Here is a 57671-nt window from a genome sequence, read left to right on the forward strand (position 1 = left end):
CAGAATTAAATACACATAAGATTAATAATATATTCATTTCCAAATTCTGTAGAGGCGCACAGCAGTGCGTCTCGCGCAAAGAATATCCGCATTAAAAAAACATACTGAACGAAAGACGCACTGCTGTGCGCCTCTACGATGAAACCTTTGTAACTTTGAATCTTTAAAAAAGCTCCTCAATTAAATCGCCAATCTTTGTCGATCTGCTAGTGTGATTTCTCCTCCGTCGAAATGACAAACTTGGTGTTTTTTAGCCCCGATAGAAGTGGAAATCCTTTTGTGGCGGTCCCGAGGCTTCGGGAGCCACAAAAGATTGTAACGGATAGCGGGATTAGCTCCTGAAAAAAAATCGTTTATCATAGAAATCGAAATGACAAAAAATATGGAAAGACAAGCGTATTTCATAATGCAGAAAACCCGACAGGTTTTTAAAAACTTGTCGGGTTTAGGAATATTTTTTAGTTATAATTTCTGAAATAACCTCTCTAATAAAGTAAATCAGAGAGGTCTTCAAAAAGACATAATATTTAAAAATTACTAATTATAAAATCATGTTTTTTAACTATTTATAACTGCGTTTTATTTTTGACTGTTTAATCTTTTGACTAAAGGCGCTACATGTTGTTTAGTATCATCATCTAATGTCGATAAGGCTTTGTCAGCTTCATCTGGAGCATATTTAGATAAACCAGAAATTCCGCCTGCGATCACATTATAAGATTGGTTTTTAATGCTTTCCTCCATTAATCCTTTATAAGAAGCATCGCCTGTTCTGGCCAATTTTACAAGTGCAGCAGTTCTTACAATAGTCTTTTTATCATTTTTTGCAAGGTTAAGCAAAGTTTTAATTGCTGCATCTTTAATTTGAGAATCTGTCAAATCAATTGCTTTTATACTCATTACACGCAAGTCGTCTTGTTGATCTTCTAAACCTGCCAAAAGTATAAGTTGTGCATCATGGCTTTTCTCTTTGCTTGCAAATTTTATAGCTTCAATTCTATTGTAATATGTTGGAACATTTTTGTATTGGAACAAATAATCTGATACTTTTTTGTTCTCGATTACCTGACCAACTAAAATTTTATCAGGATCAAGATCTACAAAAGTAGGTTGCGCGGGAACATCAAAACTGAAATTTTGCTCTCTTTGGTCGATCAAAATGTCTTTTCTGATTTTAGTTCCGTTTACATAAAAATCTACTTTTAATGGTAAACTAAAAGTTTGAGTCGAACTTGCTTGTGTTTGTTTTACTGCAATTGTAGCTTTTCCGTCTGCATATCCGTATTCAACATTCAAAATAGGATTTCCTCCTTGATAATACCATTGGTTAAAGTATGGACTCCAGTCTTTTCCGGTAACTTCTTCCATCGCTAAACGCAATTGGTGTGTTTCTCCGGATTTGTAAGCATTTGTAGTTAAATAGCGGTTTAATGATTTGAAAAACGCTTCGTCTCCCATTTGATTTTTTGCCGCATACAATATAATCGAACCTTTTGAATAGCTGATATTGTCAAACATATCTTCTTTGTCTTTGTAATAAAAACGTGCCAAAGGCGGGCTAATACCATCTTTTGAAGAACGTAAACAGTTTTGTAATTTCTCATAACGAGATCTGTCTTCTGCGTCTTGTCCGGCATCGTGACCGTGCCAGATTACTTCTCCAAAAGTGGCAAAAGATTCGTTCATTGTCAAGTTTGACCACGATTCAGCTGTTACATAATCTCCAAACCATTGGTGAAAAAGTTCGTGAGCAATTGTACTTTCCTGATTATCGTCTAATAATTCTCTTTCTGTTTTTTGTACATATTCACCGTGCAAAGTTGCCGATGTATTTTCCATTGCGCCTGAAACGTAATCTCTGGCAACAACCTGAGCATATTTTACCCAAGGATATTCTACACCTAAAGTTTTGCCGTAAAACTTCATCATATCCGGAGTTTTTCCAAAGATTTGTTTGGCATAAGGCGCATATTTTGGCTCCAGATAATAACTAACTTCTTTGCCGTTATAAGTGTCTTTGTAAATTTTAAAATCTCCAACAGCCATCATAAATAAATACGGAGAATGTGGTAAATCCATTTTCCAGGTATCTGTACGAGTACCATTTTTGTTGGCTTTTTGTGCTGTCAATTTTCCGTTTGATAAAGTCACATATTTTGACTCTACGGTCATTGCAATTTCAGAAGTTGTTTTCTGATTTGGTTTGTCAATTGTTGGAAACCAAGCCGAAGAAGCTTCAGTTTCTCCTTGTGTCCAAATCTGAATTGGTTTGTCGTCTTTTCCGTCAGGATTTATGAAATACAAACCTTTAGCATCTGTAATTGCGTTACTTCCTTTTACTTTTAATTGATCAGGTTTAGCGATATAATCGATGTAAACGACGTATTTTTCAGTGCTTTTATACTTTCTGTCCAGCGTAATAAAAACCTGTTCGTTGTCATATGTATATTTCAAAGGCGTTTTTTTAGCACCTTGAACTATAGCAATTTCTTTAAACTCCATTCCTTTCGCGTCAAGCGTAAGAGCATCAGTTTCGTAAAAATGAGGTTTTAAAGTAAGCCACGCTTTTCCGTTTAAATAGCGTTTTCCATAATCAAATGAAACATCGAGTTTTGTATGCATTAAATCGTGAACTTTTAGTGCGGTAACTCTGTAAGTCGATGCTTCGTCTTTATTTTGGTCAGCATTTTGTGCCTCAATATTCTGACAAGCCAAAGTAACTAAGCTTAAAACAGTATATTTTAGAAATTTGTTATTCATTTTTTTGGTTTTATAATAATTGGGATAAATATATTTTAAAAATTTCAATTTTTGATTCGAAAATTAATCAATCAAGGTAGTAATATCTAAAACTGGTTTAGGATAATTTTTCGATTTTATTTCTTTTTTGCAATCCGTTACCATTTTTTCGGTCATATTATAGTGATATGCACCATAACAATCTCCATCGAAATTGCCTACATAAAAGAATCCGTACGCATCAAAAAAATCGGTTAAATCAACTTTACTGACTTCACATGCCGTTTTTATAAAATTGAGTTGATAAACAGCCGGGTTTTCATCTGCTTTTACTTTTTTTAGTTTATCAAATGCGTTGGCTTGTTTTCTAAAGGCTTCAAAAAGGTCAGGATAAAAATCAGGATTTTTGCCTGCTTTTTCGAAGTACAATTGCAGTTGCCAAAAAGGCACAAGCGGTTCAAAACTTCCACCCACTTTTAAATAACTTTCTTTTGTTTCGATAACTTTTTTTCTTGCAGAATCATAGTAGTTACCTTCTAAAAGACGAGATTTAATCCCTAATGATTTGATGACATACATTGTGAAAACATTATTGCTTACTTCACAAAGTCCTGCCCAACTAAAATAAGGTGTTAGTTGATGCACATGACCGGTTTCGTGGCTAAATCCCCATGCTGGATCTCCAGCGATTACTTTTGCCGGATCAAGTACCATTCCTAATGCATAACCAGATTTTCCGCCCATATAAGCGATTCCGTCTTCGTCTCTAAACATATAATAATTGTAGTTTACACGAGCCAAAATCCTATTGTTTGGGACAAGATTATATTTAATTAATCCCATAAGGCGATGTTGGCGATGGATCAAAGTGTCATAACAATTTAATAATTCCACACCTTTATTGTAAGCATATTTTTTTAAATCTGCTTTAGGATAAATGGTTTGAATATATTTTCCTCGGGCATCTATCATTGGATAAATACTGTTGTCCAGAAGTTTATTCCAATCTTCATTTTTTTGTTTTCCTGAATCAAAATATCCATTTATTTCGGCATCAATAAAGTGAATTTTAATTGCGTTTTCCTTTTTAGGTTCTTCAGAATAATAATTGATGTAAGCCAATCCACCAAAGTCTTTTACATCTATAATGTTTACGCCATTTTTTAACGGATATGTTTTCTTTTCAATTCCCCAATTAGGATCTTTATCAGGTTCCATTCCTGCAGGCGGTTGTCTGTTCCAATTTGGAATAACTAAATCGACAGTTTTATTTTTAGCAATATTATCTACCAGAATTACGTGTTTTCCCAAGGGTAAATAAATACCCGTAATGTTTTCATATTTACTATATCCATCACCAATAGATAATTTTTTTCCTAAAGCTGTTGGCGATAAATAAGCGTTGTAAGTAGCTAATCTATAATTGAAATCATATTCACCTTTAAGCATTTGTAGGGCTGCATCATGAATTTCCTTATTTTTAATCTTATCTAATTCTTGTTGTTTTATGTTCTTTTTTAATTTCGTGGCTAAATTATCTTTAAAAAAAGCTAAATCTTCTTTTATAGGAATTGAGTCTATAGAATTTTGTGCGTAACCATTACCTTTTGAAAGGAAAAATAAAATGCAAAGTAAAACAAGTTGTTTCATTCGTGTTGGTTTTTATTAGTTATAGTTAATTTAGTTCGTAATCGATTCTATATTCAGTTGCTTTTTATAATTTTTCGATGATTCTAACTTCGCCGTCTTTTTCGTCAGCAGTCAAAATATCAGATTGTTTTTTAGTATAAACTAACAATGTCCATTGTACAATTTTATTTGTCGGATATAAATTTGCCTGACTTTTTAACCACTTTTCTGCTTCATTTGCCGATGAAGTTTTCTCGATCGCCCAAGCAGAAACCAATTGATTTGCCGGTAAGAAATTCATAACCGTATTATCAATTTTCGGATTAAAAGCGGTGATTTTCTGTAAAGATTGTTTTGCTTTTTCGCTATTGCCAAGACTTGTGTAACATTGATAATCCAACCAATTTTCAAGTCTTTCGTCAATATCAACATCATAAGGTTTTCCTACGCCCAGATTTTCCGGAAACAGTTTTGCATCGGCAATAAATTGTAAAGCTTTTTTGTATTGCTTGTTTTTCATTTCGGCTAGAGCCTGCATCAATTTTGCTTCATGATACAATTGTCTTCCTGCAGTTGCACCTTCAAACGGAAGGATTTCTAATTTGGTCAGGAAAGCATCTGCAGCAACATATTTTTTGTTGAGCAATAATGTTTTTCCGTACAACATTCCCATTAAATAATTGTCTGTATGTTTTTTATAAAACGGTTCTGCAATTGCTAATGCTTTATCATATTGCTTTTGACTGATGTAATGTTCTGTCAATAATTTATGATATCTCCAACCTTGATTGTCTAATTTCAAAGCTTGCTGAAGGCTTGCAATTACAAGATTAGAATCGTCTTTGAACAAAGATGCTTTTGCGGCATAAAAAGCTGGATCATTTGGTTTTGTACCACACTGTGTAAATAATTCTTTTGCTTTCGAAAGATTATCACGATTCCATTCAATTAAAGCCAGATGATATTTTAATTGCCATTGATCGTTTGTTGGAATCAATTTCTCCAGAATTATTGCTGTTTCTCCTCTAAAAGGAAAGCTGATTCCCGGTTGAATTTTACTTAAATCAACGGATTTTCCTTCGAGAAATGCTTTCCAATATAGGATCTCAGCACTTGGAACCGCAAGTGAAAAAACTTTTAGCGCTTCGTCCTTGCGGCCCAGATGCTGATACCAAATTCCTAATTCAAGATAGGTTTGTTCCGGCATTTCATTTTGTATAAGCGAAGTGAAATGCTGTTTTGAAGCTTCTGAATTATCCAAAAGGAATCGTTCAAAATCTGCAAAATGATTTAACGGATCAACGGTATTTATTTTATTTAAGATTTCATTCGCTTTCGCGGAATTATTTTGCAGACGATAAAGTACTGCCAGAACTTGTAAACCTTCAAGATTATATTGATTGTTTAGCAAACTTTTCTCGGCGTATTCAATCGCTTTTGATTGATCGTTTTCACTAAAGTAAATTTTACTTAAAGTGGTATAAGCGGCGCTGCGAAATTCTACGCTTGAAGCGGCAATATCAAAACCGTCTTTTGCATCGGTTATATTTCCTAAATGCAGATTTGCAATTCCGTAGTAATAATTTGCCGCAGGATTATAAGTATCTATTGCTAAGGCTTTACTTGCCGAAATTACGGCTTCTTTATATTGTAATTTTCTAATTTGCAAAGAGGCTAAATCAGAAAGGGCAGGAGCGTAGTTTGGATCTTTTTTCAAACATGCATTTAGATTTTCTTCTGCTTTTACGTAATCTTTAAAGCTGATATAATTTTTTCCCTGAAGATATAATCCGTAAACCGAATTGTTGTCAAAATCTTTAGGAACTTCTAACGGTCGAGCCAAATTACCATCTTCGGGCGCTGAATTCCAAACTAATTTATTTTCGCCAAGCGTAAGTCGTAGTTTATTTTCATCAACCGAAATCTGAATTGAATCTTTGAAAACTTGTAGAGTGTTTACCGAAATATCTTTAGAATAGATTTTTTTATTGTTGTCAAAAACTTCTAATTTTTCGTTTAGTTTTTGAAGTGGAGAAAGATAGATTTTCAACCAGCCATTTTCGTTTTTTACATTGACGGCTCCATAATTATTGGCTTTTACAAAACCTTTTGTCTGTTTTACCGGAAACCAATATTCTGTCCATGAATCTGTTTGATAAGGCGCAAAAGAGCGCTGTTTAAATGGTGTCAAATTACTGCCTTCGCTGGCTTGATTGAATAATCTTCCGCTTTGAACTTCTACATATTGACCGTCAGTATCTGTTAGTAATTTTTCCCAAATCATTCCTTGTTGCGACAATCCCCAAATCCATATTTTTTTGCCTGGTTTGTCATCGTGATTTCCGTATCGTCCCATTCCAAAATCTTCGTCATGATAATATCCTCCAAAGAAATCATCGTATTTCCCAAAAACATGATACGATTTGTAACCGCCAAAATTATTGTTTTTATAGAAAGATAAATCTTTGCCATTTTCTTTATCAATTGGCCACGAATTATGTTCTCCGTTATGACCAATATAACTTTGTCCGGGATAAATAAATTGCAAATTTTCTGATGCTTTTATACCGGTATTCATCCAGGTATAATAAGGTTGTTCTGCATCTGTTGCGTTAAACCAAAACGAATTTGTTGTAAAATAAGCTTTGTCTTTTGGCAAATTGATGTCTAATTTCCATGAAGTACGGGTCAATAAATCCAAAACTCCAATAACGCAACTAACGCTTCCGTCAGGTCTTGTTATCGTTGTATAATCAACAGGAGTGGCGCAATTTGGCGTATGCCCGATGATTCCGTAATTACCTTCAACACCGCCGCTTGTCCATGGACCGCGCATGGCAATATCTCTAAATTTGATTACATGATTGTTGTAAACAAAGTCTTTTCCGGTTGATTTTTCTATTGCCGACCAAACTTTTCCACCAATTTCAGGCAGAATCATTAGTTTGATATAATCATTTTCAAGCTCAATAACTTTCCATTCTTTTTGAATTGCTTTGTCTGTAAAACCATCAAAACGAAAATACGGATACACTTTTGTATCTGGTTTAGGAATTGGATCGGGATCTGAAAACGGATAGGTCGTGAATACTTTTTTGTATTCTTTTATAGTGGGTTTATTTTGTGCGTTGACAAACAGGCTTCCAAAAAGTAGAATTGATAAGAAAGGTTTAAGTTTCATATGAAGCTGGTTTTTTGTGGTTATTTGGTTTTGCCACAGATTAAAAAAGATTTCAATGATTAATCTGTATTAATTGGTATAGTTTTTTTTAAAATGTGCCGTTAGGCACTAAAGGTTGGTAAAAAAAACATGAATCGGAATAGATTTAGCGTGCCGTAGGTACGCAATAGTTATCGTTTTGTTGCGTACCTACGGCACGCCTGATATACTCTAAACATATATTTTTTACCAACCTTTAGTGCCTAACGGCACAAAATATTGATTTAGATTATTACTTAACAATAAGTAACCATCCTTTTCCTTTAGGAACAGTTATTTCATCTTTTGCAGTAAAAGTCTGTGCCGGTTGAAAATTAGCAACTTCAGGAGCTGTAATTGTAGCTTTTGCAGGATTGATTCCTAGTTTTTTCCAGTCGATTGTTAGTTTTACTTTCACATCAGAATCTGCCCAGCTTGCAATTGAAATTAATACTGAACCGTTCTTTTTGTAAACTGTTGCCAAAACTTTATCGTTGTTTGTTTTTACGGGACAGTTTTCGCTCCAGTATCCAATCATTTCAGAACCTTTGATTCCAAAAGTATCCCATAATTTCCAGATTAGTCTTGGATCAGCATTGTGGCTCCAAGGCATTCTGTTTGTCATTCCGTAAACCATTCCTCTCCAAGGATTTCCTCCATCCTGAAGCATTTCGCCCATTAATCCAAAAGGGATTCCGCTTACTTCTGTTAAGAAAAAGTCCGGTTGGTTTTTTTCGTAATCAAAATATTCTCCAAACCAAAGTTTATTGATGTATGGAAAGTGTTCCATATATAAGTTGGCGCTATTATTAAATCCGTCACTTTTATTGTACTGATTTGCACTGTGTAAATCGATAATTCCAGGATGACCATCTTTTGTTAAAACTCTTTTAATACGTTTCATTGTGATTCTGTCAAAAGCAACATCATCAAGATAAATTCCGTCGATTCCAACATTTTGGGTTAACCAATTCATTCCTTCAACATAATAATTGTGCCAACGGTTCATTCCGCTATTTACGATTGCAGCATCTTTAATTTCCGGTACAAACCAAGCTGCAATATAATCGTCTCCAAGATGTTCTTGTAACCAAGAGAATCCACCTCCTTTTCCTGGAGAATAGATTTCGTGACCTAAACTTTTTAAAGCAAAAGTTTCATATGCTTTGTTTGAAACTTCTCTAACAGTATTATAAATCTTAACTTTTAAACCTTTTTCATGTGCTTCGTCGATATAGCTTTTCATCTTTTTAAATTCGATAAAAGGATAATTGATATATGGATTTATAGCATTTGCATGGTGAATATTAATTACCGTTGCGCCAGTTTGAGCAATTGTATCAATTGGGCTGTATTTGTGGTAGAATTTAGTATCCCATTGAAAATCTGTGTCGATTTTATGGAAAGGTGTAACCAATAAATTGAAGTTATAATACAAAACATCACCTTTTTTCATGCTGCGAGCTCCGCTGTAAGCATTTACTAAAACTGATTTTTGGTTTGGTGTAATCGTGATTCCACCTTTGTTTTCGTTACCCCAAGAAGTTGGTAATAACAATGGTTTTTGCAAATAGAAATTCGTGTTTAACGGACGGCTGTATTTTTCGTCTCTTAGCGAAAATTGCAATCCTGAATTTACGTTTCCAATCCATGCACCATCTTGATTTTTATGTGCTACGTCCCATTTCCAGTCGAAATTTGCCGGACGTTCTCCACCTTTTTGACCTAATCCCATCATGTATTTTGCAGATGTTGGCTGAAAAGGCAATTGAAAATTAATATCATTGAAAGTAACATCTTCAAGCGCTGTAACTTTTACAGTATAATGTAAAAAACCATCAAATTCAATCGAAGCATTCACATCCATTTGAACAGATTGTGATGTAGAAGTGCTTTCCCAAGCAACGGTTCCAGCTTCTTTTTTAGTGAATTTAAGACCTGTATTTTTCCATTGTGCAGCTTCTTTTCCTGATGCATCCACGAAATGAAAGGCTAGGGGAGCGCTCAAAATATCATTGGCTTTTGTACCAATTGATGTCATTTCTGGCGTAAAGTAAGTTTGTATTTGCGATGGAAATCCGTTTGCACCAAGAATCAATTTTCTTCCTAATAATGAGATTTCAGAATCTTTTACAACTAATGGTGTGTAAGGCGCAATAACGGTATTTTCTTGTGCTAAAGTAGAATTTAACCATTTTAGACGCGTCATTTTCTCAGGAGAATCGATTCCTCCGTTTTTAGTTACTTCGTCGCTTACTTTTATTTGAAGAGTAATTTCTTTTGATTTTCCGTCAGCAATTACAGTAGCTTTTCCGGTATAATTTCCAGCTGCAGCAGTTTGAGGAACATCGATTCCGCACCACAATGCTTGTATTTTTCCTTTAGAAACAGAAACATTTGCAGTAAAAGGAGATGCGTCATAACGAGTTCCGTCTGTATTGATGCAGCTTATATCTTTTGCTTCAATTATAGCTCCGTTAGAACTGATTAAATTTGAAAAAGTAACTTTTACATTTCCTAAATCCTGTAATGCATAAACGCCTAATTGAAAAGCTAAATATTCTCCTTTTAAAGCTGTATCAGCAAAAGTGTTTTGAACTCCTTTTTGAATCCATCTTTGTGGTAAATCATTTTTCATTCGGATAGAATACAATCTGTCTTCCGGAAAAACAAGGAATGAATTACCACTGTTTTTTGCAATTAAATCATTAGTTTCAGCTGCAGTTGCAATAACTTCCATCGGATAAAAACTGTTGAAAGCATTTACACTTTGAATTTCTTTTACGGTACAATTATCAGCTAGATTAGCTTTGATTTTAGACAACCATTGTGCATCTGCTTTATCTTCTGGTTTTGCATAAACACCTTTTGGATAATTAGCGTCGCCTTCGTCAATATAAGGCATGTAATACACATAATAAGTTCCTTTGCCTGAAACTGGCTCAAAATAAATTGTGCCTTTTTCTCTGTTTATATCAGTTGTTTTTACGTTTTGAATTTCCTTTCCTGAAGCATCTTGAACAATGATCTTTTTTAGTTCCGGTTTTTCGTCTCTTCTGCGCCATTCGATCGTTGTTTTTGCAACATTATCTTTGCCTGCAAAATCGACCACAACACGGTGATTTCCTAACAAATTAGGATTCCAGCTGTCATTGCCATCTGTATATTTTATTTGTTGTGCAGCCAATGGAATACTGAAAATGCAAATACACATTATCAATATTCTACTCAAAATTTGTCTGTTTTTTAGGTTTGGTTTCATTGTTTTTAATGTTCAGGTTTAAAAAGTATGCGTAGTTAATAAGTTAGTAAACGGCTTTCCATCCATTCTTTTTCCAATAAGCAATAATAGGTTTGTAAGGCCCGTATTTGTGTTGTTCTTCGGTAAAATTGTCCTGAAAAGGACTATGTGAGTAATCAATTGGTTTACCCATTTTGTTAGGATAATCAAATGTTTTAGGATTTGGTCTTGTGTGTTGTGAATCATCGTTTACATAAGCCGCAATATCAAGTGCTTGTGTATCTGTAAGGTATGGTTTGCCAATGGTTACTTTGTCATAAGGCATATTGCTTTTTAACCATTGTGCCTGTTTGATAACTCTGTGCATGCTTGAACCTGGCTGATATCCGTATTCTCCCCAAAGTGGCGGATAAGTATAACCTGATTTGTCGGCATTGTATTGTCCTTCACCATTATTTCCGTGACAACGGGCGCAATTTTCAATAAATAATTGTTTTCCTCTTTCCGGACTTGCAGCAACATCAGGAAATTCAATCTCTAAATTTTTAGCACCTTTATAATCTCCGTCTTTAGGAACAAATTTGCTGATCCATTTGAAATATGATAAAAAAGCTACCATTTCTTTCCCGTCCAGCGGAAGTGGTTTTCCTGAATGTGGTCTCATTATACAGTTGTTAACACGTTCAGCAAGTGTTAGAACTTTATTTTCACGTCCGCGATATTGTGGATAATTATCGTGTGAAGCCATTAAATTGAAAGCATAAGGTTTTGTACCAGCGTCCTGATGACAATTGGTACAATTCATTTTATTGCCCAGATATTTTCCATTAATTCCGTTTGGGCCAATATAATAAGCTGTTTTTAACATCAATTCTCTTCCATAACGAACGGATTCTCCAAATTGATCGTCCGGAATTTTAGACGTATCAATTGTGATGTACGAATCATCATCGGCTGTTTTTGCCGCCAATGTTTGTGAATTTGAAGTATTGCAAGAATTGAAAACAATAACTGGCAATGCTGAAAATATACCAATAAGAATTATTTTTTTCATGTTGTAAAATTTTTAATCTGTATCATTATTTGCAAGGTTTTCCAAATCTTGCAGGTATTACTTTTTTCTAATTGAGAAGAAATGGTTTTAATTTTTCTTCCGGAATAAATTCTACACGATAAGGAGGAATTTCGGATTCCAGAGCCCAAAGTAAAACTCCTTTTCTATTGGTTAAAATGGTGATGTGTCTTTTTGAACAACAGCATAATATGGCATCTTTATCAATCATATAAGCGCTTCCCATTCGATCATTATAAACGTCTTTAGGAAGTTTTATATGAAAATCCAGTTTTACAGTTTTTCCTGTTTCGTCTACTTTCAAAGCAAAAACCGAAGATTGTTTTATGTCTACACCATTATCAAAAAACATTAGACTTCCCTCAGAATTAATATGTGCAGCGTGTGCTTGAGAGAAATTACTATCCGGAGACATTTTCATGTTTCCGTCTTTGCCTAATTTCCAGATTACTTTTCCTGTTTTTGAATCGATTTTCCAGATTTGACCATTGTTATAAAAAGAGATTAGAAAATTTCCATCTTTATCATAATTAAGGCTGTTGGCGTGCGTCCAGTCTTTTTTGTTTTTTAATATGTTCTTGTCTTTTAGAGGATCTAAATCATCAAAAACACTCCATTTCCAGATTTGTTTTCCTTTTTTATCCAAAATTAAAATTCCATCACTACTAATGGTATCGTTCTTTTTTCCTCCAACAGACGTTAAATCCATTATTTTTTTATCAACCGTAATTGTCACAATTTCGTTAGCCGATTTTTTAATGATTTCATGGTGAATCGCTTGTTTTAAATCGCCTTGTCCTTTTTTAATGTGCATTAAAGTATCACCTTGCAGATTGATTTCGAGAATCTCACTTCCGTAACTTGTTGGTTCATCATTTTTTCCTAAAATAGAAAGTATGGTTTGATCTTTTGTGAAATGAGTGACTTTAAATCCTGTTCCTTCAACGGTATGATACCATCTTAGATTTCCTTTATAATCAACAATATAAGCTACTCCGGGTGTTTCTCTTTTTCCCATAAGCATAAAACCACTTTTGAAGTTTTGCGGTAATAGTTCCGGTTTAGGACAATTTGCTTTGAATTGTTTTTGCAACCATTCGGGTAATTTTCTTGATTTGAATGTGTACAGTTTGCTTGTGTTTTTGTTTTCTCCCTGAACTGTAACTAATTGAAAACTATAGTTGGTTTCTGGAGTAATACTGCAAAGTACTAAAGAATGCTTGAGACCATTTTTTGATATTGGCGATTTTATTTTGCTTTTGATTCCCTTTTTATCAGACCAATATTCGGCATATACCTGAACATCGTCCTTCGTAGTAACATCGATCTGAATCTTCAATTCGTTGTTGCTATGAGTCCCAATGTTGATATTTGTAATAACATTACCCTGATTTTGAGAACAGCTTGCCAATGCAAGAAGTGCCAAAATAAAACTCGATTTAAATACTAATTTTTTGATCATCTGAAAGGTTTCTTTTGTGAAACAGAAAAGTACTTCTTTTGTTGAAAAAATCAAGAATAGACAGACAATTTTAACTGCCTATTCTTGATTGGATTTTTACTTATTGTCTGTCTGCATTACTTAAATTAGGGTTAAGATCAACCTGACTTTGTGGATAAGTGTAATATTTGTTTTGTGGCATTTTAACTTGTGCTGCTTCTCCAACTCTAAGGTGGTAAGCATTTACAAGAACATCGTATTTGTTCATTCTGATTAAATCTGCACGACGTTTTCCTTCATAGAAAAGTTCCCATCCTCTTTCTTGTAAAATGGCATCTCTCAAAGAATTTTGATTATAATCTGCCAAGACTAATAATTTTGCATGTGATCTTCCTTTAACCTGATTGATAAGGTCGATAGCTTCAGTAGTTGGACCGCTGATTTCGTTTAAAGCTTCGGCTCTGCTTAATAATACATCAGCATAACGAAGGATGTTTACACTATGTCCATCATAATAAGTTGTAGTTTCATCATCAGCATATTTTCTGGTAGCTACATCCGGCATATACAATTCTCCTGCTGGTGGTTCTGCGCCTAATGTTGGAGCTTGTTTGTGTAATAAATGATCTGAACCCATAAATTCAGGAAAGAAACATTGTTTGCGCTCATCTTCATCGCCAAAAGTGTTATAGAAATCCCAGTTTACAGTATAATATTGCCATCTGTTTGCAACAACAGGGTGATCAGTTGGTCCAAAGTGGTTCAGTAATTCCGTTCCGTTGGTATTAGCATCACTTAATGAAGAGAAAATATTTTCGCTGCACCATTTGTTACTTTCTTTAAATAAACCTAAGTACGAAGGATAAAGGCTGTATTCACCAAGGCTCATTACTTGTTGAGTATACGTAACAACTTTTTGCCAGTCGTGGCTGCGTAAGTATAATTTTGCTAACAAAGTAAGTGCTGCACCTTTTGTAGCGCGACCAACATCATTACTCTCGTAAATTGCGTTGTTCTTGTAGTTAACAGGTAAAACAGCAGCGGCTTCGGTTAATTCTTTGATCAGGAAAGCGTCAATTTCTTCAACTGAAGAAGGCGGTGTTTGATCTAAATATTTAGGATTTGCTACATTAGCTTCCGTAACCAGAATCACCGGACCCCATGCATCTGTTAAATCCATATAAGATGAAGCTCTCAAAAATTTAGCCTCAGCTATAAATTGCGCTTTTTCGGCAGCAGTAATTCCAGACATCTTTGCAATGTTAAAAATTGCATTATTTGCATTTGCAATCAATTTATACATGGAATTCCAGTCTTCAAGAAGTAAACCATTTGCCGAATTCCATGTTCCTAAGGATAATTGTCCCGGATCTCCACCAAATTGGCAATGTCCTAAATCTGTCGCAATATCTGTTAAGGCGAAATGTCTTGTTGCCCAATAAGAGTAATTATCTCCTACAGAAGGTCCTTTTAGCCTGCCATAAACTGAATTAACGGCTGCTATCGCATCTGATTTTGTTTGATACCCATTTGTATTAGTCAAGCTACTATAAACCGTAGGTTCAAGATCCTGATTACACGAAAATTGTGTACCTGCGGTAAGTAAAAGTAGTAATAATGTATATTTTTTCATTTTAATAAATTTAATGTTACTAAAAAAGCTTTAGACTAGTGAATTGCTACTTTTATACCTAAGATAAATGTTCTTGAAGCCGGGAATGAGTTAAAATCAATTCCTCCACCAAGGTTTTGTGCTGTAGAACTGGCTGTGTGTCCATTTATTTCAGGATCGTTCCCAGAATAGTTTGTAATAGTCAATAAGTTCTGACCAATTGCGTACAATCTTATACTGTCTATAAATTTGGCTTGTTTTAAAACACTTTCCGGAATTGAATACCCAATAGAAACATTTTTCAAACGTAAATAAGATGCTTCTTCAACGAATTTCGAGTTTACATAACTTCCGTATTTGCTTTTGTAATATCCGTCTCTTGGAATATCAGTGTTTTCATTTGTACCGGCAACCCAACGGTTAAGTGCATCTGTGCTTGTAGATGATTCTCCAACCATTGCAGTCATATTGTAAACTGAATAATCAAATGCTCCTTGGAAAAAGATATTCAAATCAAAGTTTCCGTATTTAAAATCATTATTTAAACCTGCAATATAATGTGGTGTAGAGTTTCCTAAGTATGTTCTGTCATCGGCAGTAATTTTACCATCTCCGTTAATATCTTCATATTTTGGATCTCCTGCTACTGATAATGGTTGAGGACCATAAGTTTCTCCCGTTTTTATTACACCTGCATATTTGTAGCCATATAATACGCTCATTTCTTTTCCAGGTTCTAATCTTGTAAACTCTTGTCCTGAAACAGTTCCGCTTGGGTTAGAAGTATTCTGGCTAATGATTTTAACATTGTCAGCAAGTGATACTACTTTTTGCTTATTGTAAGCAACATTTAATGAAGTAGTCCACGTAAATTTATCATTTTTAAAATTTGTACTGGTAATTCCTAATTCAATACCTTGATTGTCAATAACTCCTGAATTAACAGTTTGAGTATTAAATCCCCACCATCCACCAACAGGTACTCTTATAAGTGCATCAGTAGTTCTTTTTTTATAAACATCAACTGTTGCAGTAAGTTTATCGTTAAAGAATCCAACGTCTAAACCTATATCGGTTTGAGCGGTTTGTTCCCATTTTAAATTAGGGTTTGCAAGATTTGCAGGTTCTGTAGCACCAGCCAATTCACCAGGATTAAGTGTTCCTCCCCAAGATTGTAATCTGTTCATGTAAGCATAATCTCCAATACCATCATTTCCTGTTATACCGTAACTAACTCTCAATTTAAGGTCAGATAAATCACGGAAGTTTTCCATAAATGATTCCTTAGAAATTTTCCATGCAACCGCACCAGAAGGGAAAATTCCGAATCTGTTATTTGGTCCAAAACGTGAAGAACCATCTCTTCTTATTGTAAATGATGCTAAATATTTATCATTAAAAGCATAGTTTAACCTTCCAAAATAAGAAGTCAATTTTGTCTCAATTTTCTCTGTTTCAGGTTTTAAATAAACTTCAGCTCCTTGTAGATTGTAGTATGTCAACAAATCACTTGAAAAACCAGATCCAGATGCTTTTACTCTTTCATAAGTATCTTTTTGGTTTGAGGTTCCAATCATTACTGTAAAAGAATGGATATCTTGTAAATTAAACTTGTAAGTCAAATATTGGTCTGTACTCCATCTAAAATACGTTCTGTTTTCTTCAGATCCTGTTCCTCTTAAAGCTGCTCCTGCAACCAATGTTCTTGGTGTATATTTTCCCTGAATGTTTTCCTGCCATTCAGCTCCTGCACCAAAATGATACGTTAAACCTTTAATGATTTCATAATCCAAAAACATATTTCCATTAGCCAATCTGTTGATTGTATGATCTGTTGGCTCTAATAAAAGTGCTAATGCATTATCTTTTCCTTGATATTTGTAGTAAGATCCGTCAGCATTATAAATAGGAAGATTAGGATAAGCAGTTTGAATAGAAAACATTGGCGACAAAATATTATCTCCAAAATCACTATTATGTCCTTCACTGGAAGCACCATAAAAATTAGTACCGATATTTAATTTATCATTAAATTTTTTCTCAGCGCCCATTCTTACACTATATCTTTCGTAATCCGTGTTTTCAATTGCTCCGGTTTGTTTAATATAATTTCCGGAAAGAAAGAATTTTGATGTTTTGTCGCTTCCGCTAAAAGTAAGCGATCTGTTTAGTACTTCACCTGGACGGGTTGCTGCCTCAAACCAGTTTGTATTTGCAACAGGAAGACTTACAGGAAAAAGTGGAGGTCTTCCGTTTTCATGCTGAATTGCATTTTGAATATCAACATATTGTTGTCCGCTTAACAATGAAGGCTCTTTAATTATACTTTGAAAACCATCAGAAATTTCGGCTTCAACCTGTAATTTCCCAAGTTTTCCTTTTTTAGTTGTAATCATGATTACTCCATTTGCTCCTCTTGAACCATAAATTGCAGTAGAAGCAGCATCTTTTAATACCTGAATATTTTCGATATCATTTGGACTAATAGAACCTCCTGAACTTGTAATAAAACCGTCAACAACATACAAAGGTCCATTAGAATTGTTGATTGAGTTTCCACCTCTAATTACGATTGTTGGGCTAGTTCCCGGAGCATAACTGTTTTGTTGCACCTGAACTCCAGAAGCACGACCTTGTAAAGACTGTCCAACATTCGAGATCGTTCCGCCTAAGTTCAAATTGTCTTTTCCAATAGAACTTACAGAACCGGTAAGGTCTTTTTTCTTAGCTTTTCCGTATCCAATTACGATTTCCTCTAATTTTTGTCCAACTTCTTTCAATACCACTTTCAATGGAGAACTTCCTATTGCAACTTCTTGATCTTCCATGCCAATATAAGTTACAACAAGTTTAGTAGCATTGTCAGGAACAGTAATAACAAAACTTCCATCAACATCAGTTTGAACACCTTTGGTTGTGCCTTTTACTACAACATTAGCTCCTGCAATAGGAAGCCCGTTTTGATCTGTTACTTTACCCTTTATCGTTTTTTCAAAAAACAATACAACATTGTTTTTAGTTGATGTATTTATTGATGAAGTTGCTGAAGCCTGAAATGTTAAAGCTAATAAGGAAAGAATTGTGAGTTTAATTTCTTTATTGGATACATTCGAAATCCGAAAATCCCTTGGCTTTTTTTGAGTTAATAATTTCATACTAAAATTGGTTTTGGTTAATGATTAATTTGTTTTTTCTTCTTTGTAAGTTTTAGATTTCTTTTTTGATCTTAAAAATTCATTCTGTCTTTTTATTTGGTTTTAAAGTGAGTTGTTTTTTTTTTAAAATAGTCGTTTCATTTTCGCTTTAATAGGGAACGATTTTGTCAACTTTTCTCCCGTTTTTGAGTGTCAAAAACGCTTAAAATTTTCCTTAATTAACTTAGTTTTAAGATTAATACTTGACGAAACTATATATTATATTTTTATAAAACAAGAAAAAACACAAAAAATGTGCTCGAACACACAAAATTTATGTTCTCGAGCACATAAAATTGTGCAAAACGTTTTTTTTGAGATAAAATCATGTGATTTATATAAAATATTTTGGAAATAAAAGCCCTTCTATATTTGAGGTTATTTTATGTCAAATTGTTATTTAGATGAATTATAAATGTAGTTTGTGTAAAATCTTGTGAATTTCGTAATGACGAGATTGGATTTGTAATAATTAAACAGGCTTTTCTTATGGAATTATTTAACAGAAAAATTGATTTATGCTGATTTTATTTTATTAAAAAAGAAGCTACTTTTTCGTGAATTTTAAATTATATTAGTCCTTCTGAAAATGTGCTGAAATGAAGAATGCTTTTCAGCACATTTTCGATTTTTCAGAAAGTAAAAAATTAACAAAATTTAAGAGTCAAAATTGTGAAAGAATATAAGGTAGTTTTAATCGATAAAAATCAAAAAAGTTCTAATGAAATTTTAGATTCTGTGCTATGGGAAAAAGCAAATTGTTTAACTGATTTTTCTTCACCATGGAAAAATGATCCTGTTTCTAAAATAGAATTCAGAGCACTTTGGGATCTTGAAAATTTCTATTTTAATTTTAGAGTTTTTGATACCGATATTTATATCGATCAAAAAGACCACAGTTTTGACAGTATTGGAAATTCAGACAGAGTAGAGCTTTTCTTTCGAGCAAATGATTCTTTAAATCCTTATTATTGTCTTGAAATGGATACTGCAGCACGATTAATGGATTTTGAAGCGCGACCAAACAAAGATTTCGATTTTGATTGGAAATGGCCTAAAAAGGATATTGATGTAAAAGCTTCAAAAGATGAAACTTCATTTATTGTCGAAGGCCGAATTAGTATTCAATCTTTAGAAAATTTAAATCTGATTCTGAATAACACAATTGAAGCGGGAGTTTTTAGAGCAAAATTTTCTCTTGCAGAAAATCTACAATATGATGCAACCTGGATTTCTTGGGTAAATCCAAACACAGAAACGCCTAATTTTCATATCGCTTCTTCTTTCGGGAAATTTATTTTAAGCCCACGGATTTAATTGATTAAACGAGTTTTCGCTGGTTTTTTTTATAAATAAAATTAATCGCGCAAAGTCGCAAAGTTTTTATCGTAGAGGCGCACAGCAGTGCGTCTTTAGTCTCGTAGAATTTTGAAAAAAAGAATCAGTGCAAATCTGTTTAATCCGCCAAATCTGCGAGCAATTTTTTTACCCACGGATTTAACTGATTAAACGGGTTTTCGCTGGTTTTTTTTTATAAATAAAATTAATCGCGCAAAGTCGCAAAGCCGCAAAGTTTTTATCGTAGAGGCGCACAGCAGTGCGTCTTTAGTCTCGTAGAATTTTGAAAAAAAGAATCAGTGCAAATCCGTTTAATCCGCTAAATCCGCGTGCTATTTTTTAAGAAACGTAAAACGTAGCATTCTCGACATTAATAATATCGATAGGCAACAATATTGTTTCCGGAATATCTTTGCGGAATAAAAAATGTTCGACTAAAGTACTAACTCCAAGATAAGCTTGTCTTTTTTGATTTTGGTGAATTAAAAAGTGAACTAATCCCTGATTTAGGAAGTTCACATTCTTTTCGACTAAATCGTAACCTATAATCGCAATTTTTTTGGTTTTTATCGAAGATAGGATAGAAGCGATTTGATAAGCTTTTGATGTTGTGATGAAGATTCCTTTCAAATTTGGATTCTCTTCTAGAAAAGCCAAAAATTTAGTTTCAACATTTGGGTGTTTTAGTTTTAGCGTTGTTAGTGAAAAACCGGCAATCTTTTTTTCGTCAAAATAATTTCTAAAACCTTTTTCCTTTTCCTGCATGTGAACTGCATTTTTAAGGCTTTCGTCAATATGTATAATCGCAATTTGACCATCAGTCAAAATCAGATTCATTAAACTTGCCGCAACGCGTCCGCTTTTGTATAAATCCTGTCCAACAAAACTTTTGATAGATTCACCTTCGATTTGATTATTAAAAGTGTTCACCATAATATTCAATTCGTCATATTGTTTTACGATTTCCAAAGTTTCTTTATGAAATAATGGAGCGATCAAAACAGCATCAGGCGATTTCTTGATAATGTTGTCGTTTGTACTTAAAAACGATTTAGTGCTTTCCGGATTAAAATAATGCGTTTCGATAACCACACTATAAGCTTTAAACTCGGTTATTGCTTCCTGAATTCCGTTTACGCAAGGAAGCCAGTAAGAGTCAATTTCAGGATCCGGAAGTAAAACACAAATTCTATAGACTTTTGTGCTTTTTAAATTTCGGGCAATTAAGTTGGGCTGATAATCAATAACGTTCAAAACTTCATTGATTTTTTCTAAAGCCGTTGGAGATACTTTTCCTCTATTGTGCAAAACGCGGTCAACAGTTCCTTTAGAAACTCCAGCCATTTTTGCTATATCCTTAATTGTGTACTTTTTATCCATATGAGCAAATATAGAAACTTTGATTTAATTATTTAAAAAATTCTGTCAGAATTATTTAGTGTGCTCGAGAACATTTATTTAGTGTGTTCGAGCACATTTTTTGTTTTTTTCTTGTTTTATAAAAATATAATATATAGTTTCGTAGAATCAAAACCAGAAAACTAAAATAAATCGTTAACCAATTAGTATTGTAATTATCTGATTTACAATATTTTATTATAGAATTGTCAAGTGAAAAAAATTACTTCATTAGCCCCGGGTCGGACATGTCTCTTTGGAGATCATCAAGATTATTTAGGATTGCCGGTTATTGCCTGTGCAATTGATAGAAATATAAAACTAACTGCTGAACAAAATGACACCAGAACATTTGTTCTCAATATGATCGATATTGATGAAGTTCGTGTCATTGATATCGACGCAACTTTTGATACATTAGAGCCAAGAGATTATTTCGCTTCTTCATTGCGTGTTTTACGCAGATATGGTTGTGTGCCAAATGTAGGTTACAATATTACGATTACCGGAGATATTCCAATTAATTCAGGAACATCGAGTTCGTCGGCATTATTAATGGCGTGGATTCAGTTTTTGATTTCTGCTTTTGGCGTAAATCAGGAAGTTACTTCTGAATTTATTTCAAAAGTAGGCTACGAATCTGAAGTTTTGGAACACGGAGAACCAGGCGGAATGATGGATCATTTTAGTATTGGAGTTGGAAATGTAGTGTACATTAATACCAAAGAACCATTTTCGTTTAAAGTAATCAGAAAAGATTTAAAAGGATTAATTACCGGAGTTTCGGGCGTACCAAAAGAAACAATTGGTTTAATTGGTGAAATAAAAGGAAATGCATTAATGTCGATTGGAATTGTGAAGCAGAATTTTCCTGATTTTGATCTCAATACTTCTGAAATCGAAGATATAGACCGCTACAGAAATTGTTTGCCAGATAGATTGATTCCGTTTTTTGAAGCGGCGCTAAAAAATTATCATTATACAAAAGAAGCTTTAAAAGAATTTGAAAAACCAGTTTTAGACCTTAAAAAAATTGGGGATTTAATGAATCAGCATCACGAAGTTTTACGCGATTTATTAAAAATTACAGTTCCACGAATTGATGATATGATCAATGCAGCTTTGCGTGCCGGCGCTTATGGTGCAAAAATTGTAGGTTCTGGCGGCGGCGGAAGTATTGTTGTAATTGCCGATCCTAAAAAGGAAGATTCGGTAATTGAAGCTATTTTAAAAGCCGGAGCGCAGGAAGCTTATGCCGTGTCTGTAGATCCGGGTGTGAGAGTTATTGAAAATATTTAAATTTAAAAAATAAGTATGCACAACAATTTAGTTATTCTTGCGGGTGGAGCATCTTCCCGCATGAAAAAAGAAGCCGTTCTTGATAATTTATCACCAGAAGAAATCGCTCAGGCAAACGAAAGAAGTAAAGGTTTAATTGGCGTTGGCGGAAGCGGAAGACCATTATTGGATTATCTTTTATTGAATGCCAAAAAAGCAGGATATAAAAATATCTACATTATTATTGGTGAACAAGGCGAACTTTTTAAAGAGTTTTACGGAAGCCAAAATGTAAACAATGATTTTCACGGACTTAATATTTCATTTGCCGTACAATATATTCCGGAAGGCCGAGTAAAACCATTTGGTACAGCCGATGCTTTGTTTCAGGCAGTTGAACAATTTCCGGAGTTGAATTCGCAACAATATTCGGTTTGTAACAGCGACAATTTATATTCGGCGAAAGCCTTATTGGCACTTAGAGAAACCAATAGCCCAAATGCTTTTATAGCTTATGATCGTGATGCATTGGAATTTCCTTCTGAAAGAATTTCGCGTTTTGCAATCGCCAAATTGGATAAAAATAATCAGTTATTGGACATTTTAGAAAAACCTTCGGCAGATGTTTTGAATGATTATAAAGATATTGAAGGGAAAATCAGAGTAAGTATGAATGCTTTTAAATTTAACGGAAGCACATTATATACACATCTCAAAAACTGTCCGGTTCATCCTGAAAGAGACGAAAAAGAATTGCCAACAGTACTTTTAAATTCGGTAAAAGAGAATCCAAATACGACTTTAGGAATTCCGTTTTCAGAACATGTTCCGGATCTGACAGCAAAAGAAGATATTGCCGATGTAAAAGCGTATTTGAAGAAATATTATCCGGTTTTAGACTGGGAAGAATAAAAAAAATTAACAAAAATTTCATATCTAATTTACCAGTAAGTACAACTTATTAGACTACTTTTGTTTTAAAATTGCAAAAAAAATGCATTAAATTGTGTTTTAATTGCAATATATTTGCAAAAGAGTTGATGTTATTTTAGATTGAGAAAACCACTAATCTATTAACAATCAACCAAAATTATTATGTCAAACATTGAAAGTGCATTACATATAGACAAGAGGAGTACTATTATTCCGATGATAATCTTAACTGCATTATTTTTTATTCTGGGTTTTGTAACCTGGTTAAACGGACCATTAATTCCATTTTTTCAATTGGCATGTGAGTTGACCTCTTCTCAGGCTTATTTTGTAACTTTTGCTTTTTACATCGCATATTTTGTAATGGCAATTCCATCATCCTGGGTAATTGAAAAAGTTGGGTATAAAAATGGTATTTCTTTAGGATTATTAATCATTGCAGCCGGAGCATTTATGTTTTATCCAGCGGCAGAAAGCAGAACCTTTTTATTGTTTTTAATTGCGTTATTTGTAATGGGAACAGGTTTGGCAATTTTGCAGACAGCATCAAATCCTTATGTAGTCGTTATTGGTCCAAGAGAAAGCGCAGCAGCCAGAATTAGTGTTTTGGGAATTGCCAATAAATTAGCTGGATTTGTAGCGCCACTTATATTGACAGCTTTGGTTTTGTCAAATATGCAAGAGTTTACAGCTGATAAAATTGCTTTATTGGATTCAGTTTCAAAAACAAATGCTTTGAATTCTCTTGCATTACAATTGCAAAGACCTTACCTTTATATGGGATTGATCATTATGGTTTTGGCCTTGTTAGTAAAGCTTTCACCATTGCCGGAAATCGATTTGGATGAAGACGGAAATGTAACGCATTTAAGTATTTTTAAGCAAATTAGAAATGCATTCAGACGTCCGCAATTGGTTTTAGGCGTAATCACTTTAATGCTTTATTTGGCTGCCGAAGTTTTAGCCGGAGATTCTATTGGAGGTTTTGGAAAAGAATTGGGAGTTTATGGAACAGAAGGAAATTTTTATTTAAAATTAACTTCCTTTACAATGTCAGCGATGGTTGTAGGTTATATATTAGGAATTACATTAATACCTAAATATGTATCGCAAGTTACAGCCTTGAAGGCATCAGGAGTTTTAGGATTGATTTTAGTATTGGCAATAGTTTTGATTTCGCCAAAAATAATGATTCAGTTGCCTGGAATTCCAAATCTGCCGGTTGTAATTCTTTTAGTAGCATTACTTGGTTTGGCAAATGCACTTTGCTGGCCTGCAATTTGGCCAATGGCATTAGAAGATTTAGGAGGTTATACTAAAATTGGAAGCGCAATTTTGATCATGGGAATCATTGGAGGAGCAATTTTTCCTTTGTTCTACGGAATGATCACAGAAAATATAAATGCATCAAATATCGCAAACGGAACCGTAGAAATTTCAAAAAGCGGAAATCAGATTGCCTATTTAATGCTGTTACCATCTTATTTAATGATTCTTTTTTATGCTGTGAAAGGTCATAAATATAGAAGTTGGTAAATTTAACGACAGAAATTAAAAATAGACTATATCATGTTAAAAAGTAAAATCGACAAAGCAACGGGGTTCGAGAAACGATTCGAAAACATCAATACAGTTGTTTTTGAAAATTCAAATGATGCTTCAAAAGCGGTTGCTCAAGAAATTGCAGCTTTAATTCAATCCAAACAAAAAGAAAACAAGCCTTGTATTTTAGGTCTTGCAACAGGTTCTTCTCCAAAAGGATTATATGCAGAATTAGTACGTTTGCATAAAGAAGAAGGTTTAAGTTTTAAGAATGTAATTAGTTTTAACTTGGATGAATATTATCCAATGGAGCCAAATTCTATCAACAGTTACGTTCGTTTTATGAAAGAATTGTTGTTTGATCATGTCGATATTTTACCTGAAAACGCTCACGTTCCGGACGGACTTTTAACAAAAGAACAAATCGCTGATTATTGCCACGAATATGAAGCTAAAATTGAAGCTTTAGGCGGAATCGATCTTCAGATTCTTGGAATTGGTGGTAACGGACATATTGGTTTTAATGAGTCAGGATCGTTACAAAACTCAAAAACTCGTTTAGTCGCTTTAGATCATATTACGAGAGTTGCGGCTAGTAAAGATTTCTTCGGATTAAGCAATACGCCAAGAACAGCAATCACGCTTGGAGTAAAAAAAATCATGGAAGCCAAACAAGTTATTTTATTGGCTTGGGGAGAAGGAAAAGCAAATATTGTAAAAAAATCAGTGGAAGATGAAGTTACGAATCGTGTACCAGCTTCATTTTTGCAAGAACATAATAATGCTGTTTTTATTTTAGATAAAGAAGCATCTTCAAAACTTACCAGAATCAACAAACCTTGGTTGGTAGAAAAAGTAGTTTGGACAGATAAACTGACTCGTAAAGCGGTTTTAGGATTGGCGCTTCAGCTTAAAAAACCAATTTTAATGCTTACAGATGCAGATTATATCGAGAACGGAATGAGCGATTTATTGGCTGATTCAGGTCCTGCATACGACATCAACATTAAAATTTTCAATAAATTACAAAATACAATTACAGGTTGGCCGGGCGGAAAACCAAATTCTGACGATACAAATCGCCCTGAAAGAGCAGAACCGGCAAGAAAACGTGTATTGATTTTTAGTCCGCATCCTGATGATGATATCATTAGTATGGGAGGAACTTTCATGCGTTTGCAAGAGCAAGGACATGAAGTGCATGTTGCATATCAAACTTCTGGAAATATCGCTGTAGCGGATGATGAAGCATTGCGTTTTGCAAGATTCGTAATTGATTACAATGAAAAATTCGGAATCAAAAGTGCTGAAGCAGATGATATTTATCAAAAAGCAGCTACTTTTTTAACTAATAAAAAGAACAGCGAAATTGATATTCCTGAAGTACGTTACATTAAAGGATTAATCAGAAAAGGGGAGGCGAGAGCAACAAGTCATTTTGTTGGTTTAACAGACGATCAGATTCATTTCATGGAATTGCCATTCTATGAAACCGGAACTATCGAGAAAAAACCAATTGGACAAGAAGATATTCAATTGACGATGGATTTAATCGAAAAAATTAAACCACATCAAATATATGCAGCAGGAGATTTAGCAGATCCACACGGAACTCATAAAGTTTGTCTTGATGCTATTTTTGAAGCTGTAAAAGCGCTTAAACCAAAATCATTTATGGATGATTGCTGGTTATGGTTGTACCGCGGAGCTTGGCAAGAATGGGGAATTGATGAAGTCGAAATGGCTGTACCAATGAGCCCTGATCAGGTTTTAGCAAAACGTCACGGAATCTTCAAACACCAATCTCAAAAAGACGGAGTTGTTTTTCAGGGAACAGATGCCAGAGAGTTTTGGCAAAGAGCCGAAGACAGAAATGCCGAAACAGCTGCTTTATACCAACAACTAGGTTTAGCAACATATGCTGCAATGGAAGCTTTCGTGAGATGGCATTACTAAGTTGCTAAGGTTCTGAGGAACTAAGTTTCTAAGTTTTAATATTCGCCACGAATTCATGAATTAATTTAAATATAATTCGTGAATTCGTGGCGAAATTTTTTTAAATCACGTAATAAACAAACAGATTAGAAAATCATTTTAATTCTTTTAATCTGTGGCAAAAGAATAAAAATAATAATAGCTTTGCATCTAATAGAAGCAAGAAGAAAGAATGAGTCTATATTCTTTCCTCTTGCTTCTTTTTTCTTCACAACATGGAACCAGACAAAAAACTTCTTATAAAATTAGCTCACACCAAAATGCCTTTCGGGAAATACGAAGGTTGGTTTTTAATCGATTTACCCGAATATTATGTCGTTTGGTATCAGAATAAGGGATTTCCGAAAGGAGAATTAGGACAACAATTAGCGCTTGTATACGAGTTAAAACTAAACGGATTAGAGGAATTAATACGGAATATTAAGAAACAATATCCGAAACCTTTAAAATAGTAAGAAAAATCTTTTGCTATATCGTTTTTTTTATTTATGTTTGATGTATAAAAATATTACAATTCAAAAACAAAGTGATACCACAGAATTCAAGACTGAATTTATATATGTGTACAAGTCAGTGTTTTAAATTAATAATATTTTTATTTATGTTAGATATAAAAAATATTATAATTTTTAGAAACATATTGACACCACTGAATTCGAGCCTGAATTTTTAAATGTGTACAAGTCAATGTTTTAAAATTATAATATTTTTTTTTATGCTAAAACGTACTTCAATAGAAAGTATTACTTCTTGGCTTAAATAAGGTTAGCGCCATCATTTTTTATGTTTTTACTCTTTTAATTATTCTTAAGAAGATTGTTTTATGTTCTGTAATTAAGAGTATTCCTCAAAAAAAAGTCTAATTAAAAGTTAAAATTATCGATTACAAAACCAAGTAATCGTTCTATTTAAAAATTTGCAAATTATCTCATAATCTAATTGATAAATTATCTAATTAAATTTGTACTTTTGCCAAGTTTTTTACACAACTACATACAAACAACAACAGAATGAATCAAACAAAATATATTTTTGTTACAGGCGGTGTGACTTCTTCATTAGGAAAAGGAATTATCGCGGCATCTTTAGCAAAATTGTTACAAGGAAGAGGATATCGTACAACTATTCAAAAATTTGATCCGTACATAAATGTAGATCCAGGTACGTTAAATCCGTATGAGCACGGAGAATGTTATGTAACAGATGATGGTGCAGAAACAGATTTAGATTTAGGACACTACGAGCGTTTTTTGAACGTTCCTACTTCTCAGGCGAATAACGTTACTACAGGAAGAGTTTATCTTTCGGTAATTGAAAAAGAAAGAAGAGGAGAATTTTTAGGAAAAACTGTTCAGGTTGTTCCTCATATTACAAACGAAATCAAAGACAGAATGCAATTACTGGGTAAATCTGGTGATTATGATATTGTTATTACTGAAATTGGTGGAACCGTTGGTGATATTGAATCTCTACCTTATATAGAGTCTGTTCGTCAGTTGGTTTGGGAATTAGGAGAAAATAACGGAATCGTTATTCATTTAACTTTAGTTCCATATTTGGCTGCTGCAGGAGAGTTAAAAACAAAACCTACACAGCACTCTGTAAAAACTTTGATGGAAAGTGGTATCAAAGCAGATATTTTGGTTTGTAGAACTGAGCATGAACTTTCTGATGAATTGCGTAATAAATTAGCGTTGTTTTGCAACGTAAAAAGAGAAGCCGTAATTCAGTCAATTGATGCTTCAACAATATATGAAGTTCCAAATTTAATGCTTGAAGAAGGATTAGATGTTGTAGCTTTAAAGAAATTAGATTTACCTAAAAAAGCAGCTCCGGATTTAAAAAACTGGAATACTTTTTTACGCAGATTAAAAAATCCAAAACATACCGTAAATATTGGTTTGATTGGTAAATATGTAGAAATGCAGGATTGTTACAAATCTATTTTAGAGGCGTTTATTCATGCAGGAGCTTCAAACGAAACTAAAGTAAACGTAATTTCAATACATTCAGAACACATTAATATTGATAATGTTGCTGAAAAATTAGGACCTCTTGACGGAGTTTTAGTAGCACCTGGTTTTGGAGAAAGAGGTATCGAAGGAAAAATCGAAGCAGTTCGTTATGCACGTGAAAACAATATTCCGTTCTTCGGAATTTGTTTAGGAATGCAAATGTCTGTTATCGAATATTCAAGAAATATTTTAGGTTATACTGATGCCAATTCTACAGAGATGAATGAGAAAACTCCTCATCCGGTAGTAAATTTAATGGAAGAGCAAAAAACAATTACTGATAAAGGTGGAACAATGCGTCTTGGTGCTTGGAAATGTGATATTAAACCAAACACTTTAGCACACAAAATCTACGTACAAACGACAATTTCAGAGCGTCACCGTCACCGTTATGAGTACAACAATAAATATGCTGATGAATTACAAAAGGCAGGTTTAAAAGCTTCTGGAGTAAACCCTGATACAGGTTTAGTAGAAATTGTAGAGCTTGAGAATCACCCGTTTTTCATTGGTGTTCAATACCACCCTGAATACAAAAGTACAGTGGCAAACCCACATCCAATTTTTGTAAACTTTGTGGCTGCTGCAGTAAATGCACATAAAAAACAATAATTAATATTCTGAAAAGATGTAACTTTTGAGTCAAACTCATTACTAATAGTCTTTAACGAATAACCCTTTTTTAAATTATAATGGAAGAAAAAAAATTTGATCTTAATTCAATCATTGGTTTTGTATTGATATTTGGAATTTTGATTTGGATTATGTACCAAAATCAACCTTCTGATAAGGAGATTGCTGCTGAAAAAGCCAAGAAAGAATTAGTTGCTAAGCAAGAAGCGCAAGCAAAAGCTGATAAAACTAAAACAGCTGTTTTACCAGTTGCTGCAGCTGCTACTCCTGGTGACACAGTTCAATTAGCGCAATTACAAAAAACATTAGGTGGTTTTGCTTATTCAGCTACACTTCCTTCTGCAAAAGAAGGTTTTACTACTATTGAAAACGAAAAGATGATACTAAAAATCGCTAATAAAGGTGGTTATATAGTTGAAGCTAAGTTGAAAGAATTCAAGAGATTTGAGAAAAATTCGGGACAAATAGTAGAATTAATTAAGGACAATAATTCTGATTTAAATATTCAGTTACAAACTACAGATAACAGAACTTTAAACACTAAAGATTTATATTTTGAACCAACATTGACTAAAAATGGTGCAGACCAAATTTTGACAATGCGTTTGAAAGCTGGAGCTAATGAATTCTTGGAGTACAAATATATCTTGAAACCAAACGATTATTTAGTTGGTTTTGATATTCGTTCTCAAGGTTTGAATAAAGTTTTAAATTCTTCAAAACCATTAGATTTAGTTTGGGATTTGAAATCATACAGAAACGAGAAAAGTGTTTCTATTGAAAAGAGATATGCTCAAATTGAATATGAGTATGGTGATGAGAAATACAGTTCAGTAAGTCATGGTGTAGGTAAAGAAGATACTCCTGAAAAAGTAAGTTATATTGCTTTCAAGCAACACTTTTTTACTGCTATTTTAGCGACTGATAAACCATTCGAAAAGTCTAAGTTACAATCTGATGATTTAGTAAAAGATGAAGCAATAGATACTACTTTTATCAAACAATTTAAAGCAACAGTTCCTTTAGCTTTTTCTAATGGAGAAGTTGATTACAAAATGAACTGGTATTTTGGACCATCTGATTATAAAACTTTAAAATCATACGATAAAAACTTTGAAAAAATTATTCCATTAGGTTGGGGGATTTTTGGATGGATCAATAAATGGGTTTTCATTCCGTTATTTGGATTCTTAAGTTCTACAATTGGACTTTCATTAGGAATTGCAATTATCATCTTTACAATTATCATCAAATTGGCAATGTCGCCAATTACATATAAGTCTTTCTTGTCTCAGGCAAAAATGAAAGTTTTACGTCCTGAAATTACAGAATTGGGAGAAAAATTCAAAAAAGACCCAATGAAGAAACAACAAGAAACGATGAAGTTGTACAACAAAGCAGGAGTAAACCCAATGGCAGGATGTATTCCGGCATTGATTCAGCTTCCGTTTATGTATGCATCATTCCAGTTCTTCCCATCAGCTTTTGAGTTAAGACAAAAAAGTTTCCTTTGGGCAGACGATTTATCATCTTTTGATGCTGTTGTAAAATTACCATTCCACATTCCTTTATATGGAGATCATATCAGTTTGTTCCCAATTATGGCTGCAATTGCGATTTTCTTCTATATGAAAATGACTTCTGGAGATCAGCAAATGGCTGCGCCTCAACAAGAAGGTATGCCGGATATGGCAAAAATGATGAAAATCATGATTTATGTTTCGCCATTAATGATGTTAATTTTCTTCAATAGTTATGGTGCAGGTTTGAGTTTGTATAACTTTATTTCGAACTTAATTACAATCGGAATTATGTTTGTAATCAAAAATTATATTGTTGATACAGATAAAATTCACGCTCAAATTCAAGAGAACAAATTAAAAGAACCTAAAAAACAAAGCAAGTTTCAACAACGTCTTCAAGAAGTAATGGAGCAACAAGAAGCTGCAAAAGGTCAGAATAAAAAGAAATAATAAATAAAAAAATCTCGAGTAATCGGGATTTTTTTATATCTAAATTATACTTTATGAAAAGCATTTTCGTTAAAGTTTAAAATTAAACAGAATATGATTTGTAGAAAAATAATAATCGGATTGCTTTTTTTAAACGCCCTTTTAGTTTCGGCACAAGATTCTAATAAACTCGATGCGAACGGAAAGAAAGATGGCGTATGGAAAGGAGTTTATGAAGTTTCTAAACGTCCTCGTTACGAAGGGACTTTTAACCACGGAAAAGAAACGGGTATATTTAAGTATTTTGATGATACCAAAAAAGGAGATGTTTTGGCCACTCGCGATTTTAGTGCGAATGACGGAAGCGCTTATAATATCTTTTATGATCAGAATAAAAATAAAGTAAGTGAAGGTAAAGTAATCGGTAGAAACAATGAAGGAGAATGGAAGTATTACCATAAAGCTTCTAAAGTCGTTATGACACTTGAAAACTATAAAAACGGTAAACTCGAAGGTTCCAGAACGATTTATTATCCAGATGCAAAAGTTGCTGAAGAAATGACTTATAAAAACGGACTTAGAGAAGGTATTTATAAAAAATTCGCACAAAACGGAATTCTTTTAGAGCAAACTACATATGCAAATGATCAATATAATGGCGATGCTATTTTTTATGATTCAGAAGGAACTATTGCTTCTAAAGGAAAATTCCTGAATGGAAAAAAAGTTGGGAAATGGCAGTTTTACTCAAAAGGTAAATTGACGAAAGAAGTCAATATGAGCGATCCAAAAAGTAATTATCAAGCTGATTCAAAACCTAAAAAAGAATAGATTAATATAAAAGTCCGCTTAAGCGGACTTTTTTTTGCACGACCTGAGCGATAGCGAACAGGCGAAGCAATTCACGAATTTAAACTTTAAAAAATTCGTGAATTCGTGGCTAATTTTTTCGTTAAATGTTTAAATTTGATTTACTAATACTTCAGGTAAATGGATTTAAACGAACTTTCAGGAAGATTTCTATTGTTGTTTTTCTCAATTTTGATTTTGTATTTTTTCTCCAATAGAAAAGATAATGAAACCATAAATCCTTTGATGGTGATTGTTGGTCTTTGCACTTTTTCGCTTTGTTATTTGTTTACAAAAATTGAAATAGGCGTTGGAATTGGGTTTGGATTATTTGCCATTTTCTCCATTTTAAGATTCAGGACACAGTCTTTTACTGTAAATGCAATTATCTTTTTGTTTGCTACAATTACGCTTTCTATTTTGGATATTATGTATCCATATGAGAAAATAGAAGTACTTCTGTTTTTTCAGATTATCATCATCGGATTTTATATTATAGCTTCGGTAATAGTCAATAAAAAAGCTTCTAAATATTTGAATATAGTGGAAGTAAAAATCGCTTTAGAAAGTGATTTTTCTTTGAACAATCAATCAATACGAAAGTCTGTTCAGCAAAAGATGAATATCGATGATTTCGATTTTAAAATTGTAAATATAAATACCGTTTCAAACGAAATTGATCTTCAGGTATTCTATTGATTATTATTGAATTAAGAGATGAAATGTACCTTTAGGTACTAAATATTGGTAGAAAAATACCAATTGAAATAAAATTTGCGTGCCGTAGGTACGCAACAAATCGATAATTATTGCGTACCTACGGCACGCTAAATCTGCTCTAATTCATGTTTTTTTACCAATATTTAGTGCCTAAAGGCACAAATTGGAGCACTTAAATTATTGCATTGCTATTATTCATTAAAAGGACGAACTTGTTTAACATATAAATCCCTGTTTTCTCCAACAATTTTAAACTCAATATCTACCGGATGATATCTGTTTTTTTTCCAATAACGATACATTTTTTCTTCGATTTTTGAACTCACAAGAAATAGCCGACTCATTTCTTTTCGGCTTAATAAAGGTTCGTTATTGTTTAAGTTGGAATTTGAGGTATAATCTACATCAAAATCAGTGTCGTCTTTTCCTGAATTAAAATGATAAGCGACAAATTGCTCGCATATTTCTCCTTTTTCCGGTTTTACAACTGAGTTTTCTCCTTTTTGAACATTAACAGTTATACCTGGGAAATTTTCCCGGAACATATTTTTTGTAATTACAACGCCATTTGCAAGTTCATCCGGAAAAGAACGATGGACTAAAACTCCCATTGCGATATTGTGCTGATCAATGCCAAAAAGTTCTCTTTCGTTGTACGAAGCTTCATTCCAGACGCTTGCCCAAACTTGTTTAATTGCTTTTTCGAATGTTTTAATGCTGTCGCCAAGAATTCCGGTTTTAGAATCATATAATCCGGCGCCATTAAAATCATCTAAATCTTCAGCATTTGTAGAAGATCTGAATCGAAAGTTTTTAAACTTAGCATTTTTGAAGGTTTCATTCAGTTTTGCAATTAATTCAGAATCTACAGGTTCTTTCTTAATTGCATCACGAATCTTTTTCAATTGATGGTAAATCCAAACTGTAGAATCTTTATGCGGATATTCTAAAAGCTCAGTAATTAATGGCGAAATTGATTTTTTCTGAATGTGTTTGGTATAAAAATAAAACGGAATTGCATGTGCATCTTCTGGAGTTTTAAACGAAATTTCTTTTGAAATAGCGATTAAATAAGCCATGTTTTGAGCTTTAGAACCAATATAATTTATTCCTTTTTTAGGGATTGTGGCTAAATCAACTAAATCAGTAACACTATTATCAATGATTAGTTTTTTCTTTTTGGTTGTAGCTTTTTGTTCTATTTTTTTAGTGGTTTCTTTGATGTAAAAAGTATCAATTGCAATTTTTAATTCTACTTTTTTCGAAAGCAATCTTTTGATATTATTATCTTGTAATGCTGTTGTGTAAGCCATTATCGGAATTTTTCTGTTCTTACCCAAAAGCACTAAATGACTTAAAGGCGTTTGTAATTCGTTCACAATAATTCCTCTTACATTGGGTAAAATGTCAGGTGTTCCGTCCAAAACAATAATTTCGTCTGGATTTGGTTTTATCTTTTCTAAGTCTTTGATTTTGTATTGTTTTAGAATACCAATATTTGTCCCCGCAACAACTTCCTGATACTTAATTTCGTTAAAAATATAATCTGATTTTACACAAGGAATCTTGAATTTTTGTTGTTGAAACCATTCCATTTGAGTGGGATTGTTCAGGTAAAATTTTAAATTTGAACCAATAAAAGTTGATTTTACGATTAAATTATAAAAGCGTTCAATAGATTCAATTGGCATATGATCTGAAGCTGCTAATTCGAAAATCCATTTTTCAGTTCCTTTGATATGATTAAGATTTCCCAGAAAAAAATCTCTGTCTTTCATCGTATCGCTATAATTTTCATTATTAAAAACTTCTAAGTCCTGGCTATATCCTAAATAGTGGGTAACAAAGTCATAATGCAAAAGAATCAGACTACTATTGAAGTAGTACATTTTTTGTTTTTTTAGATCATAGATAACTTTTACAGATTCTATATTCGAAAATTTATCTGATAAAGGTTTGCCTCTAAATGCTTTATAGGCTTTATAATTTGATAATGACGCAGAGTATCTTTGAGCACTTAAAGTAACTGCAATGAATAGAAAAAACAGACTGTAAATGTATTTTTGCATGACGTTTTTATTGATAATTAAAAGTAATTAAAAAAAACAATAAGTTTTATCTACTGCGGCATTATATAAACTAATCAAAACTATCCTAATAATCTATAATTTGAGTTATCTTTGCACCCTTGTAAAAATATAAAGGATTTAGAATGAAACGTGTAGTTGTTGGACTTTCTGGTGGAGTAGATTCTAGTGTTGCTGCTTATTTATTGCAACAACAAGGATACGAAGTTATTGGGCTTTTTATGAAAAATTGGCACGATGATTCAGTTACTATTTCTAATGAATGTCCTTGGTTAGAGGATAGTAATGACGCTTTATTAGTTGCTGAAAAACTTGGTATACCGTTTCAAACTGTCGATTTAAGTGAAGAATACAAAGAAAAAATCGTTGATTATATGTTCAACGAATACGAAAAAGGAAGAACTCCAAATCCTGACGTGCTTTGTAATCGCGAAATCAAATTTGATGTTTTCATGAAAATTGCCTTAAGTCTTGGCGCTGATTATGTGGCAACAGGACATTATTGTCAAAAAAGTGAAATCGAAGTTGATGGAAAACCTGTTTACCAATTAATTGCCGGAGCAGATAATAATAAGGATCAATCTTATTTTTTATGTCAGTTATCGCAAGAGCAATTGGCTAAATCATTGTTTCCAATTGGTGCTTTGACTAAACCTGAAGTACGCGAAATCGCTGCTGAAATGGATTTGGTAACGGCTGAAAAGAAAGATTCTCAAGGATTATGTTTCATCGGAAAAGTTCGTTTACCGGAATTTCTGCAACAAAAATTGCAGCCTAAAGAAGGTAAAATTGTTCAGATTGATAAAAACGATCCAATTTATACAATCGAAAAACCAACAGGTTTATCATTGGAAGAAGAATTAAAATTAGAAGCTAAAAAGCGTGATTATCTTCCAACAATGGGAAAAGTGGTTGGAAAACATCAAGGTGCTCATTATTTTACAATTGGACAAAGAAAAGGATTGAATGTAGGCGGAACGACAGATCCGTTGTTTATCATCGCTACAGATGTTGAAACCAATACTATTTATACGGGTTTAACAAGTCTGCATCCTGGATTATTCAAAAAAGCTTTATTTATCGAAAAATCTGAAGTACACTGGATTCGTACTGATTTGGCTTTAAAAGTTGGAGAAAAAATGGAAGTTATGGCGAGAATTCGTTACCGTCAGCCTTTACAAAAAGCAACTTTACATCAATTTGAAGACGGAATGTACGTTCAATTTGAAGAAGGACAATCTGCAATTACAGAAGGTCAGTTTGTAGCTTGGTATTTCGATAATGAATTAGTTGGTTCGGGAGTAATTTCTTAGCTTTATACTTTTTTACAGAGGATTTCCTTCTAAAAAAGTAAACTATGAAGCACTACTACATTACACTTCTATTGTTGGTTTTTACTACAGTTGCGTTTTCACAAGAAGATGCGTGGGTCTATTTTAAAGATAAACCAAATTCACAGCACTTTTTAGACAATCCGTCTGAAATGCTTTCTGCGCGCGCTTTAGAACGTAGAACCAATCAGAATATTTCTTTGGATGTTACGGATGTTCCTGTTGAAGAAACTTATATCACTCAGGTAAAAGCCGCTACAGGAATTGTTGTAATGGCACAATCCAAATGGATGAATGCGCTTCATATTCGAGGAACTCAAACCGATATTGTAGCTTTAAAAACACTTTCGTTTGTTGATAAAGTAGTTTTTGCCAATAGAACTTTGAACACAACTGGTAAAAAAGTTTCTGAGAACAAAATTGCAAAGACAAAAGACAAGCTAAATACTGCGATTGATTATGCTTACGGAAATTCAGCAAATCAGATTCAAATGCTTAACGGACAAGTTTTGCATCAGCAAAATTATACCGGATCAGGCAAAATAATTGCTGTTTTAGATGCTGGTTTTCCAGGTGTAAATACAGCTCAGCCATTTCAAAAATTGATTACTAATAATCAGATTTTAGGCGGATATGATTTTGTAAATAGAAACGATAACTTTTATACAGGTGACGATCATGGTACAATGGTGCTTTCGACAATTGGCGGTTACAAAGAAAACGCTTTAGTTGGAACAGCTCCAAATGCTTCATTTTATTTATTTATCACAGAAAATGATGCCACAGAAAATCCTGTTGAAGAATCGCTTTGGGTAGAAGCCGCAGAAAAAGCTGATTACCTGGGAGTTGATATAATTACAACTTCGTTGGGATATTTTGGGTTTGATGATCCTAATTACAGTCATACTTATAGTGATATGAACGGTGTTACAAATTTCATTTCGCGTGGAGCCGAAATCGCTTTTAGCAAAGGGATTATTGTGTTAGCTTCTGCAGGAAATGAAGGAAGTACTGCGGAACCGCATATTGGAGGTCCGGCAGATGCAGTTTCAGTTATAACTGTTGGTTCTGTTAACGCTGTAAAAGTAAAAGCGGGTTCAAGTTCTATTGGGCCAAGTTTTGATAATCGAATAAAACCCGATGTTATGGCGCAAGGTGCCGCAGCGGTTGTTTCTGATACTAATGGGAATATTGGTACGGCAAACGGAACTTCATTTTCTTGCCCAATTATGGCAGGAATGATTGCGTGTTTGTGGCAGGCGTTTCCAACAAAAACGAACAAAGAAATCCGACAAATGTTACTTCAATCTTCTGATCGCTATTCGGCACCAAATAATAATTATGGTTACGGAATTCCAAATTTTGGAGCAACTTTGGGAGTTGAAGATTTTCAAACTGCGCTTTCAGCCTTTTCAGTATATCCAAATCCTGCTGAAACTGTAGTTTCATTTTCATTTTCGAAGGAAAATTATAACGCTTCGGTTAAAATTTATTCGGTTTTAGGACAAAAAGTAATCGAAAAACAAATAACAAATCAAGATCCATTTCTTTCCGTAGCATCTTTACAAAGCGGACTTTACTTTTATGCTTTTGATGTTGACGGTTTGCATAAAACAGGAAAGATAATTAAACAATAACAGCATTTTTGAATGAATAGAATTACGCAGCTTTTTAATATAAAATATCCAATTATTCAGGGAGGAATGATTTGGAACAGTGGTTATAAATTAGCTTCAGCAGTAAGTAATGCTGGAGGTTTGGGACTTATTGGTGCAGGTTCAATGTATCCGGAAGTTTTGAGAGAACATATTCAGAAATGCAAAAAAGCAACTGATAAACCTTTTGGGGTTAACATTCCGATGTTATATCCAAATATTGAAGAAATCATGAATATTGTAGTTGAAGAAGGCGTGAAAATCGTTTTTACTTCGGCAGGAAATCCTAAAACATGGACTTCTTTTTTAAAAGAAAAAGGAATTACAGTTGTACACGTTGTGAGTAGCAGTATTTTTGCTCTAAAAGCACAAGAAGCAGGGGTTGACGCAATTGTTGCAGAAGGTTTTGAGGCTGGTGGACATAATGGACGCGATGAAACAACAACGCTGACTTTGATTCCGATGGTAAAAGAAAAGATTCAGATTCCGATTATCGCTGCTGGCGGAATTGCTACGGGAAGAGGAATGTTGGCTACGATGATTTTAGGTGCTGATGGTGTTCAGGTTGGAAGTCGTTTTGCTGCATCGATAGAATCGTCTTCGCACGATAATTTCAAACAGACTATTGTGAATGTTAAGGAAGGTGATACGCAATTGACATTGAAAGAATTGGCTCCGGTTCGATTGATTAAAAATAAGTTTTATCAGGACGTTCAGAGTTTATATGAAAGATGTCCTTCAAAAGAAGAATTGACAGAACTTTTGGGCAGAGCAAGAGCTAAAAAAGGAATGTTCGAAGGCGATCTTGAAGAAGGTGAACTTGAAATTGGTCAAATAGCGGGAATTATCCATGAAATTTTACCAGTAGAACAAATTATTAAACAAATGATGGCCGATTTTGAAATTGCTTCCAAAGAAAAGGCTAAATTTGAGTTTTAATTACCTGCAAGAATATTATTATGAATACTATACGCATCTCTTTTTTGTTTCTTTTTTTGGCTTTTGGATTGCAACAAGTTCAAGGTCAGTCTTATCAATTTAAAACATCAGGATTTAGTGTTTTAGAAAAAAATGAAAAAGGAAAATGGGGCGAATGGTCTAATCTTGATTTGGTAAATCTATCTGTTATCTTAGATACTAATAAACACCGAATTGTAGTTTATTCGATGGAAATTCAGCTTTTTAATATTGAAGATTATATCGAAAGAGAAGAAAATGATACTGATATCGTATATTCTTTTATGTGTAAAGATAATGATGGGAAAAATTGTAAACTCTCTATAATAACCCGCAAAAAGCAAGATTACCGCAAACAACTTTATATTAACTACGACGATCATATTATTGTGTATAATATTTTTAGCGTGTAGCTAATAGGCTTATTGATCCTGAGCATTAATTATGAAAATAAAATATTTCACGGCATTTTTATTATTTCTAACGGTATTAAATGTATCTTCTCAAGAATGGAAACAAAACTTTAAAATTGTTGAGCCTGTCAGAGCAAGAGATAATGATTTTGGGTTTTCTGTTGCAACTTATGATGGTTATGCTGCTTACGGTGCTGATCAGGTAGATATTGGTGGTGTCGAAAATTCTGGTAAAGTTTATATCGCAAAGCAAGATTGCGATGGTTGGACGATATATCAGGAGCTTTCACGACCTGATGCAAGAAATTATTGTGGTTTTGGCTCGGTATTATTTATGGAAGGAAAAACACTTGCAGTTGTAGGTTGTGACCCTTCTGTTTCCTATGGAAATGCGGTCTATATATACGAAAGAGATACTAATGGTCAATATATATTTACGCAGAAAATAGCTAGGGATGAAAATTCTTTATACGATAATTACGGTTCTAGGATTGCTATATCAGAAAATTTTATGGTCATAGGATCATCATATAATAGCACAGATAGTAATTTAAATAATTATTTGGAAAATGCAGGAGCAGCTTATATTTTTTTTAAAGGTACTGATGGAGTTTGGACATTGGTGCAAAAAATTGTTGCTAGTGATAGAGAACGACGAGATACTTTTGGTAATTCTGTAGCTATTTATAAAAATACAATTGTAGTTGGAGCAGTTGAAGAAGGGACTAATTGGGCGGGAGCTGCTTACGTATTTGAAAAAAATAATGATTCTAACACATGGCGAGAGACTAAAAAACTAACTGCTTACGATTTTAGAGGGCTTCAGGATAGATTTGGTGAAATTGTAAAAATTAATGAAAATGGTATTATAATTTCAGCTCCAAGTGAAGATGATTACGATTCTGATTTAAGTGGAGATGGAGGAGGTTCACTTACTTCATTAGGTTCGGTTTATATTTTTAAAAAAAATCCAAGCGGGCAATGGATTGGTAATCAAAAAATAAGAGCTTCTGACGGCTCAGCTAAGATTTTTGGTTTTGGTAATCAGATGGAACTTTATAAGAATCATATTGCTGTAAGGGCTAGTGAATATGAATATGATACAAAGGGAAATTTATCAAAAGTTTTTGGACGCGTATATATGTTTAAAAAAGGAGTTAATGATATTTGGAATGAATATCAAACTGTACAGTCAAATATAAAACGCAATAGTGACTGGTTTGCTGGTTCAATTTCCTTATATGAAAATGATTTGTTTGTAGGTGCATTTTGGGATGCTTTAGATGCAGATGGTCAAAATTATATAGGTTACGCGGGAACAGTTTATATTTTTAATACTTATGATTATGTAAATACACAAAAACCAATATTAAATACTATTCCGGTTTTAACATCTTGTGCTGATTTAGGAAACGGTTTTTCATCTCATTTTGATATGTCATCTATTGAAAAAGATTTGGTCGAAAATCCTGAAGATTTTGTCTTTTCTTATAAAGATCAATTAGGTAATAATCTTTCATCACCTTTGCCTCTTAATTATTCTAATAAATATCCTTATAACGAAAAAATTAGTATAAGAGTTGGAAATAAAAATAATCCAAGCTGTTATAGTGAAACTAAAATTGAGTTAAATACTATTTCTTCTGTCAGTTTAAATGCAATTCCAGAGTTTAAAGAATGTGATTACAATGGAACAGGATATGCAGTATTTGATCTGTCAAAAATTAATTCTCTTTTAGTAGATGATACTTCTCTATATGATTTTTCGTACTTTGATTATAATAACAATGATATAAGTGTTTTTATAAACGAATCGTATAAAAACGCTGTTAAAAATCATGAAGAAATAACTGTTAATGTTACTTCAAAAAGCACCTCTTGTACAGCCATAACAAAAATAGTTTTAAATGTTTCTAATGCAGGTTTAGATTGTGAGATTATTGATACTTATGATATTCCTAAGTTTTTTACTCCAAATGGTGACGGGATAAATGATCTTTGGGAGATTAGCGGATTAGAAAATAAAATATACACTTTGTATATTTACGATAGATATGGAATGTTGTTAAAAACGTTGGGTCAGAATTCCGGATGGGATGGAAATTTTCAAGGAAGACCTTTGCCAGCCTCAGATTATTGGTTTCACATAGTTTTCGAAAATGGAATTGATAAAAGAGGGCATTTTGCATTAAAAAGATAAAATTTGTTTGTAAACGGTTCTCACTAGTATAGAATTTTCAATACATAAATAAATAGTATCTTAGATCTTCAGTAAACCAATAACTTAAGATATGAGTCAGGAGCAAATTAATTTAAAAAGAACGGCAAGAATTACTGGTTTTATCTATTTACTTATTGCTATAACAGGTGTTTTTGGGATCATGTATGTACCAATGCAATTAATTGATTCCGGTAATTTACCCTTAACAATGCGAACTATTTTACGTCATGAATTTCTCTTTCGTGCCGGTATTATGAGCAATTTGGTTTGTCAGACTTTATTTGTGTTTTTAGTTTTGCAGCTTTACAAATTGTTTCAGCAAGTGAGTAAACATTTGTCCAGAACTATGTTTGCCCTAGTAATTGTTGGAGTTCCAATTGCGTTCGTAATTATTTTCAATCAGTTGTTTGCTTTATTGTTATTGAAAGAAAATTTCATGAGAAGTTTTCCACCTGCTCAATTGCAATTATTAGTAATGGCATTTCTAAAAATGTATAATTACGGAAATGTCGTTATCGGTATCTTTTGGGGACTTTGGTTAATTCCTTTTGGACAATTAGTTTATAAATCAGGATTTATGCCTAAAATTTTAGGAATATTATTAATTATCGGTGGATCAGCTTATGTACTTGATGCATTTGCATTTGTGTTATTCCCAAGTTATCATTTTTCTGTAACAGGAATTATTGTTGGTTTGACATCTTCTGTCGCGGAGTTTGGAATGGTTTTTTGGTTGTTGATTAAAGGAGTTCGAAAAGTTGGTGCTTAAAGCGTAGGAAAGAAGAAAGAAGCAAGAATTTAGAAGAAAGATTAAAAAAACTGAATATATATAGAACCCATTTTGCCCATTTATTTGGTTATAAAATGGGTTCTTTTTTTATAAATGGATATCACGATAGCTTATAAATATTCGGTGTAAAAATATTTTTTGAAATACAGATTTATTTTAAAGTACTAAACTAAAATAAACTATATTTGAACTGTTAAATTAATTTATATTCGATCGCTTTTTAGTTAAAAAGTATTGTTGAAATTATGGATTAATTAAAAATATCAGTAAATCAAGAAAAAAAACTAACCAGTAAACACTGCGCATGAAGAAACTTTACTCACTATTACTATTTATCGTTGTCGGAATTTTATCAGCAAATGCGCAAGTCGTTGACGAAACATTTGTTCAGCCAACAGCTTACAAGGCTGCGAAAATAACTGTTATAAAAGAACTTTCAGATGGTAAGATTTTACTTGGGGGAAATATTCAGTTTTTTAAGGAGAAAAAAGTTAGTAATCTTATCCGATTAAATGCGGATTATTCACTTGATGAAACTTTTGTTTTTAATGGAGATCCTAAGTCGGAAATTAAAGATGTTAAATTTCAAAGTAATGGAAATATTATAGTCCTGACGACGATAGATAATTTTGGATTTGCTGATTACTTTAAGTTGTATCAGCTTAATGCAAATGGTGAGACTTTAAAAGAAGTTAGTACTATATTTAATGCTACAGCTATTGCAGTTCAAGCAGATGATAAAATATTGGTTACTGGTGGAGCAATTGGATATTATGATTTTACCAGTTGTTATTTAAAGAGATTTAATAGTGATTTTTCTTTAGACGAAACCTTTAAAAATGATTTAGCTTTTAATGCTTCAACAAATAATGTTCTTGTTTCAAGCAATGGAATATATGTGGGAGGATTGTTTACTGCTATAGATGGAATTACTAAAAACAGTTTGGTAAAATTGAATTCTGATGGTGTAATTGATACAACATTTGATGTTGGAGCGGGCGCAAATGGTTCTGCTTTTTCAATGACCCTTCAAGATGATGGAAAAATAATAGTTGGAGGAAATTTTTCGCATATTGTTGACGGTTTGCCATCTAATAATATGTGCCGATTAAATCTGGACGGTTCAATCGATACAAGCTTTTCTGCTCAATATTATAATTATGCAAATTCTGTGATCACTATAAAGGATTCTCATTTATATGTTGATGCAGGAATAAATGACGGGACTACTTTTGGTTATCATCTTATAAGGTTAAAACCAGACGGATCATTAGATGAAAATTTTAACCGAATTAAATTGAATGAATTTGGAGGTGATTATTTTGTCTCAAGTTTTGTGAATGGAAAGATTTTTTATAATAATTCGGAGTACACAGGAAACAGATATGGTATTTCAATATCCGATCTTGAAGGAAATGCAATTGATGCTTCTGAATTGAAACCAAGTAAACCCGGGAGTTTTCAAGCTGGTAGTTATTTTGATGGAAAATTAGTGGTAAAAGGAGATTTTGTAAAAATAAATAATGTCGAAACATATGGCATTGCTTTATTAGATGCAAACGGAGATGTTGACGAATCATTTGTTTTTCCAACATATCGTGGTGATATTAAGCAAATTCAAGTAGTTAATAATAGTGTTTTTGTAGGAACCAAAACTCAATTTATAAATCTTGATGCTAATGGTAAACTTATAAAAGATTTTAATTTTAAAGTAGATTCAGATTTGTTGGAAATACAGCAATTTAATGTATTTGATAATGGCAAAATTTTATTAACGGATCAATGGAATTTAGTTTTACTAAACGAACAAGGAATACAAGAATCTAAATTCATATTAAATTCTGACTCAAATTTCTGGATCACTAATCTTAGATTTGAGATGCAGAATGATAAAGTACTTTGTGCAGGTCAGTTTGAAAGTTTTGGTGCAGGATATCGTCCAAAATCTAAATTAATGAGATTTAATATTGATAAAACAATAGATGAAAGTTTTAATACTAATGTTGGAGCTGATGGAGCAATTAATAGAATAAATATTTTAGATTCAGGAGAGATTATAATCGCAGGAAACTTCTTTAATTATAATAATGTTTCAGTTCCAAATCAGATCGTTAAATTATCAAAGGATGGGGAAATGGATCTTAAATTTAATGAAAATCTAAGTTTGTATCACATAGGTTATAGTGAGTATCATGATTATCGTAAAATTGAAGTAATAGATGGAGTTATTTATATTACAGAAGGAGATGCAAAAGTTACTGCAATAAATCTTGACGGTACACTTAAAAAAGATTTTGAAATGCCTGCGGTAATAGATAATATAACAGATCTTGTTGCTGTAGAAAATAAGGAAGAAACTGCTCCAAAAACGGATCGTAAAGCTACTTTAGAAAATAGTACAAATAATTACATGTTTGCAATGGGAACGACGAAAAGTACAACAGGAGTATCGTCAGTTATTGTAAAAGTAAATCTTGGAAAATCAGGTTCATTGTCTGTAGGTCCTACACCAGAGAAATTAGCTTCTAAAGTCCAGGTTTTCCCGGTTCCGGTACAAGAGAAATTGAATTTGTCGTTTTCAACTACAATTTTACCAAACAAGATTTCAGTTTATTCCGCAAACGGAAAAGAATTATATACTGCGAAAGTGCAAAGTGCAGACAATCTTGAAGTTGATATGTCTCAGTTTTCTTCGGGAATTTATTTTGTAAAGCTTTTTTCTGATTCAGGAGTAATTACAAAGAAGATAGTTAAGAAGTAAAAAGAAAATAGAATAAATAATAAAATCCGATAGCTTTTTAAAAAGCTATCGGGTTTGCTATATAAAAAAAAAAACTTAGTCCCGAAGCCTCGAGATAGAATCTCAGTTCCTCAGAACCTTTTTTTTAAGAATCAATATCTTTAATAAACTCGTCATATTCTAAATAGAACATTTCAAGAGCATTCATTTTTTCAAAGAAGAAATCAAAAATTGTGTCCCAATTATTACGGTTGCTAAAACCTACACCTTGTTTTTCGATCCAGATTCGGCTTATGGTTTTACCGCTTTCTAAAGTATAGTTTTTTTCAAAGACCAAATCTTTAATGAATTCTTCCTCAAGAATGTTTTTCAAAGCTTCTATTTTTTCAAAATAGGCAGTTCTTTTTTCATCATTTCGGGGTTCAATATCAATTAAAACCTGTGCTTTTTTATTGTCAACATAAAATTTAAAAGAGAAATCTTTAATTTTAGTATCATAAAGTACCCATTTACGTGGATATTTTTCGGCGAAAGCCACCCAAAATTCTCTTTTTATTCTCTGTGATTCTTCTTTACTGTACATTTTTGAAAGTTTGTATAGTCGTAACTATTTAATATTTGAATTTAGGATTATTTACGTGTAGAATGTGCTGCTAGATTTTTGATAATCAGAAACAGATGAATCTAACGTTCCGTTGGGCAAATTTACACTAAATATTTAGAACAAATTTCCAGACCTAAAATGTTTTTATTGCGCTATTTCTGATAGGATTTTCGAACTACAAGCAAAAAATATTTCTTCTGTAAAATTTTGATTTTGATTGTCTTGACTTTGAATTTATAGTTTTTGGTTGTGTTAAAACTTGTGAACTGACGATTTCTAGAGTATATTTATATTTTATTTCAAATAACAAACGTCCTTTTTAATGGATTTTCAAGATTTTCTGCAACATGTTCCTGATTTAATTCCAGTTGAATTACCGGCACTTTCGTCACATCTAAAAATGGCTCCAAAAGAAAGAATAGAGTCTTTGAAGAACCATGATTTTAAAGCCGAAAATGCAAGAATTGCTGCCGTTATGATGCTTTTTTATCCAAAAAACGGAAAAACGCATCTGGTTTTAATTGTAAGAAATGCATATAATGGAGTTCATTCTTCGCAAATTGCTTTTCCGGGAGGAAAATATGAAACGACAGATGCAAATTTTGAAGAAACAGCTTTAAGAGAAACACACGAAGAAGTAGGAGTGATGCCAAATAAAATTGAAGTTATTAAGCATTTTTCTCCAATGTATATTCCGCCAAGTAATTTTTTGGTACATCCGTTTTTGGGAATTTCAAAAGACGAACTCTCTTTTTATCCGGATGTTAGAGAAGTTGCAGATATTATAGAATTGCCATTATCCGTTTTTTTGGATGATGAAATTATCATCGAAGCCACATTGTCAACTTCTTACGGAAACAATATTTTAGTTCCTGCATTTAATATTCAAAATCACATTGTTTGGGGAGCGACCGCAATGATTTTAAGTGAGTTGAGAGATGTGCTGAAAACGACTTTTGAGGAAAATTCGTAAAAACATAAAATTAACAATTTGATATTCATTTAAATAACAAATTATTTCCGAAATTGTTTTGTATTATTGCTAAAAGAATAATTTTTGTATGTTTGCGTCCTAACAAAAAACACATTAAAGAGCTATGGGATTGTTTAAACGAAATCCTTTTGGACATATATTATTCATCAAAAAATGGTTAATCCGTGTTTTGGGTGCCATGACGCATAGAAGATATAGGGGTTTCAATGAATTGCAAATCGAAGGATCTGAAATCATTAAATCACTTCCGGATACAAATGTTTTGTTTATTTCAAATCATCAGACTTATTTTGCCGATGTTGTAGCTATGTTTCACGTGTTTAACGCAAGTTTAAGCGGACGTGAAGATAATATTAAGAACATTGGTTATTTATGGCAACCTAAAATGAATATTTATTATGTTGCTGCCAAAGAAACGATGCAAGCTGGTTTATTGCCACGAATTTTAGCTTATGTTGGAGCAATTACTGTCGAAAGAACCTGGCGTGCAAAAGGTGTTGATGTTACTGAAAAACGTGAAGTTAACCCAAATGACACCGAAAATATCAGAATTGCATTAGAAGATGGTTGGGTAATTACGTTTCCTCAAGGAACTACAAAATCGTTTAAACCTGTTCGAAAAGGAACTGCGCATATCATCAAACAGCATAAACCAATTGTAATTCCTATTGTTATTGACGGTTTCCGTCGTTCGTTTGACAAAAAAGGATTGCGTATGAAGAAAAAAGGAATCCTACAATCATTCATCATCAAAGAACCTCTTGATATTGATTATGAGAACGATACTATCGAAGAAATTGTAGAAAAAGTAGAATACGCAATTGAGCAACATCCATCATTTTTAAAAGTAATTCCAGCCGAAGCAATCAAAGTTGAGGAAGAACTTAACGAAATGAGAAGATGGAGTTACAAAGGACCAGAAGAATATTAGATTTTAAAATTTTGTTTCAGGTTTTTAATATTTGTTTGAGGTTTTTAATTGTTTCAAGTTTCAGGTTGAAAAAAACTTAGTCCCGAAGCTTCGGGATAGCAATTCGGAATCTTAAAAGCATCTATAATTAAAAGAGTTTTAAGTTTTATGCTTTTTCAAGTATCAAAAAAAACTTAGCCACTTAGTACCTCAGAATCTTAGAAGCTTTAAAAAAAGACCTTTGAACCTTTGTACCTCTGCAACTTTGTACCTTTTTTTAGAAATCTATCTTCTTCAATTCCTTATAATTAGCATATAATCTGCGTAATAGAGTTCCGTATAGCAATCTGTAAAAGCACCAGAATAGCCCGAAGAAACCTAGTATAACCAGAATTAAGATTCCCACGGTTACAAACATTGCTTTTCCGTTTATGGCTAGTTTTTCTCTTAAAAATGCCATGTCAGGATTGTAGACAAATGCAATAAAGAAGCTTAAAATAGCGGTAACGACAATCATTCCCAGATTATACCATACATAATATTGAACTGTTTTTCTGGTTCTTAAAATCGCACTCATTAAAGATTTTGTTGCGACAGTTGTTGTAATTGTTTTGTAGTTTTTGTAGAAAATGAAAACAAATATCAATACCACTACATAATTGAAATAAGTTAAAAACTCAAGTGCAGTTACGATTTCTGGATGATTTATTTTTTGCAAAACATCATCGGTATTGATAAATAAGTTGGAGAAAGTCCAAAATGAAATCTCCAAAATGCTGATAATTAAAATCCACTTCACGATCGAAGACGATTTTTTGTGAATCATTTTGTAGATCTCTGTTTCAGAAATTTGTTGAAAAGAATCCGAGTTCTTTTTCCAGTCTTTTTTTAGTAAATCCAGTTCTTTCATAATAATTTTTAAGGATTTAGTATTTTTTTAAGTTTCCCTTTAATTCTGTTCATTTTCACGCGCGCATTCACTTCGCTGATTCCTAAGGTTTCGGCTATTTCTTGATAATCTTTGTCTTCTAAATACATAAAAACTAATGCTTTTTCGATGTCATTAAGCTGATAAACTGCTTTATACATCAATTTAATCTGTTCTTCCTCTTCATAATTGTAATCGACATCTTTTACAAAATGCTGATGGCTTTCATATTCAACTGTCGATACGGTTCTTTTGGTTTTTCGGTATAATGTAATGGCTGTATTTAAGGCAACGCGATACGTCCAGGTCGAAAATTTACTGTCGCCTCTAAATTTTGGATACGCCTTCCATAATTGTATGGTGATTTCCTGAAACAGGTCTTTATGAGCATCTTCTCCAGCAGTATATAATCTACAAATCTTGTGGATTATATTCTGATTTGCCTGCAATTGCGCAACAAATGACTGTTCTAGATTTTCGCTCATATTGTATTAGTAGTACTGAAACTAATTTTGTTACACTATATTATCTTTTTTTAGCGACGAATTTCACAAATTTCCCGAATTATGATTTACTTGTTGATTGTGATTTTTTACTATTTTATAAATTCGTGACAATTTGTGAAACTTGTGGCAGGCTTTTATAAAGGTCTGGTTTTATAATAATTCACCATCAAATCTACAAATTTGCTGTAACTATCCATGCCATCTTTTTGATTGTTTGTTTTAAGAAAATTATCGTAGAAAATCTGAAATCCGGTTTCGATTGGAGTTTGGTATTTTTTCCAAAAATCATAACTTTCCTGATAGTTTTTTAAAATTCCCCCATGAACAGATTTCTTCAATTGCTGAAATATTTTCTCATTCTTGACTTTCCAAATGCTTAAACAATAATGTAATGTAAAACTGTAACCGGAATATTTATAATATAAATCATTGTTGTTTACTGTTGCTAAAACACCAATAAAATTGCATTCACTTTCGCTGGCAAAACCCATTTGGTGTGCCATTTCATGACAGCTTGTAAGCGGAAAATTATACATTGGCAACAAATCATTTACCTGAGCTTCATTTGTAAACGGATTCAAATAACCTCCAAAACCCATATAAGTTAAAGGCAAGCTAAAAAGAGATTTTTTGATACTTAAGGTTTCGTATTTAAAAAAAGAATGTTCTTGTGCAAGATTTTTATATCCCTTTAAATTTATTTTGAAAGCTTCGTTTTGTGAGTATGGAAAAACAATTCTGGCGCTGTCATTCTTCGTAATTTGAAACTGGATTTCGTTTGTTTTGGTAATTAGTTTTTTAGTGAAAGCTAATAATTCAGCATCATTATATTCTTTTTTAATGTTCATTTTTTCAAAAAGCGGTTCTCTGTAATAATTTAATGCCCAAAGCAAATGAAAGAAAAAGTAAAATACCGAAAGACAGCTTAAAGATTTCAGAAGATTATCTTTCCATTCAGTTTTCCATGTTTTTCTAACTTTCCAAAACCATCGAATTACCAATAAAATTAGAATCGAATAAATACAATCTCCAACCGAAAAAGGAATTTTACCTAAAAGTGTTCGTGAAAAGTGAGATATTTTTAAATACAAACCATTGCTGTAAAAGCTTTCGATAAATTCCGGAAAAAAGGGAAGAATCTTTAGAATGATAATTTGAATTAATAAGAATAAGGGAAGTATGTGTTTTCTTCGCACGGTTTTACTTTTTGGTTAAAAATAATAATTAAAATATTAGTTCACTTTCTTTTTTGTAAATTTGTTATTCAATAAAAAGGATAATGACACAAATCACTTTAAATATTCCGGATAATGAATTGTCTTTCTTTATGCAATTAATAGAAAAGTTTAATTATGAAACTGTAATTAATGAATTTTCTGTTACTGAAGAAATGAAAAATTTGTTAGATGAAAGAAGGTCAACTTCAAAAGTTGATGATTTTATTCCTTGGAATGAAGCAAAAAAGCAATTGCATTTTAAATCAGGTAAATGATTTTTGAAGTTGTAATTGAGCCAAGAGCACTTCTGGATATACAAGATGCTATTGGTTATTACGAGTCTAAGAAAAATGGTTTGGGTGAGTATTTCTACCAGGTTATAGAACATCATATAGAAACCTTAACTAAAAATCCTTTCTTTCAAATTAGATATAAAGATTACCACGGTATTCACACGAAAAAATTCCCATTTATTATCTTTTATTTCATTGACGAAAAGTTGAAAACAATTTATATTTTATCTGTTTTTAATACTTCGTTGGATTCCTCAAAATATCCCAAGTAATATCTAAATAAACATTCAGCAAATACTCCTAAAAGTACTTGTTGAGTAAATTGGTTTTGGAAAATTTTAATGTATTTCCCAGTGAAAAAGAGTTTAAACTTTGTAACTTTGGAACTCTTAATTGTTAAACTTCAAACAAAATATAATGAGTCAAGAAATAAGAAATCTGGAGCCTAAAGCGCTATGGAATAAGTTTGCCGATTTAAACGCAGTTCCGCGTCCGTCAAAGAAAGAAGAGCGTGTGATTGAGTTCATGAAAGACTTTGGAAATAGCTTAGGTTTAGAAACTTTTGAAGACGAAATTCGAAATGTAATTATCCGTAAACCTGCAACTCCGGGCATGGAAAATCGTAAAGCAATTGTAATGCAGGGACACCTTGATATGGTGCACCAAAAAAATGCAGATACTGTTTTTGATTTCGATACACAAGGAATTGATATGTATGTAGATGGTGACTGGGTTCGCGCGCGTGGTACAACTCTTGGTGCTGACAACGGACTTGGAGTAGCGACAATTATGGCTATTTTAGAAAGCAAAGATATTCCGCATCCGGCAATTGAAGCATTGTTTACAATCGATGAAGAAACTGGAATGACGGGAGCGTTAAACTTAAAAGGAGGAATTCTTCAAGGTCAGATTCTATTGAATTTAGATACAGAAGAAGATGATGAAATTGACATAGGTTGCGCGGGTGGAATCGATGTAACAGCAACAAGAACTTATCATGAAGAAGAAGTTCCGGAAGGATCAGTTGGTCATATTATTACCGTAAAAGGTTTAAATGGCGGACATTCAGGAATGGATATCAATAAAGGTTTAGGAAATGCTAATAAAATCATGAACCGTTTGTTATTTGATGCTTTTGAAAACTTTGGTTTGCAAGTGGCAGAAATTAACGGTGGAAGTTTAAGAAATGCAATTCCAAGAGAAAGCGTTGCAAAAGTTATTATTTCTGAAATGTTTGATGAAGCGTATATTTTTGATATGCAGGAAATCATCAACGATATTAAAGCAGAATACAAAACAACGGAACCAAATTTATCTATCGAAATCGTGAAATGCGATTTACCTGCAAAAGTGATGGATTTAGGCGTTCAGGAAGGAATTATTCGTGCTATTTATGCTGCTCATAACGGTGTTTACAGAATGAGCGCAGATATGGCTGATTTGGTTGAAACTTCAAATAATATTGCCAGAGTTATTGTAAAAGATGGTGAAATATCTGTTGGATGTTTGACACGTTCTTCTTTAGAAACTTCAAAATTTGATTTGGCTAATTCTCTTCGTTCTGCTTTTGAATTAGTAGGTTGCGAAGTAGAACTTTCTGGTTCTTATCCAGGTTGGACACCAAACGTAAATTCTGAAATATTAGATACTTTGGTAGGAATTTACGAGAAACAAAATAACGAAAAACCAAAAGTAGTTGCTTGTCACGCTGGTTTAGAATGTGGAATTTTAGGGACTAATTATCCTGATATGGATATGATTTCTTTTGGACCAACAATTCACGGAGCACACTCACCAGATGAGAGAGCAAGTATTTCTTCAGCTCAAAAATATTGGAAATTTGTATTAGAAATTCTTTCGAATATTCCAGTTAAATAATAGTAATTCAGTGTTCAGTTTTTTTAGTTTTCAGTTATCTGATAACTCAAAAGCTGAACACTTTTGCTTTTAATATATCCACTGAATTCTAAATTGGAGACTATTGGTCACGCCTGTAATTCCGTCCTTTTCAAGATTACCAATTCCGTAAACCATTCCTGCTTTCCAGTATTGAGTTGCCCACCAGTTAAGTCCTAAATCATAACGATTATTAACTCCACCATGAATTTCTTTGGTTTCAAGGTCGTTTGCACCAACACGCGAAAATATTTCCCAAGCGCCGTATTTTCCTGTTGGTTTAATTCTTCTTGCATAAGCTGCTTTTTGATCATAAGGACGTTGTTCTCCGCTTAAAACATAACTTCCGGTTACGTAATATCCGCTAAATTGTTCTGTGCCAAAATCGTTTGTTGCAGTCCAGTTGTGAACATATTCCATTAAGACCGAAAAATTATCCAGACTCCATAATTGTTCCATACTTAAATTCCATTGATGTTTGGCATTCATGTTTCCCGTATCAACATAATTAGAAGATATATTCGATTCATTTTTGCCTTTTAATCTAATTACGCCATCTTGTGCTTCTACATAACGTGCGCCAATAGCGACATGCATAAATTCTTTTCCTTCATTTTGCCATTTTGGTAATCCGGTAATTCTTGCTGTAAAAGTATTGCTGGTGCCTTCAAAACTTTTGTCGCTTGTGGGCCAATTTTTGAATACACCTCCAGAAATAGTTAGTCTGTTATCGAGAAGGTAATGACGATAAATCAGTCCAATATTCCGACTATTAAAAAAGGGGTTTAATAATCTTTCAAAATGAGGTAAATTGGCAGCGTCACCAACCATTTCATAAATAAAAGTCTCTTTGAGTTTCCCAACGTTTAGTTCGCTGTTTTTCGATAAAGGAATTACAATTTTAAAATCGGTAATACCAAGATTATTTGACTCATCTGGTCGATCGAATCCCTTATATTCAACACTTATTAAGTATTTCCAGGGATTTTTAAAATTGATTTTTCCGCTAACCATAACTCTGGCGCTTCTGATATCAAATCGGCTTTCTTGCGAACCAACTTGATTTTTACTGTCTTGATTTTGAAAATTTGCGTTGTAATCTAAAATAGGAGCGAAGCCTAGTTTTGCTGAGAACCATTTATTATGAGTTCTTGACCATTTCATTCCTTTACTGGTAGGATCAGGAATAAGATAATTTTTAGTAGAATCTGCCAAGACTTGAGTTTGAGAATCGTCTACTAAATCAGTATGTTGAGAGAAGCTTTTGCCGCTTAAAAAGAATAAAAACGACAAAAGTGTAATTTTTAAAATGTAATTCTTCTTCATTGCTTCTAATTTTAAATTATCGATATATCTAAAATTCTGCACTGAGAATTGAGTCTCAGTTTTCAGTTTCAGTATTCATTATAAATACTGAAAACTGCGACTGGAAACTTAAAAAGTTTAATCTCGTTTAGGAGAATTTTTCTTTTCCCTTTTTTCTTCTTTCTTTTCTTTAGCCGTTTTTAACGGTTCTTTTTTTGCTGTTTTTTTAGCATCCTGACTCTTTGCCATAATATTTTGATTTAGATAATTAACTTATTTTAAGGTAAATATAAGTTCTATTTTTGGGTTTATATTAATTATTTTGCTGATATACTTCAATTGAGTCTTTCGCAAGTCTTTCTTTAAGCCATAATTTTATTTTTTGCTGAGTTTGCAAATCCATATTTTTTTTGCTTTGATACAGAATTACGGGAATCACTTTAGGCTTATTTGCATCGTTTTCGATTGTATAATTACCAATTGCAAGAGAAGTTAAGGTGGGGAATAATATTTTAGCTTCATTACTAATTTGATTCGTATTGAATTGATATTGTGATAACTCAGTTCGGAGATTATTGATGAGAATGTCTTTTTGATCAACAACACTTTGGTTGCTATTAATTTGATTCATAATGTCTTTTCTTAAGTTAATTGTGTCTTGTCTGATAATCAATTTTGTATTTGGTAAATCATAATTGACTAGTTTTTTGTTAAGATCAACAATTTCGGTGTCACTAAATTTTTTGGCTAAAAATGCCAATTCGATTCTTTTGGGATCTGTATTGTATCTTATTTTTTTATAAATAATAGGATAATCATTATCAAGAAATTCTTTTTGGATAAAAACTTCTGTTCTGGAATTATAGCTTTTTTGAATGTATAATTGGTAGGCAAAATAAATACTCGGAATAATCAAAAGTAAAATCATAATGGTAATACCATATTTTACACGTTTTTGATGTTTTAGATCTAATTGTTTTGTAATGGGATAATTCAAATATTTTACGATAACAAAAGTCGCGATACAAATAAATACACAATTGATTGTATAAAGATAAAGCGCACCAAAAAAATAGAGATAATTACCTAAAGCCAAACCATAACCGGCTGTACAAAGCGGAGGCATTAATGCGGTTGCAATGGCAACACCAGGAATCGGGTTTCCCTTTTCGACACGAGTTACGGCAATTACGCCTACTAAACCTCCAAAAAAAGCAATTAAAATATCATAAATATTGGGAGAAGTTCTCGCTAATAACTCAGATTGTGCTTCTTTAAAAGGGCTTATATAAAAATAGATCGCCGACGTTGTTAAACTAACAACCGTTGCAATCAATAAATTTTTGACTGATTTTTTTACAAGTTCAAAATCATACATTCCTAAACCAAAACCAGCGCCAACAATTGGTCCCATTAATGGCGAAATTAACATAGCGCCAATAATCACTGCTGTCGAATTTACATTTAGTCCTACTGATGCAATAATAATTGCGCAAGCTAAAATCCAAATGTTAGAACCTCTAAAAGATACAGCACTTGTAATATTTTCAATTACTAGTTTTTTGTTTTCTTCGCCTTTGTGAAGATCAATAAAATTTAGAATTTTTTGTGTGATATCAGTCATTTTACGCTTTGTGATTATTTTCAGAATCTAAATTTCGATAGAAGTAAGGGAATCTAATTTAGTCAAAAAAAACGTGAAAGCCTACATTTATTAGAGTAAGTGTTGCGATGTAAAAAGAGAAAGGTTTTTATTATTTCGAAAAAGGCATAAAAAAATCCTCAATTTTAAAGATTGAGGATTTGTATATTTTGATTTAAAAGTAAAGTTTAATTCCTTTTTAAGACTTTATATTGTTCATAACAACCACTAATTGCGTCCATGATTTGTAAATCATTTGCTGATTGGATAAAAGAATCAGAATAATTACAACGCTGTAAAATTTCAGGAATTTCATCTTTGCTAATACCTAAAAGTACAGAAATGGTTTCGCGATCATACTTTGATTCTAATAAATTTCGAATAGTATCATCTTTCTTCATGTCCTTTAATTTCCTGAGTTCTTTTCCGTTTTTTCCAAAGAAACCATAAAGTACATCGGCAGGATTAAAGATGGATCCTAATACTTTTCCAAATGCATTTGGAGAATATTCACCCGCTTCATAACCTTGTGTAAGGCCTGAAATACTATAACGATAGTTTTCTTTGGTTGGAATCAATTTTGAATCGACTTCAAGATATCCTGTCAGATTAAAAGGAGCAATTACAACTTCTTCAAGTGCGATTGCTTTTTCAGTAAGCTGAATTCGCGTTACTTTATTTTTTATCCAGTCATTCGTAACTCTAATTCTTAGAGATTGAAATCCAAGTATAGAAAAATGAATAGTATCATTTGGCTGTACATCAATTTCAAAATATCCTTTAGCATCAGACATAGCGCCCCGCACTTTGTTGGTGTTGATGATATTTACGTTGGCAAGAGGTTGTTTACTATTATCGTTAATGATGTAGCCGGACACCCTTTGCGGAACTGTGGATTCTGTGTCTTGCGCAAAACCAACGGCTGATAGTAGTGTGAAAAAGAAAACTGCGAAATATTTCATATCCTGATTTAAAGCACTAAAAGTAGTAAATCGGGATTAAATATTTCGAAGTATTCGAATATAATTATCAGAAAATTAACAAAGACAGCAGTGTTGCTTTTAGTATTTAAATAAAAAAGGATAAGGAAGATTAAAATACAAAACTCATTTATAGTAACTAAGATTTCTAATGTAAAAAAAAATCCCAAATTCCAATTATGTCTGGAATTTGGGATTTTGTATTTTAAGATATTAAAGTCTTAATCTCTTCTTGGTCTTCTTGGTCTTGGTGAATCACCAAAGCTTTCAGAACGTCTTGGAGCTCTGTCTGAACTTCCTTCGCTTCTTGGAGCTGAACTTCTAAAACCACCTTCTCTTTTTGGAGCAGATGAATTTCTGTCGCTTCTGAAACCACCTTCTCTAGGAGCAGAGTTTCTGTCGCTTCTGAATCCGCCACCACCAGAACCTTCACGTCTTGGACCGAAACTTCCTCCGCCTTCACGTCTTGGACCTCCAGAAGAACGTCCACCACCGCTACGACCATTATGGTCACGTCTTCCGCCACCATCATTTTTAGAAATTTCAACATTAATACGACGTCCTTCTAATTGTACGTTGTTTAATACTTCCATTACTTTATCAGTATGCTCAGGATCAGTGTTAAAGAAAGAGAAACCTTCTTTTACATCTACTTTGAAAACGTCATCACGACCTAAGTCTAATGTTTCTTTCAAGTAATCTTTAAGTGTCATCCAATCGAAGTTGTCTCTTGAACCGATGTTTACAAAATAACGAACTGCTCCATTATTATTGAATTCTCTTGGCTCAGAATCAGTTCTTTCACGTCTTTCAGAAGATTGATTAGAGATATCTCTGTTCTTTTTGTAGTAAGCAATAAAACGGTTAAATTCTACTGAAACCATTTTCTTGATCAATTCTTCTTTAGATAAACCTTCAAGAACATTGTTGATTGCTGGTAAATAGTTGTCAATTTCGTGATCAACTTCAGTATCTTTAATTTTGTTTGCTAAGTGCAACAATTGAATTTCGCAGATTTCGATTCCAGAAGGAATAGATTTTTCTTCAAATTTTTGTTTGATGATTCTTTCGATAGAAGAAATTTTACGCAACTCACTTTTTGTAACAATTACAATAGAAGTTCCTAATTTTCCAGCTCTACCAGTACGTCCAGAACGGTGATTGTAAGTTTCAATTTCGTCAGGAAGTTGGTAATTTACTACGTGAGTAATATTATCAACGTCAATACCACGTGCAGCAACGTCAGTAGCAACAAGCATCTGAATTTGTCTTCCACGGAAAGATTTCATTACACCATCACGTTGCGCCTGAGATAAATCTCCGTGCAATGCAGCAGCGCTGTATCCATCTTCAATTAATTTTTCAGCTACAGCTTGTGTATCTCTTTTAGTACGACAGAAAACCACAGAAAAGATATCTGGA

At 32.9% G+C, this 57671-nt stretch carries 40 protein-coding genes (1 of these 40 running past the window's edge); 22 read left to right on the top strand and 18 right to left on the bottom strand.

Going from position 1 to position 57671, the window contains the following annotated elements; all coding sequences use genetic code 11:
• Positions 1–579: 579 nt before the first annotated feature.
• The 8 genes from CLU81_RS20420 to CLU81_RS20455 form a co-directional block, all read right to left on the bottom strand.
• The gene (locus CLU81_RS20420) at positions 580–2760 is read right to left on the bottom strand and encodes a M1 family metallopeptidase (protein ID WP_099712821.1); all 2181 of its coding nucleotides are present in this window, start codon (positions 2758–2760) and stop codon (positions 580–582) included.
• Between the two features lie 63 nt (positions 2761–2823).
• Entirely contained in the window at positions 2824–4389 is a 1566-nt protein-coding gene (locus CLU81_RS20425; protein ID WP_099711484.1) for a M60 family metallopeptidase, read from the bottom strand.
• A 64-nt stretch (positions 4390–4453) separates the two neighbouring features.
• Entirely contained in the window at positions 4454–7549 is a 3096-nt protein-coding gene (locus CLU81_RS20430; protein ID WP_099711485.1) for a DUF5107 domain-containing protein, read from the bottom strand.
• 271 nt (positions 7550–7820) lie between these two features.
• Entirely contained in the window at positions 7821–10829 is a 3009-nt protein-coding gene (locus CLU81_RS20435; protein WP_233209738.1) for a glycoside hydrolase domain-containing protein, read from the bottom strand.
• A 43-nt stretch (positions 10830–10872) separates the two neighbouring features.
• On the bottom strand, positions 10873–11862 hold the full coding sequence (locus tag CLU81_RS20440; RefSeq protein WP_099711487.1) for a c-type cytochrome: 990 nt from the start codon (positions 11860–11862) through the stop codon (positions 10873–10875).
• 67 nt (positions 11863–11929) lie between these two features.
• Positions 11930–13342: an aryl-sulfate sulfotransferase gene (locus CLU81_RS20445; RefSeq protein ID WP_099711488.1), complete on the bottom strand. Its 1413-nt coding sequence runs from the start codon at positions 13340–13342 to the stop codon at positions 11930–11932.
• A 100-nt stretch (positions 13343–13442) separates the two neighbouring features.
• Positions 13443–14954 carry a RagB/SusD family nutrient uptake outer membrane protein gene (locus CLU81_RS20450; RefSeq protein ID WP_099711489.1) on the bottom strand — a complete coding sequence of 504 codons (1512 nt, stop codon included), beginning with the start codon at positions 14952–14954 and terminating at the stop codon, positions 13443–13445.
• A gap of 35 nt (positions 14955–14989) precedes the next feature.
• Positions 14990–18088 (bottom strand): TonB-dependent receptor, encoded by a 3099-nt coding sequence (locus CLU81_RS20455; RefSeq protein WP_099711490.1) that lies wholly within the window; start codon positions 18086–18088, stop codon positions 14990–14992.
• Positions 18089–18799: 711 nt separating this feature from the next.
• On the opposite strand from CLU81_RS20455, the gene CLU81_RS20460 reads away from it, so the two are divergent.
• Positions 18800–19444, top strand: a complete 645-nt coding sequence (locus CLU81_RS20460) for a sugar-binding protein (RefSeq protein ID WP_099711491.1) — start codon at positions 18800–18802, stop codon at positions 19442–19444.
• A gap of 360 nt (positions 19445–19804) precedes the next feature.
• Here the strand turns inward: CLU81_RS20460 and CLU81_RS20465 are convergent, their stop codons facing one another.
• Positions 19805–20845, bottom strand: a complete 1041-nt coding sequence (locus CLU81_RS20465; protein WP_099711492.1) for a LacI family DNA-binding transcriptional regulator — start codon at positions 20843–20845, stop codon at positions 19805–19807.
• A gap of 231 nt (positions 20846–21076) precedes the next feature.
• On the opposite strand from CLU81_RS20465, the gene CLU81_RS20470 reads away from it, so the two are divergent.
• The 9 genes from CLU81_RS20470 (at position 21077) to CLU81_RS20510 (ending at position 32759) form a co-directional block, all read left to right on the top strand.
• Positions 21077–22162, top strand: a complete 1086-nt coding sequence (locus tag CLU81_RS20470; protein ID WP_099711493.1) for a mevalonate kinase — start codon at positions 21077–21079, stop codon at positions 22160–22162.
• Between the two features lie 15 nt (positions 22163–22177).
• Positions 22178–23053 carry a sugar phosphate nucleotidyltransferase gene (locus tag CLU81_RS20475; RefSeq protein WP_099711494.1) on the top strand — a complete coding sequence of 292 codons (876 nt, stop codon included), beginning with the start codon at positions 22178–22180 and terminating at the stop codon, positions 23051–23053.
• Positions 23054–23236: 183 nt separating this feature from the next.
• Positions 23237–24610, top strand: coding sequence for a sugar MFS transporter (locus CLU81_RS20480; RefSeq protein WP_233209739.1), 1374 nt, complete (start codon positions 23237–23239; stop codon positions 24608–24610).
• A gap of 33 nt (positions 24611–24643) precedes the next feature.
• A complete protein-coding gene (gene nagB, locus CLU81_RS20485) occupies positions 24644–26572 on the top strand; it encodes a glucosamine-6-phosphate deaminase (RefSeq protein WP_099711496.1) in 1929 nt (642 codons plus the stop codon).
• A 254-nt stretch (positions 26573–26826) separates the two neighbouring features.
• On the top strand, positions 26827–27063 hold the full coding sequence (locus CLU81_RS20490; protein WP_099711497.1) for a DUF3820 family protein: 237 nt from the start codon (positions 26827–26829) through the stop codon (positions 27061–27063).
• Between the two features lie 558 nt (positions 27064–27621).
• Complete coding sequence (locus tag CLU81_RS20495) at positions 27622–29238, top strand: CTP synthase (RefSeq protein ID WP_099711498.1); 1617 nt, start codon at positions 27622–27624, stop codon at positions 29236–29238.
• Between the two features lie 80 nt (positions 29239–29318).
• Positions 29319–31232: a membrane protein insertase YidC gene (yidC, locus tag CLU81_RS20500; RefSeq protein WP_099711499.1), complete on the top strand. Its 1914-nt coding sequence runs from the start codon at positions 29319–29321 to the stop codon at positions 31230–31232.
• 93 nt (positions 31233–31325) lie between these two features.
• Positions 31326–32042 (top strand): toxin-antitoxin system YwqK family antitoxin, encoded by a 717-nt coding sequence (locus CLU81_RS20505; protein ID WP_099711500.1) that lies wholly within the window; start codon positions 31326–31328, stop codon positions 32040–32042.
• A gap of 159 nt (positions 32043–32201) precedes the next feature.
• Positions 32202–32759, top strand: coding sequence for a DUF4956 domain-containing protein (locus CLU81_RS20510; RefSeq protein ID WP_099711501.1), 558 nt, complete (start codon positions 32202–32204; stop codon positions 32757–32759).
• Positions 32760–32971: 212 nt separating this feature from the next.
• On the opposite strand, the gene CLU81_RS20515 is transcribed toward CLU81_RS20510, so the two are convergent.
• Complete coding sequence (locus tag CLU81_RS20515; protein ID WP_099711502.1) at positions 32972–34849, bottom strand: PEP/pyruvate-binding domain-containing protein; 1878 nt, start codon at positions 34847–34849, stop codon at positions 32972–32974.
• Positions 34850–34992: 143 nt separating this feature from the next.
• Between CLU81_RS20515 and mnmA the strand changes: the two genes are divergently transcribed.
• From mnmA to CLU81_RS20550, 7 genes are all read left to right on the top strand, one after another.
• Entirely contained in the window at positions 34993–36180 is a 1188-nt protein-coding gene (gene mnmA, locus CLU81_RS20520) for a tRNA 2-thiouridine(34) synthase MnmA (RefSeq protein ID WP_099711503.1), read from the top strand.
• Between the two features lie 44 nt (positions 36181–36224).
• Positions 36225–37835: a S8 family serine peptidase gene (locus CLU81_RS20525; RefSeq protein ID WP_099711504.1), complete on the top strand. Its 1611-nt coding sequence runs from the start codon at positions 36225–36227 to the stop codon at positions 37833–37835.
• 12 nt (positions 37836–37847) lie between these two features.
• Positions 37848–38792 (top strand): nitronate monooxygenase family protein, encoded by a 945-nt coding sequence (locus tag CLU81_RS20530; RefSeq protein WP_099711505.1) that lies wholly within the window; start codon positions 37848–37850, stop codon positions 38790–38792.
• Between the two features lie 20 nt (positions 38793–38812).
• Positions 38813–39223: a hypothetical protein gene (locus tag CLU81_RS20535; RefSeq protein WP_099711506.1), complete on the top strand. Its 411-nt coding sequence runs from the start codon at positions 38813–38815 to the stop codon at positions 39221–39223.
• A gap of 31 nt (positions 39224–39254) precedes the next feature.
• Positions 39255–41423, top strand: coding sequence for a T9SS type B sorting domain-containing protein (locus CLU81_RS20540; protein ID WP_099711507.1), 2169 nt, complete (start codon positions 39255–39257; stop codon positions 41421–41423).
• Positions 41424–41514: 91 nt separating this feature from the next.
• Positions 41515–42213 (top strand): DUF4386 domain-containing protein, encoded by a 699-nt coding sequence (locus CLU81_RS20545; RefSeq protein ID WP_099711508.1) that lies wholly within the window; start codon positions 41515–41517, stop codon positions 42211–42213.
• Positions 42214–42538: 325 nt separating this feature from the next.
• Positions 42539–44995, top strand: coding sequence for a T9SS type A sorting domain-containing protein (locus CLU81_RS20550; protein WP_099711509.1), 2457 nt, complete (start codon positions 42539–42541; stop codon positions 44993–44995).
• Between the two features lie 124 nt (positions 44996–45119).
• Here CLU81_RS20550 and CLU81_RS20555 read toward each other — a convergent pair whose 3' ends face one another.
• Entirely contained in the window at positions 45120–45557 is a 438-nt protein-coding gene (locus CLU81_RS20555; RefSeq protein WP_099711510.1) for a DUF4268 domain-containing protein, read from the bottom strand.
• A 343-nt stretch (positions 45558–45900) separates the two neighbouring features.
• On the opposite strand from CLU81_RS20555, the gene CLU81_RS20560 reads away from it, so the two are divergent.
• Both CLU81_RS20560 and CLU81_RS20565 read left to right on the top strand, forming a co-directional pair.
• Positions 45901–46551, top strand: a complete 651-nt coding sequence (locus CLU81_RS20560) for a CoA pyrophosphatase (protein ID WP_099711511.1) — start codon at positions 45901–45903, stop codon at positions 46549–46551.
• Positions 46552–46675: 124 nt separating this feature from the next.
• Complete coding sequence (locus tag CLU81_RS20565) at positions 46676–47503, top strand: 1-acyl-sn-glycerol-3-phosphate acyltransferase (RefSeq protein ID WP_099711512.1); 828 nt, start codon at positions 46676–46678, stop codon at positions 47501–47503.
• Positions 47504–47759: 256 nt separating this feature from the next.
• On the opposite strand, the gene CLU81_RS20570 is transcribed toward CLU81_RS20565, so the two are convergent.
• The 3 genes from CLU81_RS20570 to CLU81_RS20580 all read right to left on the bottom strand — a co-directional run bounded on the left by CLU81_RS20570 (position 47760) and on the right by CLU81_RS20580 (position 50112).
• A complete protein-coding gene (locus tag CLU81_RS20570) occupies positions 47760–48392 on the bottom strand; it encodes a hypothetical protein (RefSeq protein WP_099711513.1) in 633 nt (210 codons plus the stop codon).
• Between the two features lie 8 nt (positions 48393–48400).
• Positions 48401–48895, bottom strand: coding sequence for an RNA polymerase sigma factor (locus CLU81_RS20575; RefSeq protein WP_068843197.1), 495 nt, complete (start codon positions 48893–48895; stop codon positions 48401–48403).
• A 155-nt stretch (positions 48896–49050) separates the two neighbouring features.
• Positions 49051–50112 carry a DUF3810 domain-containing protein gene (locus CLU81_RS20580; RefSeq protein WP_099711514.1) on the bottom strand — a complete coding sequence of 354 codons (1062 nt, stop codon included), beginning with the start codon at positions 50110–50112 and terminating at the stop codon, positions 49051–49053.
• A gap of 83 nt (positions 50113–50195) precedes the next feature.
• On the opposite strand from CLU81_RS20580, the gene CLU81_RS20585 reads away from it, so the two are divergent.
• From CLU81_RS20585 to CLU81_RS20595, 3 genes are all read left to right on the top strand, one after another.
• The gene (locus CLU81_RS20585) at positions 50196–50408 is read left to right on the top strand and encodes a hypothetical protein (protein WP_099711515.1); all 213 of its coding nucleotides are present in this window, start codon (positions 50196–50198) and stop codon (positions 50406–50408) included.
• The gene (locus tag CLU81_RS20590) at positions 50405–50698 is read left to right on the top strand and encodes a type II toxin-antitoxin system RelE/ParE family toxin (protein ID WP_099711516.1); all 294 of its coding nucleotides are present in this window, start codon (positions 50405–50407) and stop codon (positions 50696–50698) included. The genes CLU81_RS20585 and CLU81_RS20590 overlap by 4 nt, the downstream gene beginning before the upstream one ends.
• A 145-nt stretch (positions 50699–50843) precedes the next feature.
• Positions 50844–52304, top strand: coding sequence for an aminoacyl-histidine dipeptidase (locus CLU81_RS20595; RefSeq protein ID WP_099711517.1), 1461 nt, complete (start codon positions 50844–50846; stop codon positions 52302–52304).
• A 69-nt stretch (positions 52305–52373) separates the two neighbouring features.
• Here the strand turns inward: CLU81_RS20595 and CLU81_RS20600 are convergent, their stop codons facing one another.
• The 4 genes from CLU81_RS20600 to CLU81_RS20620 form a co-directional block, all read right to left on the bottom strand.
• Entirely contained in the window at positions 52374–53648 is a 1275-nt protein-coding gene (locus CLU81_RS20600; protein ID WP_099711518.1) for a porin, read from the bottom strand.
• A 292-nt stretch (positions 53649–53940) separates the two neighbouring features.
• Positions 53941–55251 (bottom strand): DUF389 domain-containing protein, encoded by a 1311-nt coding sequence (locus CLU81_RS20610; protein WP_099711519.1) that lies wholly within the window; start codon positions 55249–55251, stop codon positions 53941–53943.
• Positions 55252–55457: 206 nt separating this feature from the next.
• Positions 55458–56231 carry a carboxypeptidase-like regulatory domain-containing protein gene (locus tag CLU81_RS20615; RefSeq protein WP_099711520.1) on the bottom strand — a complete coding sequence of 258 codons (774 nt, stop codon included), beginning with the start codon at positions 56229–56231 and terminating at the stop codon, positions 55458–55460.
• A 239-nt stretch (positions 56232–56470) separates the two neighbouring features.
• Positions 56471–57671 carry the 3' portion of a DEAD/DEAH box helicase gene (locus tag CLU81_RS20620; RefSeq protein WP_099711521.1) on the bottom strand. Its footprint extends 719 nt past the window's final position, so 1201 of the gene's 1920 nt are visible here — the last part of the coding sequence; the start codon falls outside the window, past its right edge — the gene reads right to left on this strand; its stop codon occupies positions 56471–56473.

It is taken from the genome of Flavobacterium sp. 9 (assembly GCF_002754195.1).
GTDB lineage: Bacteria > Bacteroidota > Bacteroidia > Flavobacteriales > Flavobacteriaceae > Flavobacterium.

Excerpts from the sequence above, each read along its gene's own strand:
- CLU81_RS20420 (WP_099712821.1), bottom strand. The coding sequence starts at position 2,760 with ATGAATAACAAATTTCTAAAATATACTGTTTTAAGCTTAGTTACTTTG.
- CLU81_RS20425 (WP_099711484.1), bottom strand. The coding sequence starts at position 4,389 with ATGAAACAACTTGTTTTACTTTGCATTTTATTTTTCCTTTCAAAAGGT.
- CLU81_RS20430 (WP_099711485.1), bottom strand. The coding sequence starts at position 7,549 with ATGAAACTTAAACCTTTCTTATCAATTCTACTTTTTGGAAGCCTGTTT.
- CLU81_RS20435 (WP_233209738.1), bottom strand. The coding sequence starts at position 10,829 with ATGAAACCAAACCTAAAAAACAGACAAATTTTGAGTAGAATATTGATA.
- CLU81_RS20440 (WP_099711487.1), bottom strand. The coding sequence starts at position 11,862 with ATGAAAAAAATAATTCTTATTGGTATATTTTCAGCATTGCCAGTTATT.
- CLU81_RS20445 (WP_099711488.1), bottom strand. The coding sequence starts at position 13,342 with ATGATCAAAAAATTAGTATTTAAATCGAGTTTTATTTTGGCACTTCTT.
- CLU81_RS20450 (WP_099711489.1), bottom strand. The coding sequence starts at position 14,954 with ATGAAAAAATATACATTATTACTACTTTTACTTACCGCAGGTACACAA.
- CLU81_RS20455 (WP_099711490.1), bottom strand. The coding sequence starts at position 18,088 with ATGAAATTATTAACTCAAAAAAAGCCAAGGGATTTTCGGATTTCGAAT.
- CLU81_RS20465 (WP_099711492.1), bottom strand. The coding sequence starts at position 20,845 with ATGGATAAAAAGTACACAATTAAGGATATAGCAAAAATGGCTGGAGTT.
- CLU81_RS20475 (WP_099711494.1), top strand. The coding sequence starts at position 22,178 with ATGCACAACAATTTAGTTATTCTTGCGGGTGGAGCATCTTCCCGCATG.
- CLU81_RS20480 (WP_233209739.1), top strand. The coding sequence starts at position 23,237 with ATGTCAAACATTGAAAGTGCATTACATATAGACAAGAGGAGTACTATT.
- nagB (WP_099711496.1), top strand. The coding sequence starts at position 24,644 with ATGTTAAAAAGTAAAATCGACAAAGCAACGGGGTTCGAGAAACGATTC.
- CLU81_RS20490 (WP_099711497.1), top strand. The coding sequence starts at position 26,827 with ATGGAACCAGACAAAAAACTTCTTATAAAATTAGCTCACACCAAAATG.
- CLU81_RS20495 (WP_099711498.1), top strand. The coding sequence starts at position 27,622 with ATGAATCAAACAAAATATATTTTTGTTACAGGCGGTGTGACTTCTTCA.
- yidC (WP_099711499.1), top strand. The coding sequence starts at position 29,319 with ATGGAAGAAAAAAAATTTGATCTTAATTCAATCATTGGTTTTGTATTG.
- CLU81_RS20505 (WP_099711500.1), top strand. The coding sequence starts at position 31,326 with ATGATTTGTAGAAAAATAATAATCGGATTGCTTTTTTTAAACGCCCTT.
- CLU81_RS20510 (WP_099711501.1), top strand. The coding sequence starts at position 32,202 with ATGGATTTAAACGAACTTTCAGGAAGATTTCTATTGTTGTTTTTCTCA.
- CLU81_RS20515 (WP_099711502.1), bottom strand. The coding sequence starts at position 34,849 with ATGCAAAAATACATTTACAGTCTGTTTTTTCTATTCATTGCAGTTACT.
- mnmA (WP_099711503.1), top strand. The coding sequence starts at position 34,993 with ATGAAACGTGTAGTTGTTGGACTTTCTGGTGGAGTAGATTCTAGTGTT.
- CLU81_RS20525 (WP_099711504.1), top strand. The coding sequence starts at position 36,225 with ATGAAGCACTACTACATTACACTTCTATTGTTGGTTTTTACTACAGTT.
- CLU81_RS20530 (WP_099711505.1), top strand. The coding sequence starts at position 37,848 with ATGAATAGAATTACGCAGCTTTTTAATATAAAATATCCAATTATTCAG.
- CLU81_RS20535 (WP_099711506.1), top strand. The coding sequence starts at position 38,813 with ATGAATACTATACGCATCTCTTTTTTGTTTCTTTTTTTGGCTTTTGGA.
- CLU81_RS20540 (WP_099711507.1), top strand. The coding sequence starts at position 39,255 with ATGAAAATAAAATATTTCACGGCATTTTTATTATTTCTAACGGTATTA.
- CLU81_RS20545 (WP_099711508.1), top strand. The coding sequence starts at position 41,515 with ATGAGTCAGGAGCAAATTAATTTAAAAAGAACGGCAAGAATTACTGGT.
- CLU81_RS20550 (WP_099711509.1), top strand. The coding sequence starts at position 42,539 with ATGAAGAAACTTTACTCACTATTACTATTTATCGTTGTCGGAATTTTA.
- CLU81_RS20555 (WP_099711510.1), bottom strand. The coding sequence starts at position 45,557 with ATGTACAGTAAAGAAGAATCACAGAGAATAAAAAGAGAATTTTGGGTG.
- CLU81_RS20560 (WP_099711511.1), top strand. The coding sequence starts at position 45,901 with ATGGATTTTCAAGATTTTCTGCAACATGTTCCTGATTTAATTCCAGTT.
- CLU81_RS20565 (WP_099711512.1), top strand. The coding sequence starts at position 46,676 with ATGGGATTGTTTAAACGAAATCCTTTTGGACATATATTATTCATCAAA.
- CLU81_RS20570 (WP_099711513.1), bottom strand. The coding sequence starts at position 48,392 with ATGAAAGAACTGGATTTACTAAAAAAAGACTGGAAAAAGAACTCGGAT.
- CLU81_RS20575 (WP_068843197.1), bottom strand. The coding sequence starts at position 48,895 with ATGAGCGAAAATCTAGAACAGTCATTTGTTGCGCAATTGCAGGCAAAT.
- CLU81_RS20585 (WP_099711515.1), top strand. The coding sequence starts at position 50,196 with ATGACACAAATCACTTTAAATATTCCGGATAATGAATTGTCTTTCTTT.
- CLU81_RS20590 (WP_099711516.1), top strand. The coding sequence starts at position 50,405 with ATGATTTTTGAAGTTGTAATTGAGCCAAGAGCACTTCTGGATATACAA.
- CLU81_RS20595 (WP_099711517.1), top strand. The coding sequence starts at position 50,844 with ATGAGTCAAGAAATAAGAAATCTGGAGCCTAAAGCGCTATGGAATAAG.
- CLU81_RS20600 (WP_099711518.1), bottom strand. The coding sequence starts at position 53,648 with ATGAAGAAGAATTACATTTTAAAAATTACACTTTTGTCGTTTTTATTC.
- CLU81_RS20610 (WP_099711519.1), bottom strand. The coding sequence starts at position 55,251 with ATGACTGATATCACACAAAAAATTCTAAATTTTATTGATCTTCACAAA.
- CLU81_RS20615 (WP_099711520.1), bottom strand. The coding sequence starts at position 56,231 with ATGAAATATTTCGCAGTTTTCTTTTTCACACTACTATCAGCCGTTGGT.